This window comes from Polaribacter sp. M10, from assembly GCF_054968445.1.
Genome location: NZ_JBSSBG010000003.1, coordinates 230,687 through 288,357 on the forward strand (window position 1 = coordinate 230,687; position 57,671 = coordinate 288,357).

Annotated in this window: 42 protein-coding genes (2 of these 42 running past the window's edge); 6 read left to right on the plus strand and 36 right to left on the minus strand. The window is 30.9% G+C overall.

From position 1 onward, the window contains the following. The 21 genes from ACWYN7_RS05605 to ACWYN7_RS05705 all read right to left on the minus strand — a co-directional run. A protein-coding gene (locus ACWYN7_RS05605; RefSeq protein ID WP_462858866.1) for a TonB-dependent receptor crosses the window boundary here: on the minus strand, positions 1–896 show its 5' end (the start). Its footprint begins 1,642 nt before the window's first position; 896 of the gene's 2,538 nt are visible here — the first part of the coding sequence; its start codon is at positions 894–896; the stop codon falls past the left edge of the window. A gap of 215 nt (positions 897–1,111) precedes the next feature. Next, positions 1,112–2,680 (minus strand): glucose-6-phosphate isomerase, encoded by a 1,569-nt coding sequence (gene pgi / locus ACWYN7_RS05610; RefSeq protein WP_462858867.1) that lies wholly within the window; start codon positions 2,678–2,680, stop codon positions 1,112–1,114. A 5-nt stretch (positions 2,681–2,685) separates the two neighbouring features. Further along, complete coding sequence (locus ACWYN7_RS05615; protein ID WP_462858868.1) at positions 2,686–3,957, minus strand: peptidoglycan DD-metalloendopeptidase family protein; 1,272 nt, start codon at positions 3,955–3,957, stop codon at positions 2,686–2,688. A gap of 173 nt (positions 3,958–4,130) precedes the next feature. Then, positions 4,131–4,904: a DUF3108 domain-containing protein gene (locus tag ACWYN7_RS05620; RefSeq protein WP_462858869.1), complete on the minus strand. Its 774-nt coding sequence runs from the start codon at positions 4,902–4,904 to the stop codon at positions 4,131–4,133. Positions 4,905–5,017: 113 nt separating this feature from the next. Next, entirely contained in the window at positions 5,018–5,935 is a 918-nt protein-coding gene (locus tag ACWYN7_RS05625; protein ID WP_462858870.1) for a tryptophan 2,3-dioxygenase family protein, read from the minus strand. A gap of 135 nt (positions 5,936–6,070) precedes the next feature. Next, positions 6,071–7,231: a 4-hydroxyphenylpyruvate dioxygenase gene (gene hppD, locus ACWYN7_RS05630; RefSeq protein WP_462858871.1), complete on the minus strand. Its 1,161-nt coding sequence runs from the start codon at positions 7,229–7,231 to the stop codon at positions 6,071–6,073. Positions 7,232–7,418: 187 nt separating this feature from the next. Then, positions 7,419–8,576, minus strand: a complete 1,158-nt coding sequence (locus tag ACWYN7_RS05635; RefSeq protein ID WP_462858872.1) for a homogentisate 1,2-dioxygenase — start codon at positions 8,574–8,576, stop codon at positions 7,419–7,421. 290 nt (positions 8,577–8,866) lie between these two features. Further along, the gene (locus ACWYN7_RS05640; protein ID WP_462858873.1) at positions 8,867–9,373 is read right to left on the minus strand and encodes a ferritin; all 507 of its coding nucleotides are present in this window, start codon (positions 9,371–9,373) and stop codon (positions 8,867–8,869) included. 98 nt (positions 9,374–9,471) lie between these two features. Then, the gene (locus tag ACWYN7_RS05645; protein WP_459486171.1) at positions 9,472–9,759 is read right to left on the minus strand and encodes a hypothetical protein; all 288 of its coding nucleotides are present in this window, start codon (positions 9,757–9,759) and stop codon (positions 9,472–9,474) included. A 98-nt stretch (positions 9,760–9,857) separates the two neighbouring features. After that, on the minus strand, positions 9,858–10,817 hold the full coding sequence (locus tag ACWYN7_RS05650) for an alpha/beta hydrolase fold domain-containing protein (RefSeq protein WP_462858874.1): 960 nt from the start codon (positions 10,815–10,817) through the stop codon (positions 9,858–9,860). Next, positions 10,818–11,666 carry a rhamnogalacturonan acetylesterase gene (locus ACWYN7_RS05655; RefSeq protein ID WP_462858875.1) on the minus strand — a complete coding sequence of 283 codons (849 nt, stop codon included), beginning with the start codon at positions 11,664–11,666 and terminating at the stop codon, positions 10,818–10,820. It abuts the gene before it with no gap. A 114-nt stretch (positions 11,667–11,780) separates the two neighbouring features. Further along, on the minus strand, positions 11,781–13,403 hold the full coding sequence (locus tag ACWYN7_RS05660) for a glycoside hydrolase family 43 protein (RefSeq protein WP_462858876.1): 1,623 nt from the start codon (positions 13,401–13,403) through the stop codon (positions 11,781–11,783). A 2-nt stretch (positions 13,404–13,405) separates the two neighbouring features. Then, positions 13,406–14,644 (minus strand): glycoside hydrolase family 88/105 protein, encoded by a 1,239-nt coding sequence (locus tag ACWYN7_RS05665; protein WP_462858877.1) that lies wholly within the window; start codon positions 14,642–14,644, stop codon positions 13,406–13,408. A gap of 11 nt (positions 14,645–14,655) precedes the next feature. Continuing rightward, the gene (locus ACWYN7_RS05670; RefSeq protein WP_462858878.1) at positions 14,656–15,651 is read right to left on the minus strand and encodes a DUF4861 family protein; all 996 of its coding nucleotides are present in this window, start codon (positions 15,649–15,651) and stop codon (positions 14,656–14,658) included. Positions 15,652–15,661: 10 nt separating this feature from the next. Further along, a complete protein-coding gene (locus ACWYN7_RS05675) occupies positions 15,662–17,068 on the minus strand; it encodes a glycoside hydrolase family 28 protein (RefSeq protein WP_462858879.1) in 1,407 nt (468 codons plus the stop codon). An 18-nt stretch (positions 17,069–17,086) separates the two neighbouring features. Then, entirely contained in the window at positions 17,087–18,409 is a 1,323-nt protein-coding gene (locus tag ACWYN7_RS05680; RefSeq protein WP_462858880.1) for a pectate lyase family protein, read from the minus strand. Positions 18,410–18,451: 42 nt separating this feature from the next. After that, positions 18,452–20,938 carry a pectate lyase family protein gene (locus ACWYN7_RS05685; protein ID WP_462858881.1) on the minus strand — a complete coding sequence of 829 codons (2,487 nt, stop codon included), beginning with the start codon at positions 20,936–20,938 and terminating at the stop codon, positions 18,452–18,454. Positions 20,939–21,120: 182 nt separating this feature from the next. Then, positions 21,121–22,680 (minus strand): DUF5123 domain-containing protein, encoded by a 1,560-nt coding sequence (locus tag ACWYN7_RS05690; RefSeq protein ID WP_462858882.1) that lies wholly within the window; start codon positions 22,678–22,680, stop codon positions 21,121–21,123. Positions 22,681–22,701: 21 nt separating this feature from the next. Then, the gene (locus tag ACWYN7_RS05695; RefSeq protein ID WP_462858883.1) at positions 22,702–24,498 is read right to left on the minus strand and encodes a RagB/SusD family nutrient uptake outer membrane protein; all 1,797 of its coding nucleotides are present in this window, start codon (positions 24,496–24,498) and stop codon (positions 22,702–22,704) included. A gap of 18 nt (positions 24,499–24,516) precedes the next feature. After that, positions 24,517–27,816, minus strand: coding sequence for a SusC/RagA family TonB-linked outer membrane protein (locus ACWYN7_RS05700; protein WP_462858884.1), 3,300 nt, complete (start codon positions 27,814–27,816; stop codon positions 24,517–24,519). A 153-nt stretch (positions 27,817–27,969) separates the two neighbouring features. Then, positions 27,970–29,688 carry an Ig-like domain-containing protein gene (locus ACWYN7_RS05705; protein ID WP_462858885.1) on the minus strand — a complete coding sequence of 573 codons (1,719 nt, stop codon included), beginning with the start codon at positions 29,686–29,688 and terminating at the stop codon, positions 27,970–27,972. Between the two features lie 127 nt (positions 29,689–29,815). Here ACWYN7_RS05705 and ACWYN7_RS05710 point away from each other — a divergent pair, with 127 nt between their 5' ends. Continuing rightward, positions 29,816–30,841, plus strand: coding sequence for a LacI family DNA-binding transcriptional regulator (locus ACWYN7_RS05710; RefSeq protein WP_462858886.1), 1,026 nt, complete (start codon positions 29,816–29,818; stop codon positions 30,839–30,841). A gap of 10 nt (positions 30,842–30,851) precedes the next feature. Here the strand turns inward: ACWYN7_RS05710 and ACWYN7_RS05715 are convergent, their stop codons facing one another. From ACWYN7_RS05715 to ACWYN7_RS05745, 7 genes are all read right to left on the minus strand, one after another. Continuing rightward, positions 30,852–32,468, minus strand: a complete 1,617-nt coding sequence (locus ACWYN7_RS05715) for a UxaA family hydrolase (protein ID WP_462858887.1) — start codon at positions 32,466–32,468, stop codon at positions 30,852–30,854. A gap of 1 nt (position 32,469) precedes the next feature. After that, complete coding sequence (locus ACWYN7_RS05720) at positions 32,470–33,936, minus strand: tagaturonate reductase (protein ID WP_462858888.1); 1,467 nt, start codon at positions 33,934–33,936, stop codon at positions 32,470–32,472. A 10-nt stretch (positions 33,937–33,946) separates the two neighbouring features. Beyond that, on the minus strand, positions 33,947–35,251 hold the full coding sequence (locus tag ACWYN7_RS05725; RefSeq protein ID WP_462858889.1) for a TRAP transporter large permease: 1,305 nt from the start codon (positions 35,249–35,251) through the stop codon (positions 33,947–33,949). Between the two features lie 2 nt (positions 35,252–35,253). Next, on the minus strand, positions 35,254–35,745 hold the full coding sequence (locus ACWYN7_RS05730; protein WP_462858890.1) for a TRAP transporter small permease: 492 nt from the start codon (positions 35,743–35,745) through the stop codon (positions 35,254–35,256). Between the two features lies 1 nt (position 35,746). After that, a complete protein-coding gene (locus ACWYN7_RS05735; protein ID WP_462858891.1) occupies positions 35,747–36,646 on the minus strand; it encodes a TRAP transporter substrate-binding protein in 900 nt (299 codons plus the stop codon). A gap of 98 nt (positions 36,647–36,744) precedes the next feature. After that, positions 36,745–38,148 (minus strand): glucuronate isomerase, encoded by a 1,404-nt coding sequence (gene uxaC, locus ACWYN7_RS05740; RefSeq protein WP_462858892.1) that lies wholly within the window; start codon positions 38,146–38,148, stop codon positions 36,745–36,747. Between the two features lie 221 nt (positions 38,149–38,369). Next, positions 38,370–38,600, minus strand: coding sequence for a hypothetical protein (locus ACWYN7_RS05745; RefSeq protein WP_462858893.1), 231 nt, complete (start codon positions 38,598–38,600; stop codon positions 38,370–38,372). A gap of 153 nt (positions 38,601–38,753) precedes the next feature. On the opposite strand from ACWYN7_RS05745, the gene pelA reads away from it, so the two are divergent. Together pelA and ACWYN7_RS05755 are read left to right on the plus strand one after the other, a co-directional pair. Beyond that, positions 38,754–40,757, plus strand: coding sequence for a pectate lyase (pelA, locus tag ACWYN7_RS05750; RefSeq protein ID WP_462858894.1), 2,004 nt, complete (start codon positions 38,754–38,756; stop codon positions 40,755–40,757). Between the two features lie 52 nt (positions 40,758–40,809). Next, a complete protein-coding gene (locus ACWYN7_RS05755; RefSeq protein WP_462858895.1) occupies positions 40,810–41,514 on the plus strand; it encodes a rhamnogalacturonan acetylesterase in 705 nt (234 codons plus the stop codon). A 182-nt stretch (positions 41,515–41,696) separates the two neighbouring features. On the opposite strand, the gene ACWYN7_RS05760 is transcribed toward ACWYN7_RS05755, so the two are convergent. Beyond that, the gene (locus ACWYN7_RS05760) at positions 41,697–43,136 is read right to left on the minus strand and encodes a glycoside hydrolase family 28 protein (RefSeq protein ID WP_462858896.1); all 1,440 of its coding nucleotides are present in this window, start codon (positions 43,134–43,136) and stop codon (positions 41,697–41,699) included. Positions 43,137–43,532: 396 nt separating this feature from the next. On the opposite strand from ACWYN7_RS05760, the gene ACWYN7_RS05765 reads away from it, so the two are divergent. The 3 genes from ACWYN7_RS05765 to ACWYN7_RS05775 are packed head-to-tail and all read left to right on the plus strand — an operon-like array spanning position 43,533 to position 49,253. Further along, positions 43,533–44,870, plus strand: a complete 1,338-nt coding sequence (locus ACWYN7_RS05765) for a rhamnogalacturonan acetylesterase (protein ID WP_462858897.1) — start codon at positions 43,533–43,535, stop codon at positions 44,868–44,870. A gap of 5 nt (positions 44,871–44,875) precedes the next feature. After that, entirely contained in the window at positions 44,876–47,737 is a 2,862-nt protein-coding gene (locus ACWYN7_RS05770; RefSeq protein WP_462858898.1) for a glycoside hydrolase family 2 protein, read from the plus strand. A gap of 16 nt (positions 47,738–47,753) precedes the next feature. After that, positions 47,754–49,253 (plus strand): rhamnogalacturonan acetylesterase, encoded by a 1,500-nt coding sequence (locus ACWYN7_RS05775; protein ID WP_462858899.1) that lies wholly within the window; start codon positions 47,754–47,756, stop codon positions 49,251–49,253. A 268-nt stretch (positions 49,254–49,521) separates the two neighbouring features. Here the strand turns inward: ACWYN7_RS05775 and ACWYN7_RS05780 are convergent, their stop codons facing one another. The 7 genes from ACWYN7_RS05780 to ACWYN7_RS05810 form a co-directional block, all read right to left on the minus strand. Further along, entirely contained in the window at positions 49,522–51,087 is a 1,566-nt protein-coding gene (locus ACWYN7_RS05780; protein ID WP_462858900.1) for a solute:sodium symporter family transporter, read from the minus strand. Between the two features lie 26 nt (positions 51,088–51,113). Beyond that, positions 51,114–52,292, minus strand: coding sequence for an aldose epimerase family protein (locus tag ACWYN7_RS05785; RefSeq protein WP_462858901.1), 1,179 nt, complete (start codon positions 52,290–52,292; stop codon positions 51,114–51,116). A gap of 24 nt (positions 52,293–52,316) precedes the next feature. Continuing rightward, a complete protein-coding gene (araA, locus tag ACWYN7_RS05790) occupies positions 52,317–53,825 on the minus strand; it encodes an L-arabinose isomerase (protein WP_462858902.1) in 1,509 nt (502 codons plus the stop codon). 12 nt (positions 53,826–53,837) lie between these two features. Beyond that, positions 53,838–54,539: an L-ribulose-5-phosphate 4-epimerase gene (locus tag ACWYN7_RS05795; protein WP_462858903.1), complete on the minus strand. Its 702-nt coding sequence runs from the start codon at positions 54,537–54,539 to the stop codon at positions 53,838–53,840. 7 nt (positions 54,540–54,546) lie between these two features. Beyond that, a complete protein-coding gene (locus tag ACWYN7_RS05800) occupies positions 54,547–56,214 on the minus strand; it encodes a ribulokinase (RefSeq protein ID WP_462858904.1) in 1,668 nt (555 codons plus the stop codon). A 73-nt stretch (positions 56,215–56,287) separates the two neighbouring features. Continuing rightward, positions 56,288–57,388 carry a glycoside hydrolase family 43 protein gene (locus ACWYN7_RS05805; RefSeq protein WP_462858905.1) on the minus strand — a complete coding sequence of 367 codons (1,101 nt, stop codon included), beginning with the start codon at positions 57,386–57,388 and terminating at the stop codon, positions 56,288–56,290. A gap of 18 nt (positions 57,389–57,406) precedes the next feature. Then, a protein-coding gene (locus tag ACWYN7_RS05810) for an arabinan endo-1,5-alpha-L-arabinosidase (RefSeq protein WP_462858906.1) crosses the window boundary here: on the minus strand, positions 57,407–57,671 show its 3' portion. Its footprint extends 1,271 nt past the window's final position; the window shows 265 of its 1,536 coding nt (coding positions 1,272–1,536); its start codon lies beyond the right edge, outside the window — the gene reads right to left on this strand; its stop codon occupies positions 57,407–57,409.

Genomic DNA, 57,671 nt, shown 5'->3' on the forward strand with positions numbered 1-57,671 from the left:
TTAACTTGATTAGAGATGTTTAAAAAGTAGTTAAACCCTTCGAATTGTAAACCATTTACATATCCTTCTCCTGAAACTGTTGCAGCAGATGCAGTAACAGCAAAACCATTATCCATTAAACCTGTAGACAAAGTCATTCCATATTTTTGATAACCGTCATTACCAGTGCTCATTCTTATAGCACCACCTTTAACAGCATCTGTAGATTTAGATATAATGTTAATTGTACCTCCAATAGATGGCACAGCAACTTTAGATGCTCCTAAACCTCTTTGTACTTGCATTGCCGAAGTTACATCTGATAAACCAGCCCAGTTAGACCAATATACAGCTCCATTTTCCATATCATTAACAGGAATACCGTTAATCATTACAGCAATATTTTGAGTTCTAAATCCACGTAAGTTGATTTCTCCATCTCCATAACCTCCACCAGATTTAGTTGCATAAACACCAGGTGTTGATTTTAAAATTTCTGGAAATTCTTGACCTCCTAATTTAGCCTCAATATCTGCAGCTTTTACAGTAGATACAGCAACAGGTGTTTTTCTACCGATTGCAAATGATGTAGCTGTAACCACAATTTCATCTAAAATAGCATCTTCTTCTAACTTGATATTACCAAGTTTCGATTTCGCTGAAGAAAATGAAATTTCTTTAGTTTTGTAACCAATAAAAGAGATTACTAAAGTACCATTACTAGATTTTGCATTTAAGGTAAAGTTACCATCAAAATCTGTAGATACACCATTAGTTGTTCCTTTTTCAAGAACACTTGCTCCAGGTAATGGTTGATTTGTTTCATCAACAATTGTTCCTGAAATTTTAGTTTGCCCTAATACAGTAGCTGTCACAAAAAATAAAGCTACAAATAATAAGTTTTTAAAATTTTTCATTATTTAATTTGTTTATTGAATTTTAGGCAAAAGTCCATATTTTAGGTGGTTGCTTTGTTAATTTAATGTTAAGCTTTAACAAAAAATAACAATTTGAAACCTTTAAAAATAGCCGTTAATTCTTTAAAAACCAAATAATTAAATATCAACAAAAATGTTATCTTAAAATAACGAATTTGTTAATTTATTTAACTCTAAATAATGATTAATGTAATTTATTGTTTGCTTAGGAGTTTTTTGGCTAGTTCTTTACCTAATTCAACTCCAAATTGGTCATAACTATAAATATTCCATAAAATACCTTGTGTGTAAATTTTATGTTCGTAAAGAGCAACTAACTTTCCTAAAGACTTAGGTGTAAGCTTATCGAATAGTATTGCATTACTTGGTCTGTTACCTTCAAAAACTTTAAAAGGAAGCAGTTTGTTGATTTTATCTTCATCACCAGAAAATTGCAATTCTAAATGTGCTTCTTCTTTTGTTTTACCAAAAGCCAAAGCTTCCATTTGCCCATAATAATTTGCCATTAGTTTTTTATGATGATCAGACAAACCATATAACGACTCTTTATAACCAATAAAATCTGCAGGAATTAACTTTGTACCTTGGTGTACCAATTGCATAAATGCATGTTGCATGTTTGTACCAGTGCTACCCCAAACAATTGTACCTGTTTGGTAATCTATTTTATCGCCATTTCTATCTACACCCTTACCATTACTTTCCATAATAGCTTGTTGTAAATAATCTGGAAGTTTCTTTAAGTATTGAGAATATGGTAAAACTGCTTCTGTTTCTGCCATATAAAAGTTGTTATACCAAATGCTAATTAATGCTAAAATTACAGGAATATTATTCTCAAATTCTTCATTTCTAAAATGGATATCCATTTCTTCTGCACCATCTAACAAAGCTCTGTAATGTTCAAAACCAACAGACAAACTAATAGATAAACCTACTGCAGACCATAGAGAAAAACGACCTCCAACCCAGTTCCACATTGGGAAAACATTATTTTTATCAATACCAAAACTATCTACTGCTTCTAAATTTGTAGAAACTGCTACAAAGTGTTTAGGAATATCAAAAATAGTAGCCGATTTTAAAAACCAATTTTTAATAGTTTCTGCATTAGATATTGTTTCTTGTGTTGTAAATGTTTTTGACACAATTACAAAAAGTGTAGTTTCTGGATTTAAGTTTTTTATAATTTCTGATACGTGATCTCCATCTACATTAGATACAAAGTGTGTGTTTAATTGATTTTTGTAGAACTTTAAAGATTCAACAATCATATCTGGTCCTAAATCAGAACCACCAATACCAATATTTACAACATCTGTAATTGATTTACCTGTATACCCTTTCCATTTACCAGAAATCACCTTGTTAGAAAAACTTTTAATTTTTCTTAAAGCAGTTTGTATTTGAGGTTTAATATTTTTACCATCAACCAAAACTGGTTCATCAGAAGTGCTTCTTAAAGCAGTATGTAGTACTGCTCTACCTTCTGTAACATTGATTTTTTCTCCATTAAACTGACATTCAATTGCTTCTTTTAAACCAACTTCTTTTGCCAATTCTATTAATAAATCTAAAGTTTCTTTGGTGATTCTGTTCTTAGAAAAATCTACCAATAAATCATCAAATTCTAAAGAAAAATCTGACACTCTATTTTCATCTTTATACAAATCTTTTATGCTGATGTTTTTAACATCATTAAAATGATTTGTAAGTTTTTGCCATGAAACTGTTTTTGTTGGATTGATGTTTGGTAAAGCCATTTTTTTTAATTTTGTGCTATTATTTCTTTAACTACTTCTGGTTCTTCTTGTATAGGAACCCTTTGATAATCTAATTGATATTTTAATGTTTTTATGTACTCGAAAAAGGCTGGTTTTACCTCTTTTTTCATTGGTTCTGCTGCTGGTAATTTTTCTCTTAACGGATCTACTTGTTTGCCATATTTCCAGAAACGATAGCAAACATGGGGGCCTCCAGTATTTCCTGTCATACCAACATAACCAATAACATCACCTTGTTTTACATATTGTCCTTTTTTTACGGCTTGATTTCTCATATGTAAATACTGAGTAGAATAGGTGCTGTTGTGTTTAATTTTTACAAATTTTCCATTACCACCTCTTCTTGTAGATTCTACAACAGTTCCACTTGCTGTAGCAATAATTGGTGTACCTATTTTTGCAGCAAAATCGGTACCTCTATGAGGCTTAACTCTGTTACCATAATAAGCAATTCTACGTCTTAAGTTGTATCTTGAAGATATTCTGTATTGGAACTTTATAGGAGATTTTAAAAACTGACTTCTTAACATCTTTGCATTTTCATCATAATATTCGTGAATATTTAATGTAGAATCTGCCAAGAAACGAAAAGCGTATAAATCTCTTCCATTGTGATTAAACACGGCTGATTTTACATTTCCATAACCTGCAAAAGTTGAATCGTCTATGAATTTTTCTTCGTAAATTATTTTGAATTTATCGCCTTTTTGCAATCGTAAGAAATCTAAAGTCCAAGCATAAATATCTGCAACTTTATAAGTTAAATTCGGTTTTAAACCCAAACTATCCATAGAATAAGTAAAATTAGCATTGATTACTCCATTTGCTACTTTTTCTACTATTTTTATTGGTTTTTGATATTGTTTAGCAGTAATTATCGAATCTTTAAAATCTAAAATTGTAGCGTTTATTTTATCGTGCTTATAAATAAAAACTTGTGCTTTTTCTGTAGAATCTTTACTTGCTAAAATTGTGTAAGGTTTTCCTGCTCTAACTCTTCTTACATCAAAAGTATCTTTAACAACAGCTGCAATTTGGTTAATTTTAGGATACATAACATGATGCCTGTCTAAAATTATTCCAAAACTTTCTCCGCTTTTAATTGTATCATGAATCACTTTATAATCATCTACATTATAACCAAATTTAATGACTGGTTTTGGTTCTTCTTTTACAACAAGAACAGGTTTTGGTTCTTCTTTTTTACAAGACAAAAATGATATAATAAGGGCGATAAGGATAACTACTTTTTTCAAGAAATATATGCTGTTTTAGATCGATATCAAAAGTACAAATAAAAATGATTTCTTTTTAATCTAAAAGAAGAACTTCCGAAAACGATTTTTATTATTTTTTCTAATAAAACAAAAAGAAAATTTTAATTTAAAAAGCACTTTTTTATCAACAAAAACCAAAGAAAGAGAATTGTCTATTCAGTTTTTCCAAAAGCATTTGCCAAACCATTGTATTGCTCTAATTCTGCTCTTAGAGAACCTACTGATAAATCTGCTTTCATTTTAATTGGTATTTTATTAAGATCGTCGGTAATCCAAATGGTTACGCTTTCTTGAGCTTTAAAAACTCTACCAGACTGAACTAATGGTCTAAAAACCATCGTTTTTACTTTTCCGAATTTTGTTTTTAAAACTTCTCTACCCAAAAAACGAAGTTTAAACGGATATACTTGAGAATCCATAAACATGTCTAATTGAATTTCTTCTCCGATTTTTAATTTAGAAACGTCTTTATTTCTTAAATAATAAAAAGAAGACATCATATCTTGCACGTTAGAAAAAGCTACAGTTGTGTCTTTTTGCAAGGTAAAATCTTGAATGTAAGCTGTATTATAATCGTAATTAAAAGATGTTATTCTATGTTTTTTATAGCCACCTTCATCTATTTTTCTTTTAAACAAATACGGTTTAACAGAATCTTTATCAAAATAAGATTCATAGGTATCATTTACTTTAAAAAACCATTTTATTGGTCCAGAGGTCCAACCTGTGCCTTTGGTATGAAACACTTTTTTACCATTAAATTCTTTTTCTTTTATTTCTAAAATTGCAGAACCTGCTCTTAACCAACCACTAAAACTCATCTTATAACGCAGCCATTCGCCACTTTTATATGCAACTTTTTTTTCTTGACTAAAAGTTATGGTAGTGAATATTAAAACGAATATTAAAAGGATATACTTTTTCATAAAAAATCAAACTTATGAAAAAGGAATGACAATTACTGTTCCAAAATTAAAAAAAGCAAATATCTAACAATTTGTAAATGTCTTTTTAACGATTTCTTTAGAAAACAGTTCGTTTAAAATGTACCCCAGTTTTCTAACTCTTCTTTACTCCACAAGTAAGGGTAAAAAATTCTTCTTTGATATTTAGGATGCATGTATTTACGCCAATTACTACCTCCTGTAGCTTTTAATTCAGAATCGCTACCACCAATATATTTACTTGCAGCATTGTAATGAGCCATAACCCATTTTACATTTACAGTATAATCGTAATGACGCATTGCTTTTATTAAAGTTTCATTTTGCTGATCTTCTATGGGCAATTGTTTAAATTTTAAAGAAAGGTTGATATCATTATAATCTTCCATAAAATCAATGAATTCTCCTTTATATTTTTTCTCAAAAAGATTTAATAATGTTGATTTTTGACCTGTAGTATAATTTTTACCTGCTGCTTGCCAATACAAATGATTATAAGCATTTCTAAACGAAGAATGCCTGTTGATGGTTTCTCTGTAATTCGCATCTATTAAATTGATAAGCTCTGTTGATGCAAATTCAATTTTACGATATTGTGCTGACTGAAAACCACTTGCAGGCGTTAATGTATTTCTAAACTTCAGATACTGCTCTCTTTCCATACCTTCTGTCATTACATTAAAAGAGTTGCAAAGCATATCAAAATAACGACTGACTCTATTTAAATGCATTGAGAATTTTTCTGTGGATATTTCAATTGGTTTCGCAACTTGTTCTATCTCCCACAAAATCATTTTAAACAACAATTCATTTACTTGATGATACATAATAAATACCATTTCGTCTGGCTGATTGGTTCTTGGAGTTTGTAAACCCAAAAGTGCGTCTGTTTGAATATAATCCCAATAAGTAATTGGTGTACTATGCAATAAACCCTCTAACATGGCATCTACAGGAACACCTAATTTATCGTATTTTTCTTCTATAGCTTTTAAAATTTCTTCTCTGTTCATTTATTGAAGTAAAATTTATTTATAATCACAAAACAGTTATATTCAAATATACAAAAAAGACCTTTCAGGTTTTTGAAACCTGAAAGGTCTTTCGTTATTTTAATACTTTGAACTAAAAGTAAAAACTTGTAAACTTTAAAGCGTTCCTCTTTTTTGTTGTTCTCTTTCTATAGATTCAAACAATGCTTTAAAATTTCCTGCTCCAAAACCTTTGGCTCCCATTCTTTGTATAATTTCGAAAAACAAAGTAGGCCTATCTTCTACTGGTTTTGTAAAAATTTGCAATAAATAGCCTTCTTCATCTGCATCAATCATAATACCTAAAGCCTTTAAACTTTCGATATCTTCTCTTAATTCGTGACTAAATTCTTCTAATCTACCAGGAACAGCTTTGTAATATTCTTCTGGTGGTGTAGATAAAAATTCTACTCCATTTAAGCGTAATTGCGTTACAGTTGCAACAATATCATCAGTGGCAACAGCAATATGTTGTACTCCTGCACCTTCGTAAAAATCTAAATATTCTTCTATTTGCGATCTTTTTTTACCTTCTGCTGGTTCGTTTATTGGGAATTTGATTCGTCCATTTCCATTAGACATTACTTTACTCATTAATGCAGAATATTCTGTGTGGATTTGTTTGTCATCAAAAGACAAAAAGTTTTCGAAACCCATTACATCTTCGTACCATTTTACCCAGATATCCATTTGATTCCAACCAACATTACCAACCATATGATCTATGTATTTTAAACCTGCTATTGGTGGGTTGTAATCTGATTCCCATTTTTGAAAACCTGGTAAAAATGCGCCTTTATAATTTTTACGTTCTACAAACATATGTACAGTTTCTCCATAAGTGTAAATTCCAGCTCTTACCACTTCTCCATGTTCATCTTTTTCTACAGTTGGCTCCATATAAGATTTTGCCCCTCTAGAGGTTGTTTCTTTATACGCTTGCCTTGCATCTTCTACCCAAAGTGCCACTACTTTTACTCCATCTCCATGTTTTACAATATGATCGTTTATTGGTGATTTGCTATTTAAAGGTGTTGTTAGCATCAACTTTATTTTGTCTTGAGTTAATACATAACTCACAGCATCTGTTGAGCCTGTTTCTAATCCACGATAAGCATGCGATTGAAAACCAAATGCAGTTTTGTAGAAATGTGCTGCTTGTTTTGCATTACCAACGTAAAATTCCACATAATCTGTACCCAACAATGGAAGGAAATCTTGTGCTCCAGAAAATATTTTTTCTAAACCGTAGTTTACTGGTTCTATTTTTTTTGACATTTTTTATGTTTTAGCAGACCTTTCAGGTTTTTAAAACCTGAAAGGTCTTTTGTTTTTGAATAAGCTATTTGTTTACTTGATCTGTTTATCTGCAAACAAGTTTAGCCGTGATTGAAATGGCATCCTTTTTTTATTTTTCATAAAAAAAGATATAATGGAAAGCGCGAAATAGCTTCTAATAATTATTTTATTCCAACCAAGATTTATAATAATCTTCATCAGCAATTTTCATAGCCTCTTCTGTAACCTGTAAAGGCTTAAATGTATCTACCATAACTGCCAATTCTTCGGTTTCTGTTTTACCAATACTACGCTCTGTAGCTCCTGGATGTGGACCATGAGGTATACCTGCTGGATGCAAGGAAATATGACCTTGATCAATATCGTTTCTGCTCATAAAATCGCCATCTACATAATACAAAACCTCGTCTGAATCGATATTGCTATGATTGTAAGGTGCAGGAATTGAGTTTGGGTGATAATCGTATAAACGAGGCACAAAACTGCAAATTACAAAAGCATTGGTTTCAAAAGTTTGATGCACAGGTGGTGGTTGATGAATACGACCTGTAATAGGTTCGAAATCGTGAATGGAAAATGCATACGGAAAATTATAACCATCGTAACCAACCACATCAAAAGGGTGAGAACCATAAACCATTTCTATGATTTCGCCTTGTTTTTTTACGTTGATGATAAAATCGCCCAACTCATTATGGGTTTCTAATTCTTGAGGTCTTCTTAAATCTCGCTCGCAAAAAGGTGCGTGTTCTAACAACTGACCAAACCAATTTCTATAACGTTTTGGAGTGTAAACTGGACTGTAAGATTCTACTATAAAAAGTCGGTTGTTTTCATCATCGAAATCTAATTTGTAGATAATTCCACGTGGAATTACTAAATAATCTCCATATTTAAAATCGATGTTTCCCAAATGCGTTCTTAGTTTTCCTGAACCTTTGTGGATGAAAATTACTTCGTCTGCATCTGTGTTTTTATAAAAATATTCTGTTGTTGATTGTTTTGGTGCCGCTAAAATAATATTACAATCAGAGTTTGTTAAAACAATTTTTCTACTTTCTAAATAGTCATTTTCTGACGGAACTTCAAATCCGCGAAAGCGATACGATTGAATATTATTGGCTTTGGCTATTTTGGGTTTTACAGAATATTGTTTTCTAATTTCTTTGACCATGGTTGGTCTGTGTTCGTGGTAACTGTTGGTAGACATTCCATCAAAACCTATTGTACCAAAGAGTTGTTCGTAATACAAGCTACCATCTTTTTTACGGAATTGTGTGTGTCTTTTTGGAGGGATTTCTCCTAATTTATGATAAAAAGGCATGTTTTTTTCTTATTTATCATTCTCATAAACATGAGAATCTTGTTCATAATTTTTCTTTACTTTAATGAGATTTCTGCCTGCGCAGAAATGACAGCAAGAAGCCTTATTCTGGATTGCGTTTTATTAAGAATTTTAAAAAAGATAATAAATCTAAAAACATTTCAATCGATTTCGTAATAAAACAAAGATACAAAAAGCGATTCATATTCTTTTTTTTAGAATAACATTCAAAAATAAAAAAGCCAAAACAAGTATTTGTTTTGGCTTTTTTATTATGCTTCAGAATTCTGTTATTCTGTAGGTAATCTTTCGTCTATCATTTTTAATGGCATACCTTCCATTAAATCGAATACATCTATAATACTTCTAACAGTATCTTCTTCTTCTACTTGTTCATTTACAAACCATTGTAAAAATACTTCTGATGCAAAATCATCAGCATTTCTAGCTGTTTTAAAACACTTATAAATAGATTGTGTTACTGCTATTTCTTGGTCTAAAGAGGTTTCGTAAATAGCTCTTAAGCTTTCAAAATCGTTATTTACTTCTGGAATTGCAGGAGAAATTGCAGCACCACCTGCATCATTTATAAAGTTGAAAATTTTCATTCCATGTGCTCTTTCTTCCTCAGCTTGTTTGTAAAAAAAAGCTTTACTGTTAAGTAATTCTCTTTGATCACACCAAGAAGCCATTGCTAAATATGAGGCAGACGCGTGCATTTCTAATGCAATTTGACCATTTAAAGCATCCATTACTTCTGGCTTAATAGTCATTTGTCTTCTTATTGCTGTTTTCATAATTTTCGTTTTGTATATACCAAAGATACAATAAAAACAGAAGTTGCTTAAATGCGTTAGTAAATTTAAAAGTAATCTAAATAAAGAACTGCTAAAGATTAATAGCTATCAAAACAAAGTGCTAGTTCTTGTTGCAAGTCTAATAATTTAGGAATTTCTAAAAAAACCAAATGCTTTCGATCTGCAATAAATAACAGTACATAGTTTTCGTTTTGTATGATATTCTCTAAATTTTCTGGTAAAGTAATCTCATTGATTTTATTACGCAATTGCAATAACTGAGGAAAAGTAAGTTGCATTCTTTTATCATCAATTACCAATTGATAATTACAAAAGGTTATTTGATGTAATTTGATATTGAATTGTATGTCTGTAAAAATGCTCACGCAGCAAAACTAACTATTTATTTAGAATAAATAAAAATAAAATTATAAAAAATGATCATTAAAAATAAATTTAATCAGTTCTGCGAAGTTTCATTAAGTTATCCTTTTAAAACCTTAGATAAAAAATCAACAACATAGTGTAAGGTTTTATCAAACCATGGATTTACCAACCAAAAAGAATGCGGACTTTTAGGCAAAGTAAAGGTTTGATTATAAATTTTATGTTGATTTAAAATGGAAATCATATCATCTCTACCAGCGTGAAATCTGTCGAAAGAACTATTTACAAATAAGATAGGTGGTGTGTTTTTACCAACATATTCTAAGGGTGATGCTTCTTTCCAGTTTTTATAGTTTTCTTCTTTTTCACCATCCAACCAAATACCAGCCAAAGATGCTTTTCCTTTTTTAGATTCTGCTGCTGCTTCTGGATGTATAAAAGAAACAATACCATCTATATTTACAATAGCTTGTACTTTATTTGATGTTTTTTTATCTGTTGAATACAAAACATTATCAGCAGTTACACCAACCAAAGTTGCTAATTGTGCTCCTGCAGAAGCTCCTAAAACGGCTATTTTATCTGGATTAATATGATATTTATTTGCTTTTTGTTTTAGCCAAACTATTGCATCTTTAATGTCATTAACAGCTGCTGGATATTTGGCTTCTAAACCCAATCTATAAGAAACAGTAATAGCAACATAGCCTTTTAAAGCCAAATGCTGTGCCATAATTTGTTGATTATCTCTGCTACCAGTTAACCAACCACCACCATGAATTAATAAAACTGCAGGGAAAGAAGTGTTCTTATTTTCTGAAGGATAATAAATATCTAGCATTAATTTTGTTTTATCAACCTTTTTGTAAACTACATTTTCTTCAGAAATAATCTTATTGGAAAAAATTGGTTTTATTGGAGTTATAAATGGATATTTCTTTTTTAACTTTTTAAAAGTTGTTGCTACTGTATAGGGTTTAAAATTTGATTTTTCTTGACCAGATACCACAAAAGCACTGAAGAAAATAATAAAAAATACTTTTCTAAAAATTTTCATTTAGTATTTTGTTTTATTCAACTCTTGTAAACCTTCAAAAACTAACCTAGCTACTTCTACAGCACCTTTTGGTTGAAAATGTGTGTTGTCTTTCTGTCCATCAGGATAAGCTTCATAAGTATTTGCTGGTAAATTCATAAAATAGTTAGTAGTTACTAATTCTTTTCCTTTTTTGGTAAAAAAATCTCTAGACTTTTTATTTAAATCTATAAATAAAACATCCATTTCTTTTGCAATGTCTTTTGGAGCTGTGTCATATTCTCCATGAACGTTTCCTAATTTACCATCTTTCCAAGGATAGTTTCTTGCTACAGGTGTTAAAATAATTGGAGTAGCTCCTTTTGCTCTAGTTTGACTAACAAATAGTCTTAAAAATTCTTTATAGCCTTCTATATTTACATAACGTTCTTGCTTTTTCTTAGATGCATCATTATGACCAAATTGCATAATTACAACATCATTTTTTTCTAAATTTTCATAAACTGCTCTCCATCTTCCTTCTTGAAAAAAAGTTCTTGTACTTCTTCCTCCTCTTGCTCTGTCGTCTACCAAAACACTATCTGTTTTAATTAATGGTTGTATTTTTTTTATACTATCAGCAATCATAAAAGGTTGAAAAACTTGACCCCATCCTGTAATAGGATATCTAGTTTTTAGATAGTCTTTTCCTACTTCATAATTATTTGCATAATCTGCCATAGTAGAATCTCCAATTAAATATATGGTAGTAATTTTAGAAGCTGTTTCCTCTTTAATTTCTTGTTCTTTATTGTATTTACATGAAACAAAGCTTAAGCATGAAATTAAAGCCAAACAAAAGATTAAAACTTTATCATTATTTTTTTTCATTTTTTATATGATGTATATACAATCTGTTATTTTAACTTAGATTTAAAGATCTAAAAATCAAAAAAAAAGATAAAATCTATTTTTAGTCTCTTTATTGAAAAAGTATTTTAAAGATTATTTAGAAATTTTAAAAAAAGGAAAATCGGCATAACTTCCTCTTTTTGCTTCTTCTGTACTAATTGAAAATAAACCGATTTTAGCACCAATCCATTTTCCTTCTTTAGCTTTAAAGGGTTTTCCTATTTTTTTAAATTTTTTACCATTTTCTGAATATAAGAATTGACACATTGCATCTGGAGCAGTTACTTTTACTTTAAAATATACTGTGTTAGATGCCAAGCGTTTTTGCTCATTTACAACTTCTTTTGCTCCTTCTATGGCGTTGATGGCTTCTTTTTGCTGAACATAAAATCCGTTTGCATCATGTGTAATTGCTAAACTAGCATAATCCATTCCCATTACAATGATTCCTGCAGATTTACCTTCAGTAACCTCTTCAGGAACTAATTTTACTTGAGTTGTTGCTGTAAAATTTGGTGCTGGAAATTTTTGCAATAACAAATTAGGTGTATTCCAAAGGTTTGGAGCTACTTTTGGTACTTTAATAGAGAATAATCTTAAAAAATTATTACCTGGTAATTTTGCATGCCAAACCACATCTGGATTTGCTTGCCATTGCCATTGCAAACCAATATTAAAATTCTCAAAATTGTCTGTTTCTACAGGTGTTTCTATTGAGTAGGTTTTATCGATTTTAGGTTTTTTATGTGATGTAACAGGCTCTCCAATTCCATTACCATCAAAATCTTTACCCATTACAGGCCAATCATTTTTCCAAGTCATGGGTTGTAAATGTACAACTCTACCATATGCATTAACATCTTGAAAATGATAAAACCAAGATTCTCCATTTGGAGTTTCTACATAGGCACCTTGATGAGGCCCATTAATTTTTGTAGATCCTTGTTCTAACACAACTTTTTCTTCATAAGGGCCATAAATGTTTTTAGACCTTAATACCAATTGCCAACCTGTAGCAACGCCTCCTGCTGGAGCAAAAATATAATAATATCCATTTCTCTTATAGAATTTTGAGCCTTCAACTGTAGAATGATTTTCGTGACCATCAAAAACATGAATTCCAGCATCTAAAACTTTGGTTCCTTCAGGGTTCATTTTATTTACCGTTAATAAACTTTTTACACCTCTTCTACTACCTGCGTAAGCATGAACTAAGTATGCATCACCATTGTCATCCCAAAGGGGAGAAGGATCTATAAGTCCTTTACCTGCCATTACTAAAACTGGTTTTTCCCAATCTGAAAATGGGTCTTTGGTTTTTACCATATAAATTCCAAAATCTGGATCTCCCCAATAAATATATACTTCATTATTATGGTAACGTATACTTGGAGCCCAAACACCATTACCATGTTGTGGAATGTTAAAAACATCTTTAGGAACTTGCTCTTTTAATGCATAATTAACTAATTTCCAGTTAATCATATCTTTAGAATGTAAAATAGGTAAACCTGGAGCTGCATTAAAACTAGATGCTGTCATAAAATAATCATTACCAATTCTAACCACATCAGGGTCTGAATAATCTGCATAAATTATTGGATTTTTATAAGTTCCATCTCCATTATCTGCAACCCAAACCTCAGAAACATAGGGTTTTTGAGCAAAAACAAATATTGTAAAAAATAAAGCTACTAAATTTATTAAACACTTCATTTCTATCTATTTAACTCTAAACTAGCTAAAATAAATGGTCCTGTTCCTTTTGGATCATTAGAACGTATTAATTCGTTAATATAATATTCATATGATCCATCTCTGTAAGGTTTACCACCTAAACCTGCAACTCCACAACATTTGTTTAGGTTTACAATTCCATTATCTTCAACAGTAATTAAATTGTTAATTAAACCATCATAACCCTTATTTGCAAAGTTTACATAGGATTTGGGTAAATACCCTTTATTTACTCCTTTTGCTAAGGTATATACAAACATTGCAGTACCTGTAGCTTCTAAATAATTTCCTTTTTTATTTGGTTGATTTAAAACTTGCCACCACAAACCAGACTCATCTTGAACCTTAACTACAGCTTCTGCATATTGATTTAAATATCCAATAATTTTTTCTCTTCCAGGATGATTTTCTGGTAAAAAATCTAACACATCTACCAATGCCATTCCATACCATCCCATTCCTCTAGACCAAAAATTAGCTGAGTTACCAGTTTCTTTATTTGCCCAACGTTGTTCTTTGCTTTCATCCCAACCATGGTAATATAATCCGGTTTTAGCATCTTTACTATGTTTCTCTATTAAAGAAAACTGAAGTACTACATCATTATAGATTTTTTGTTGTTTAGCTTTATCATTTATATATTCTTTTGCATAACGTGTATGAAAAGGTTCTGCCATATATAAACCATCTAACCACATTTGATTTGGGTAAATTTTCTTATGCCAATAACCTCCATCTGACGTTTTTGGTTGCGATTCTAATTGACCGTTTAAAGTTTCCATCGCAACTAAAAAACGCTCTTCTTTAGTTTTTGGATATAGGTACAATAAAACATCCCCAGATTTTATCATATCTAAATTTTGATTTGATAATTTATAAGTATCTATAGTTCCTGAGCTATCGATCATTTGGTCTGCATACGCATAGACATAATCGTAGAATTTTTTGTTTTTTGTTTGCTCATAAACCTTGGCACAAGCGCTTAAAACTAAACCTGGAGTGTAGCTCCATTTTGGTTTTTTCCTAAAATCTAACAAGGTAGGATCTGGAAAACGCTCTATTTCTGAAAGCACCATTCTCTCTGACCATTTTAAATTTTCAGGAACAACTTTTTCTGTTACTGCTTTATTGGCTTCTTCTTTTGTGTTTTTTTTGCAAGAGCTAACCATACAAATAAAAGTTAAAGAAAAAAGTATACTGTAAAATTTGATTGTTTTCATCAAAAATATTTTTAATTAATATTGTTTGTGGCTTCTAAAGAAGCTAATTTTTTATTGATGTCTTTTAAGAATTCTTCTTCAGTTTTTATACCATTTAATTCTTGCTCCCAAGCAGCTAAGAAGAAATATGTAATTGTTTTAGTTGTTGGTTTAAAAGTTACCAAATGATCATGTTGACCTAAAGTTTGAGAATCTACATCATCTAAATTATAAAATAATGCCATTCCTAAATTGTCTGGTGGATTTGCCAAAGTTTGTTTGCCATAGGTAGCAATATATGCCCATTTTGTACCTTCTTTTTTAAGTACTGGAATGTTTTTTGCAATTACAATTCCTGTAGATAATCCAGAGATTTCTTTTGAAGGAGTTAAACTTGCTTTTGTAAAACGATCTTCTGAAAAAATAGCTAATTTTGCTTTTAAATCGATGCTATCATTACCAGATTTCCAATTTTTATAATGGATATTTACAGCTGAACTTTTTTCTGTATTTTCTATAGTAGCTATTGTTTTTTCTACTTTTTGAAAATGGACTATGGTATCTGAAACTAATCTTCCAAAACCACCAATTCCTAAAGATTTTCCTGCTTTTAAAATATCTTGGCCCCAAGCTGAAGGTTCGTGATACGAATCAAAACCATCTTGACCAACATAAGGCAAAACCAAAGAGTCTACTTTTTTACCAAAAACATCAATTGCATTTCTCCAATCTAAATACAAACGATATCCAACATTGCTGTTTTCCCAGCCTGGACCTTCATAACGAAGGTACCAGGTATGGTCTGTATGCTGTTGGGGAACATTTAATTTATTTACATTTTTAAAAAATTTACCATTTTTATATTCTTTATGATTTCTTGGGCCATCTACCCATTCTCCTCCTTGTGCTATTGAAATTTCAGCATAAGTTTTTGTTGAAGAATTTGAGCTAGTTTTTAGTGTTTCGCTATTTTTTTTACATGCGTAAAAAGCGAAAAATAAGATTGAAAGAATGGCTAATTTTTTCATAATTAATTTTTTAATATTTTTTTCCGTTTATTGATGAATTTTTGAAAACAAGAGGTTCTGAATTCTCTACTGATATTGGCGTTTTTGCATTTTTGATGTGTACATTGGTTAACGACACATTTTCTACAGGGCTTTGTTTTCTACCCTTAATTAAGATACCATACTTACCACTATTTTCTACAGTAATATCTTCTAAATAAATATTTTTAATAGTTGGTATAAATTTTCCTTCTTGGTTTGCATAGGTTCCATAGTATGTGTTTATTCTTAAAAGCGCCTCTTTTACTTGCCCAACTTTAATGTTTTTTACAAAAACATTTTCTACAAAGCCTCCTCTTAAAGTATTCGTTTTTATTCTAATTGCTCTATCTAAATTGGGGCTATCCATATTACAATTTCTAACGTATACGTTTCTTACACCTGCAGAAATTTCGCTACCTAAAACCACTCCTCCATGACCATCTTTCATTTCACAATTTTCTACTACAATATTTTCACTAGAAATATTAACCACTCTTCCATCATTATTTCTACCAGACTTTATAGCAATACAATCATCACCTGTATTAAAAGTGCAATTTGTAATATGAACATTTTTGCTGTATTCTGGGTCACAACCATCATTATTTGGCCCATGGCTATTTACTGTTACTCCATCAACTCTAACATAATTTGATTTTATAGGATGTATTACCCAAAAAGGAGCGTTTGTAATTGTTATCCCTTGAATTAATACATTTTCGCACTCAAAAGGTTCAATAAATGTTGGACGAAGTTGATAGCCTTCACCAAAAATTCGCTCAGAAACGGATGTATTATTATTAGACATTTCCCATAATCTTGGTAAGTTTATGCTGTCTTTCTGATTAGGAGTTCCTTTAATATATCCATAGGTATCTTTACCTGCCCATGGCCACCAGTTTTTATTACTCGCTTGGCCGTTAAAAACACCTTTACCAGTAATGGCTATATTTTTTTGTTTGTAAGCATAAATTAATGGAGAATAATTCATTAATTCTTGGCCTTCGTAAGAAGTATGTACAACAGGCAAATATTCTTTATAATTTGTAGAAAAAAGGACATTCGCGCCCTCATCTAAATGTAAATTTACATTACTTTTTAAAACAATTGGCCCTGTTAAAAAGTCTCCTGAAGGAATAATTACTTTTCCTCCACCAGCAGCATTACAAGAATCTATTGCTGCATTAATAATGGATGTATTTAGAGTTTTAGCATCTGCTACAGCACCTAAATCTTTTATATTTAAAGTAAGATTATTAAACTTTTTTATGTTGATGCTTTCGATTATTTTATCAGCTTCATCAAAAAAATTTGTCTTTTTTGCAGTTTGTTCTTTACAAGAAATTAAAGTCGTCAAAAATATTGAAAGCGCTAAAATTGTTTTGTTAATGTTCATAATTTTGTTTTGTTATAATTAAATACATTCTTTAACAAGAGAGAAACTATACATTTCTATGTTTGTATACGTTTTACTTAAGGTTTTTAAATTAGCATCATTTTTGAGATGATCTAATTTGTTTTTTTGCTCCCATTTATCTGGAATTCCATCTTTATCTGTGTCTTTGCCTGCTTTATTTTCTGTTATTAGTGGCCATCCACCAACTTCATTTTGGGAATCAATAATACCTTTTTTAACCATAGCGTTTTCTTTTTTTACATACTTGATGATTCTCTGATCAACAGGATCTCTAAAGAAACTAGCACCAGCTTCTTTTAAAACTCTTTTGTAAGCTTTTTGCGTTTTGTCGGTCTTTGTGTTTTCAGAAATATTGATTTCATTGTCTAACTTGGTTGCAAGTGGATCATCGCACTGAACACCACCTTGCCAATTATCTTTAGAAATTTTTTTATACCCATAGACATAGTTTCCATCTACATAAAATTTACCATACGGTTTAGATGGACTTACAATTCTATCTAATTTTGACGAAGTAGTTGCAGGACCATGTTTAAAATAATTATTTACCAAATTATAAGTTCCTTTTTCACCTCCGTAAATACTATTATCTCCCCAATTATAGATTACATTATTTCTAAAATCTACAAATTCATTTTCTGAATTTTGAGTTGTTTTAGAACCACTAAATCTTGGATTTCTACTATTATTATTGGCTATTAAATTATGATGAAATGAAGCGTTTACGCCTCCCCAAATACCTCCATAACCATGAGCTCCTTTTTTATGAACTGATTTATTTAAAGCTTCTGAAATAATACTCCATTGCAAAGTAAAATTTTTATTATTGTAAAAAGAAGCATTTTCATCTGTACCCCAACTAATTGAACAATGATCTATAATAACATTTTTTGCATTATTAACACCTAAGGCATCTCCTTGAACATTGTTTTCATCTCCCATTCTAAATCGTAAATATCTTACAATTACATTGTCTGCTTTAATAGTAAATGGATATCCTTTTAAAGTGATGCCTTCTCCTGGAGCAGTTTGCCCAAGAATGGTTAAGTTTCCTTTATTTTTGTTTACGTCTAGTTTAGATTGTAATTCAATAGTACCAGAAACTGCAAAAACAATGGTTCTTGGACCTTTTTTTACAATTCCTTTTCTTAAACTACCTTCACCATCATCATTTAAGTTTGTAACTACGTAGGTTAATCCTCCACGTCCTCCAGTAGCATATTTACCAAATCCTTCTGCATTAGGAAATGCAAGTTCTTGGCTATAATTGGTTTGAACAACTATTAAAATAAATAAAATTAAAATTCCTTTTTTGGGCATTATATTTTTTCTTTTTTACATTTAAAATTCATCATTTTAAACCTAATTTTTAATTATCACCTTTTTTTCGATTCCTTTTTTGGTATATACTCTAACTATATAAGCTGATTTTTTTAAATCACTTAAATCGATATTATTGAGATTGGTATTACTTTTAATTAACCTACCTAATGTATTATAAACTTGAATTTTTTCTATTTTATCATTAGATTTTATAAATAATCGGTTTTTAACAGGATTTGGATACAACTGTATTTTATTAATCTTTTTATTATGCTCTTCTATACTTAAAGCCGCGTATGTTACAGCCATATAGTAAAGATTTAAGGTTACATCTTTGGTAATTGTATGCGATCCTGCAGGTATTTCTAATAAAAGTACTCCATTTGTAAACGTTTTATCTTGACCATCAATTCTTATAGAACCAGAAACTCCATCATTAAAAACAAGTGTTAGCATACTTGCTAAACCAGTTGTAAAAGAAATATTGGTGCTAGATTCTATTTTTAAACATTGTGTTAACGTAAGATTATTATAATGAGCATTTCCTTTAGAAGTAGATAGATTTCCTGAAATAGTATAGAAATCGCTAGTTTTACCTGATTCTGTAAAATTATGAATTTGATTTTCTGTTGATGCAGTATTAATTGTTATTAAACCAGAAATTACAGCTGAAGTTCCTGTTGTGCCAGAAGTAGCCACTGAGTATGATACATCTGCAGTTGGTGTTCCAGAAATTGTAATTGTTTTTGTACTCGTATTTTTAACAAAAGAAATTCCTGATGCTGGTAAACCAGTAACAGTGGCATCGATTGCTGTTCCTCCCCAAGTAAATACAATATTTTGCAAGCTATTACCCTCTATTATATCTTGATCTGCATTGTCTGTGGTTACCACTAATATTTGATCATTGGGTGGTAGACTAATACCTTGAATACATGCTAAATTTGTGGTGTAATTTAGTAGTGCAGTTTTTAAGGGTTGATTTACACTAGATGATGTATCATCTGCAGGTTGATTAAAAGTCCAATTAAAATCACCTCCATTTACTCTACCCGAAAATTGCATCACTTTTGTTTTAGCATCTTCAGCTGAATCTACATTATAGGTATACCAAAGAACTCCATTAGTATCAAAATTATTATAAATATTACTACCCGCTTTTGAAGTTATTGTATTTGGTATGGTTTCGTTTCTAGTTTCTGTAACAATAGCATCAAAATTAGAAGTAGAATTAGTTGGACCAGCAGCTCCATAAGGATCAAATCTATTTTCTCCAATAATTGTATTTCCAAAAGCTTTTACTGTACCCCCATCTTCTCCTGAAAATGTTCCATTTCCATAGGCAATATCTGTTCCCTGCAAAGAAGTTAATATTGGGTATTTACAATTTTCAAAATAATTATTTTCTACAAATACAGATGAGCCTTTGGTAGAACCTACTCCATATTTCGAATTACCATCATAATAATTATTGTAAACATGTGCTGTATAATAACGTACTCTAGGATGACGTGAATCTGAATGATCGTACCAATTATGATGGTATGTAATTAATAAATCAGGATCGTCTTGTGTTTCGCTTAACCCTAAAAGATTTGATTTACCTGTATCCCAAAAATGATTGTATGAAAACGTTACATATTTAGATCTTTTACAATCTAATGCTCCATCACCTTTTGCTTGATCTGCATCGCTACCTGCATCACCATAAAAGAAATCTACATTATGAACCCATATATGATCATTTTCTTGCTGTAAACCAATGTTATCTCCTTCTCCACTATTCACATTCATAATACCAATATTTCTAATCTCTATGTTCGAAGCATTTTTTAAACGAATACCCCAACCATCTATCACTGCATCTTCGCCTACACCTTCTAGAGTTATAGCGCTATTTGCATTTTGTTTATTTTCGATAACAATATCTCCATTTAACAATTCTGATGGATCTGTTATTTGACCAATTAATCTAACAATTAAAGGTCTATTATCATTCCCTTTTTTAAAACCATTTAAAATAGCTTGTAAACCAATACATGGATTAGAATTGGCACCAGTAACATTTAATTGAATTGTATTTTTAGTTTCTTCTGTAATGTATAAAATTACTGCACCAGATTTAGGTGTACCATCTAAGTTATACCCCCCAACAATTCGATTGTTAGAAAAAGCAAAACCGGCTCTATCATTAGCAATAACATCAATTGAATTTGTTGTGGTTTTGATTTGTTCAGAATTTTGAATAACAGGAGCTACTGAAATTGTATAATTACCGGGTTTTAAACCGAGAATATCTGCCCTGTAAGATCCATCTTTATAACATCTTATTAATTGGTTATCAATTTTACGATTTACGATTCCTTGACCACTATAATATACATTATAACTTGTTGCTTCATCAACCGGTTGCCATTCTACATAAGCAGATTCTAACCAACCTCCATATTTTCTGAAACTAACTTCCTGAGAAAAAATAGTTAATGAACAAAAAAGTACAAGCCAACAAGAAAATGTTGTTTTCATAACATAATTAGTTTTAAAACTATTAATGTATTTGATTGTAGATACATGAATTCTATTTAGGTAATTACTTTATTACAAGCTTATTAAAGGCAAAATTAGCCTTAAACATTAAACAACTTAAAAAAAACCAAACAAGCCAAATAACTAGTGCTATTTGGCATGTTATAAATCAATTAAAACTACTATTGTCTCCAACGTGGATCTCCAACAGCATTATCTAATAAAGTTTGGTTTGTTATTGTAAAATCTCCATTGGCTGCATCTACATAACCAGGGTCTAAAACAGTATTTGTACCTGATTGATCTGATATTGTTTGACTACTATTAAAAAAGCCATCTGCATTCCAATAATTATTGTTTAAAAATGTTGGATTTGGATCTGTTCTACTCTGATCTGAATATCCTTCTGAATCTGTATCTGTAATTAAAGTATTTTTTACGGTAATTTTATTGTCCTGAAATCTAACATACATCAACCTTTTACTCGAAGAATTAGAACATGCATAAATGGTAGAGCTATCTAATACAATATTACATGTTAAACCACTTTGTGTAGATGTACCTGAATCATCAATTCTAAAGAAATCACGCCCTGGAGCACAATTATTAAATGTACTTGTATTAACATTTACGTTAAAAACATCAGAAGACCTAAAGTCGATAAAATCACCTCCATTAGTCAATACATTTGTTACTATAGAATTTTCTACGGTTATAGACTGAATAATTGCATCTGTTACATTACCTGCTATAAAAGAACGATCATAATCGTGTACATTACAACCACTTACTAAAAGAGAATTATAATTTCCAACACCACTATACCTTATCATATCCGTTAATTCTAATGGTAAATCTCCTGTTAAATCTAAATCGATTAAACTAACGTCAGTTGCTCCATTTTCTACAGCAAAACTAACTTTTAATTGTGGTTTAAAATCTGGTCTTAATCCTCTTAGAGTTATTGATTTATCTAAAGTTATTCTACCTACTTGATCTGTATAATCTCCTTGCTCAAAAAGTATTATATCTCCTGGAGCAGCATCTGCAATTATTTGAAAAATATCATCAGTTGGAAGCGCTAATGTGTTATTTCCTACATCTATACCAGTGGTAAAAGAAGCAGTTCCTCTAATTTTATCATTATTGTAAAGTGTTGCAGTGTACTCTGTTTCTGAAGTTAAATCTGTTATTGTAGCAATACCAGCTGTTTTATCTTGTGCGGTTATATCATATCTTATGCTACCAGGTTCTAATATAAAGTGAGTTACATTTAAACCAGCTTCCCATCTTAAAGTTGCAGATAATGCTTGAATATCTCCAGCTTCTGAAGGTAACATAATTTGTTCTGTTAGCGTTGTTGCTTCACCCAATGCCCAAGTAGAATCTTCTAAGCCTCTAGAACTTACAGCTTTTACTCTTATTGAATAAACAGTTTCTCCTTCTAACCTTATTTGCACTGGTAAATCTTCTGCAGATACTTCTTGTGATAAAAATATTGTAGAAAAAGTTGGGTCATCTGCACTAAATTCTACCACAAAATTTGTAACCTCATCTCTTAAAGCCCAGGTTAACTCTACATTTGTTTGATTTCTAACTCTTGCTGTTAAGTCTACTGGCGCAAATTCTCTTTTAATAGAAAGCTCTTCTATAACATCTTCATCATAACTAGTTATACAACTAGAAAAACTGATGCATAATACAGCTAAAAATAGTACTTTTATTACATTGTTTAGTTTCATAATAAATTGTTATTAAGTTTATTAGTATCCGTAATCGTTATATAATTTACCATTACTATTATCTATAAATACTTGCCAAATTGGCCAAAATTGTCTTGTATCTGGATCTACACCTTCTTTAAACAAAGCGTTTATTCTGTCGTCTTGTAAATTTGTCCAATCTTTGGCAGAATATTCGACCCCAGGATTTTCTGTTTCTCCTCTATTTAATCCATAGATGTCTAATGTTTCTTCATCTTCTTTATATTTGTAATATAAGGTTACTGGTACGTCTGCATATTCTCCTGTACGATCTCTTAAATTAGCCATTTTCTCTTTTGCTTTTCTTAAATTTTCACCTAATAAATTCCAACGTATAAGTGCTTGCTTACGTTCCATTTCTCCTGTAAATTCGTAACCATGTTCATTTACAATAGCTTGAAACATTTCTTCTTTACTGCTAATACTATTTACATAGTTCTCTACTTTTGTTGGATGATCACTAGAATCAAAAGCTCTTCTTCTAATTTGTTTTAAATATGGTGCAGCTGCAGCAACCCCTTCTAATTCATTTGCAGTTTCGGCTGCCATTAAAAGAATTTCTGCATAACGCATATAAATTTTATTAACACCATCATCGTTAGAAGAAGTAACATACCTATTCATCCACTCATAACGATATTTACCAAAATACCACGTATTTAAATCTACCAATTCTTGTTGTGACACACCATCTACAGCAGTACCCCATTGATAAGGTATACAGGTAATATCTCTTCTTATATCTTTTTCATCATAATCGTAAAAAACTGTTGGTAATGGACCTGCAGTACCTCCTCTTGCTTGTCCTGTATATTGGTCTACACTTCTGTGACGAATTGCAAATGAAAAGTTTACACGACCACGACCATCTGCAAACGGAATTTCCCAAAGAGATTCTCCTCCTGCAGAAATATTTTCTTCATTCAATTTTCTCCATAGTGTTTCAAAGGATGTTTCTAACGAAGCTGTACCACTATTAATTACGTCTCTACACTCGTCTAAAGCTAATCTGTACATTTTATCTACAGATAAATCTGGATCATTACTTCTACGAACACCATCACCTGGGTATTGTTGAAAACCACTTGCAGCTAATGCAACACGTGCTCTTAATCCTTTAACAAAAGCTTTGTTTACTTTTTCTACTGTAGTTGTGGCTGATGATTCATTTGGCCATGCAACTAACTCAGCTGCTTCTCCTAAATCTGCAATTATTTGTTTATAAATAACATCTCTGCTAGATTTTTCGATATATACAGTTTCTGAAGTAATAGGTTCAAAACGTGCAAGTACATCTCCCCAAGTTTTTAGTAAATCGCTATAATACAAGGCTCTTAATGTTAAAGCTTCTCCTAATAATTGCCCTAATTCATTACCTGGCTCTGGATTACCATATTCACGAATACCTACTATACAGATATTTGCTCTTTCAATACCTCTGTAAATCATTGCCCAAGAGCTATTATCTCTATTCATTGAAGTGTTATTAGGCTTAGCATCATAGATTGCTAGTTCTCCAGTAGCATTACCCACAGAAGCAGAATTGTAATGCCATTCTACGTCTGTATTAAAACCATAGTTAGGAATGTGTCTACCTCTATAAGAATTTGTTTGTCCCATTGGCTCTAAAATACCATCTACAGCACCTCTTGCTAAACCTGCATTAGAAAAAATCAAAGACTCTTCTAATGAAGATTTTACTGGAGCATCTAAAAAATCACTTTCAAATTCTCTACAAGAATTGAAAAGAGTAAGTATAAGTACTCCTAAAATTAATATTGATTTTATTTTTTTCATATTCTAAAAAATATATTGTTAAAAATTTAAGTTTAATCCAAAAACAAACTGTCTACTTCTAGGATATGCAGAATAATCTACACCTGGTGTTAATGGAGTTTTTCTTCTTGTTGATACCTCTGGATCTGGGCCTGAATAATTGGTTAACACAAACACATTATTTGCAGTTACATAAAACCTTAAGTTGGTAACCGACAATTTTTCAACTACGGTTTCAGGAAGAGTATATCCTAATGTTAAAGTATTTAATCTTAAAAAAGAAGCGTCTTCTACAGCCCAATCACTAAAAACATATCTAGACATATATGGAGACCACATGGTTGTATTTTTATTTAAAGCCTCTAATTGAGTTGGATCTGTTACTAACTGACCAGTTGATGTATCTAGATTTGTCCATCTATTACCATCAGCCATTATAGTGCTTAGATTTCTGTACTGTCCATTTTCGTTTGATGTGGTAAATTCAATTTTATTTGCGTTGTAAACATCTTGACCTACGCTAAAATTAAACGCTGCAGATAAATCAAATCCATATGCACGTCCAGAGAGTACAAAACCACCGATAAAATCTGGATTAGAATTTCCGATAATTTCTTGATCATTTGCATCAACTACACCATCAGGCACACCTTCTGGGCCACTAATATCTTTTAACTTCATTGAACCTGGCCTTACATTACCAATAACTAAATTATCGGCCACACCAGACTTTAACGTGTATTCTTGATTGTCAGGATTGTAATTAAAATCTGAAACTTCGTACCTACCTGCATTTCTATACCCATACATTACACCCAATGGCTGGCCAACTGTTACTAAATAGTCGTCTCCAATTTGAGATGATGCCCAATTTGTATTTTCTCCAAAATTTTCTAAAGCCCCCATAGAAAGTATTTTATTTCTATTGATACTTGTATTTACAGAAAGATTTAAAGCATAATCTGATTTTTCTAAAATTGTGAAATTTAAAGAAGCTTCAACTCCTGAGTTTTGCACCTCACCAACATTTCTATATTGACTGGCATAACCTGTATCATTTGGTATATTAAACCTAAACAACAAGTCTTCTGTAACATTTTTATAAGCCTCTAAACTACCTGTAACTTTACTATCGAATAAACCAAAATCTAAACCTATATTCTGAGTAACTGTGGTTTCCCATTTTAAATCTGGATTAATAAGTACCGTTGATGGTGCCCAATAATTTGTAACATCGTTTATGTAAGTAGTAGTGCTAGATTGAAAATTTCTAGCTGTTTGGCCTGTTGGTATATTATTATTTCCAGATTCACCATAACTAATTCTAAGTTTTAATACATCTACCCAGCTTGAATCTTCTAAAAACTCTTCTTCCGTTATTTTCCAAGCTAAAGCAGCTGAAGGAAAATAACCCCAAGCATTATCTCCTAAAAATTTACTAGAACCATCTGCTCTATAAGTAGCTGTTAATAAATATCTGTTTTTAAAACTATAGTTTACTCTACCAAAGAAAGAAAGTAATTTATCATCTGGACTGTAAAAATTATCTACAGTTTGAGGAGTACCTTGTGAAAAAAGATTTTTTGAAGTATTGAAATCAAAAAACTTAGGAAAACCATGAATTTCTTGAGTTAAAGTATTAGATTCTGTAATAAGCATCTCTTCACCTAAAAGCAACTTAAGTTCATGTTCATCACTTTGTAACAATTCTTTAAAATCGTAATTTAAAGTATTGGCATTTCTAAAACGAGTTTGTCTTTTATCGGTTGTAACAAAAGCTGGCAAACCTTGGTTATCTGCTGATGGTCTATTATTAGCATAATAAGTTGATCTACCATAAAAACGGTTATCTCCATCTTCTCTGTTATCTAATCCAATATCCATTCTATATTTTAGATTCTCTAAAACCTCCCAAGAAAAACTACCTACCATATTAAAGTTTTTTCTTGTTTTTTGACGTTGATTATCATCTACAGCAAGAAAAGGATCTACCAAATAACTCTGTAAAGCTTCATCTGTTTCATCTGTTGTTAAACCAGGAAGTGGAATTGGTGAATAGCCAACACTGTGTTTTAGACGTGAATCTGCTGATGAAACTTCGTTTTGTTCATTTGCTCCACCACCATTAACTTCGGTATTAGAATAACGGAATGTAAAAGATAAGTCTACTTTTTCACTTGCTTTACTTTTTAAAGAAACAGAAAGGTTATCTCTTCTAAATTTAGAACCTAACATTATGGCTTTTTGATCGTATAAAGCATAGTTTAAATTAAAATTAAATTTTTCTGAACCACCTCTTACAGATAAATCTCGGCTTTCAACTGTACCTAAATCACCATAGATTTGTTTTTGCCAATTTGTTCCTTTCTGACCTAAATATTGATCATAATCTTGCCACAAACCAAAATATCTTTCATAAGATTCTTCTGGTCTATCACTACCATCATTTCTAAGCAATGCGTACTCATATTGCCATTTTACAAAATCTTGTACCTCTAATACATCTATAGTTTTGGCAATACTACTAACACCATAAAAGGTGTTAAAATTTGCTGTGACTTTTCCGTTTTTACCACTCTTAGTAGTTACAATTATTACACCATTTGCACCTCTAGAACCATAAATTGCGGTTGAAGAAGCGTCTTTTAATATAGATATGTTTTCTATATCTGAAGATGCAATATCACTAAGACTATTTACAGGAAAACCATCTACAATAACTAAAGGAGAACTGTTTTGTGTTATTGAACCTCCCCCACGAATTTTAATATTCATTTCAGAATCTGGAGACCCTTCTGAAGAAACAATTTGAACACCTGGTAAACGCCCAGTTAAGGCTTCTCCAACATTAGAAATCGGTTGTTTTGCTATATCTGAACCAGAAATAGCAACAACTGAACCTGTTAAATCTGACTTCTTTGATGTTCCATAACCAACAACAACAATTTCGTCTAAAGATTCTGTACTTGGTGAGAGTGCAACTTTAATATTCGTTTTACCTTCTATTTTTACTTCTTTTGTTGCATACCCTAAATAAGAAATAACCAACACTGCATTTGTTGAAACGTTAGCAAGTTTAAAATTACCATCAAAATCTGTAGACGTTCCTTTTGTTGTGCCTTTTATCATTACAGATACTCCTGGCAAAGGAACACCTGTATCTAGTTCTGTAACTACTCCATTTACAATAATATTATCTTGTGCTTGAATGTTTGTATAAGCAAAGAATAAAAATGTAAAAAGTAAAGCTTTAAAGCTTTTAGAAAAACTAAGTGAAGAAATTTTTCTGTCTTTTATTTTGGATCTTAGTTTCCAAAATACTGTTTTATTGTTTCTCATAAAATTAATTTAAGTATTAATTCATTTTTTAGTTAATTGTAATCGATTACACAAATATAATTATTTTTTAGCTGTAAACAAGACATTTTTACTATAACCATAGTTTTTTGATGCTTTTTTTACTAAAAATTAATTTCTAAACTTAAAATTTGATTATTTTTCAAAAGGACCAATATCTGGTGCAGATCCGTTAAAGGATAATCCAACATTTATACCAGCATCTACAAGATCGCTGCCATCTACCAATTTCATAAATTCTAATTCAGGTAAACTACCATCTGACTGTCTAGAACTGGTTAATAAAACTATGTCTAAACTAACATAATCACTAGTATTTGTTAGAATTCCATTTTGCCAACCATTATTGGTAATATCTATATTTGTTGCATTGTAACTATCATTATTATCACCAGAAAAACTTACGGTATTTTTTATAGTTAATGCATTTGCAGTATTAGAGCTTCCGAAATTGATGTTTCTACCATTATTATAGGCTCCAGAATTATAAATTTCTACATTACCTCTATTGCTATTATGGTCAAATCCGTCAACAACATTACCCACAGCTAAACAGTTTCTAAAAATAGCATTATGTTTTAATGTTTTGTCATCACTACCACCTGTTTTAAAACCATTTCCATCTCCAACACCTTTGCTACCATCTTTTAAATATCCATTTTTAATTGCCCAACAGTTTTCATAAGTTGTGGTTATATTATCAGTACCTTTTAAATAACCATCCCAACCATCATCTAAATTTTGCCATGCTCTACAACCTATAAATTTGTTGCCATCACCAGCATCTAATTTACTTGCAAAACCATCTGCATTTTCTAAAGTAGAATCGGCATTAAAAAAAGAATCGCAATTAAGAATTGTATTATTACTACCACCACTGCTAATCTGCAATCCAGTATCTGAATTCTCGCTAAACTCGCAGTATTCCACTAAATTATTATGTCCATTAATCCACATTCCATTGTCTCCTGCTTTTGTAATTTTAATTCCTTTTATATGCCAATAACTACCAGATAATTCAATACCTCTATTGGATGAATTTTCTGACATTAAAGAGAAATCAAAAATTGGTCTTTGAGAATTATTTGGGTGTGTTATAATGGATATTTGGTTTGTTGATGTTCCACTTTGTGTGATTTTAATAGTAGTACTAAAAGTAAAAACACCTTCTTTTACATAAATAACATCACCAGAAATAGCATTTTGAATGGCATTTAATAGCTCTGTACTAGTGCTTACACCTGGAATATTTGAAAAACCTGATATGCTAATTTCTAATTCTGCTGATACCGCATTTGGATCTTTAGAAGTTGCAATAACTTTTACAACTCCATTATTTAGGGGTGTTAATAAACCTTCTGAATTAATAGTGGCTATAGTATTATCGGATACTGACCAACTTACATCTTGATTTGTTGCATTTGCAGGAAAGACCTCTACAGTAAAGTTTTGTGGTTGCCCGTTTATAATATCAGAACCAGAGATTGTTAAACTTGATACTAAAACGTCTGGAACAACAACTCCAGATATAGTAATATCTTTAGATGCACTTACTTCTGCATTATCTTTAGAATTTGCAAAAACAGTTAGAGATCCGTTTGTTATTGCTTTTACTAAGCCACTTGAAGAAATGGTAGCAATTGTTTCATCAGAAACACTCCAAATAATGGATTTATTTAAGGCGGTTATTGGAAAAATTTCGGCTCGCATTTGAGAAGATTTTCCATCATTAATATCATCGCCATCAATAATAATGCTACTTACAGCAGTTTCTGTAAAGTCATCATCATTGCTATTACAAGAAAAAAGCGCTACAAACAGAATATAAAACGAATATTTAAATATATTTTTCATTAATAGTTAAAGTATAGAATTTAGAAATAATGTAATCGATTACACAATATTATTAATAAACTTTGGATTATCAAAATTTATTAATCAAAAATATATTTAATTCAAAAAAAAATCATTAATTAGCAATATGGTAAAGAAAACGACAATCTATGATATTGCCGAAAATTTAGGATTGACAGCTGCTACAGTATCTAGAGCCCTTAATAACAATCCAAAAATTAGCGAAAAAACTAGAAAATTAGTTAAGGAAACTGCAATAGAAATGAAGTATGAGCAGAACACCTTAGCAAAAGCTTTAAAAAGCGGTAAGAGTTTTAATGTTGGGGTGATTGTACCTAGAATTGACAGTAACTTTTTTGCATCTGTAATTAGAGGAATAGAAGAAGAGTTATACCCTAAAGGTTATCATGTAATTATTTGCCAAACTCACGATCAAGAAGAACAAGAAATTGGGAATATTAATTCTTTATTAAGCGCACAAGTAGATGGTATTTTAATGTCTATTACCAATGCCCAAACTAAGAGTAATATTTTTGAAAGTATTTCTAAAAAAAATGTGCCACTTATATTCTTTGACAGAAAAAAAGATATTGCCAATGTTAGTTCTGTAACCATAGACGATTTTAATGGAGCTTACCAAGCCACAAAACACCTTATAAAACAAGGATATAAGAGAATTGCCCATTTATCTAATGACAGAAGGCTAGAAATTTTTAAAAATAGATATTTAGGTTATAGGCAAGCAATACTCGATCATGGATTAGAATTTGACGAAAATTTAGTTATAAAAACTAATAGTAAAGTTATATCTGGTAGAACATCAACAACAGAATTACTTAATTTACAAAATCCGCCAGATGCTATATTTTCTGCGAGTGATTTTTCTGCTCTTGGTGCAATACAAGAAATTAAATCTAGAGGTTTAAAAATACCTGAAGATATTAGTGTTGTTGGCTTTAGTAACGAACCTTTTACACGTTTTATGGAACTTTCTATAACTTCTGTAGACCAATTTCCAATAGAAATGGGTAGAAAAACTGCATTATTATTTTTAGACGAAGTAGATAAAAAGATAAAAACTAAGAGATCTCAACAAATTGTATTACAACCAGAATTATTAATTCGTAAATCTTCTTTACGAATTAATAATTAAGGTTAATTTATTATAAAGAAACTCCTCTTTTCCAAGGAATAAAATCGTCTTGATGAAGTAAACTTGCTTTAGATGAAATTTCTCCACTAGCTACTTTAATGATATAATCTAGCATAGTTTCTGCCATTTGTTCTATTGTTTTTTTTCCTTGAATTACATCACCTGTATCTATATCAATAATATCGCTCATTCTATTTGCCAAATCAGAGTTTGATGATACTTTTATTACAGGGGTAATTGGGTTACCTGTAGGAGTACCTAATCCAGTAGAAAATAAAACAATATTTGCTCCAGAACCAACCATACCAGTAGTGCTTTCTACATCATTACCTGGCGTACACAATAAATTTAAACCTGGTTGGGTTACGTATTCTCCATAATCTAAAACATCTACAATTGGTGACGAACCACCTTTTTTTGCTGCTCCTGCAGACTTCATTGCATCTGTAATTAAACCATCTTTAATATTCCCAGGAGAAGGGTTCATGTCAAACCCAGATCCAGCATCCACTACAGATTTTTCAAAAGCTTGCATTAAATTTAGAAATTTGTTAGCATGTTCTTCTTTTACACATCTATTTACCAATTCTTGCTCTACTCCACATAATTCTGGGAACTCAGACAAAATTGCAGATGCGCCTAAGGCAACTAACATATCTGAAGTATATCCTAAAGTTGGGTTTGCAGAAATGCCTGAAAAGCCATCAGAACCACCACACTCTAAACCTACTTTTAATTTTGATAAAGGTGCAGGTTTTCTTACTATATTATTTGCTTTTTTAATAGCATCGTAAGAATTTTTAATAACAAATGTAAGCATTTCATCTACTGTGCCCATCTGTTGTTGTTCGTACATTAATATAGGCTTGGTATTGTTTGGACTTATAGCATTTAGTGCATTATTAAAAATATCTATTTGAAGGTTCTGACATCCTAAACTTAAAACTGTAGCTCCAGCAACATTAGGATTTTTTACATAACCCGCCAATAATTTTGCCAAACTTTCAGAATCTTGTCTAATTCCGCCACAACCTCCTGGATGTGTTATAAACTTTACATCGATGTTTTCAAAAACTTTAGTAGCTTCATTTTCTATGCTATCAATATTTTCTTCTCCATTAACTAAAGAACGAAGTAACATTTGATGACTGTTAGATTTTACCGTTAACAATTCCTTTTCAAAAATACCTCTTAATTTTTCTATGTTTTTATTTTCGCAAAAAACGAGTGGAAAAAACAACCAAACATTTGCAGTACCCACTTGGCCATCTTCTCTATGATAGCCCATAAAGGTTTTATTTTTCCATTTGTTTACATTTGGAGCTGTCCAACCTATAGTTCCAGTTTTTTGAGTAACTTTTGCACTTTGATGTTTTACATTTTCTATGGTTAAAACTTCTCCCTTTTTTATAGTAAAACTTGCTTTACCCACTAAAACACCATACATTAAAATTTCATCACCAATTTTAAAGTTTTGCAGTGCAATTTTATGTTTGGCTTTAACAAATGACACAACCAAAATATCATCATTATTAAAAGAGATCATTTCTCCCTCTTTTAAATCTACCAAAGCAACTGCAACATTATCAGCTGGGTGTACTTTTATTATTTTTTTTTGATGGTTCATTTTAATACGATTTGCCAAATTCAATTAAGCCTTGTTCTATTCCTTTTCTTTCTATTGCGTTTAAAGCAAGTGTAATAGCATCTGTTAATTTGTTGATTTTTGTAAGATCTTCATCCCACAAAGTGGTATTCTTTAATACTGATTTAGCAACCAAATTTGTGTCGGTTTGTGTCCAAATAGTTTTAAACGTATCTACTATTTCTTTACTATCTTTAATTGGCAAAGTTTTACCTTGCCAAGTACCTTTATAAAAACGAATTAAGCAAGCAAAGGCAAATGTTAGATTGGTAGGCAATTGGTTATTTTTCTGTTGATACTCTATTAAACTAGGTAACACTCTAACTTTAAATTTAGAGATAGAATTTAGAGCAATATCCTTTAAATTGTGTTTTATGAATGGGTTTCTAAAACGATCTAAAATTTCTTCGGCAAAACTATCTAACTCCTTTTTATCCATAGGTAGAACATCGTTAATTTCTTCGAAAATAGCTTTATTAACAAATGCACCTGTAAACTGATTATCTATAGTTTCTTTAACAGTTTCGTTTCCAAATAATAAAGAAACTGGAACCATAGAAGTGTGTGCACCGTTTAAAATTCGTACTTTTCTTGTACGATATGGTTGCATATCTTTTACAATTTTAATGTCTAAGTCTGTTTTATGAAAAGGTAGTTTTTTCTTTAAATCTTCATCCCCTTCAATAACCCAAAGCAAAAATACTTCTGCAGCAACTATAAGGTTGTCTTTGTAATCTAATTGATTATTATAATCCTCTATTTGATCTTTAGGATAACCAGGTACAATTCTATCTACCAATGTACTATGAAAGGAGCAGGCGTTATTTATCCAAGAGATAAAGCCATCTCCCAAACTCCAATCTTTTGCATATTTTAAGATAATTTCTTTTAATTGTTCTGAATTATGATTGATTAATTCACATGGAATAATAGTTAATCCTTTGTCTGATGCACCATTAAAATATTTAAACCTTTCGTTTAATAATACAGTTAATTTTGCAGGAAATGAGCTAGGGGGTTGCATCTCTAAAGTATCGTTCTCTAGATAAGTAATTCCTGCTTCTGTAGTGTTTGAGATGATAAATTCTAAATGTTCTTCTTTAGCTAAATCTAAATAATCTTTAAAATTTGTGTAAGGATTTATTCCTTTTACAATATTTGATATTAGCTCTTTTTGCTGAATTTCTTTTCCTTTTTGAATACCTTTCATAAACAAAGTATACAAACCATCTTGATCGTTTAATAAATTTATTAAACCTCTATCTATAGGTTGTACAACTGCAATACCAGCATTAAAATCTGCTTCTTTATTTAACTTTTGAAAAGCATATTCTACAAAAGCTCTTAAAAAATTACCTTCACCAAATTGTATAACTTTAATAGGAGAAACCACTTTTAGATTTGCATTTTCTCTATTTAATAATTTCTTTTTATGTTTTAATTCTTGCATTTCTTCTATTTTATAATTCAAATAAATTTGGTAAAAACATTGAGATTTCTGGTATAAAACTAATTAACATTAAAACCGCAACCATAATTAGTAAAAAAGGCACTAAAGACTTAATTACTTTTGTAACAGAAACGTTGGCCACACCACTACCAACAAACAGTAAAGTACCAACTGGTGGTGTACATATTCCAATACATAAGTTAAGTACAATTACAATTCCAAAGTGTACAGGATGCATGCCTAAAGTGGTTACTACAGGTAAAAAAATTGGTGTAAATATTAATACTGCAGGTGTCATATCCATAAAGGTTCCTACAATTAATAAGATGATGTTAATTGCTAAAAATATAGCAAACTTGTTATTTAAAGATTCTAATAAAAAGGAGCTTATCATTTCTGGTATTCCTTCAAAAGAAAATAGCCAAGACATTGCCATAGATGTACATATTAAAAACATTACCACAGAAGTGGTTTTACCACTAGATAATAGTATTTTTGGAAAGTCTTTTACTTTCATATCACCATAAATTAAAGACAATACAGCAGCATATAAAACGGCAATTACAGAAGCTTCTGTTGCAGTAAAAACACCTGCTACAATACCACCAACAACAACTACTAATAGTAATAAACTAAAAAAAGCTTTTCTAAAATAGGTCCAAATTTCTCTAAGAGTAGAACGTTTACCTTTTGCATAACGTCTTGTAATTGCAATAAATGCGATATACCCCATAATAGCAAAACCTAATAAAATTCCCGGTAAATAACCTGCAATAAATAATGCTGCTACAGAAGCCGAACCTCCACTAGCTAATGCATACACAATTAAAATATTACTTGGTGGAATTAATAACCCTGTTGTGGATGATGTTATATTTACTGACGCACTTAATTGTCTCGGATATCCTTCTTCTTCCATTCTATCTGTCATGATAGAACCAATTGCTGAAGCTGCTGCTACTGAAGACCCAGAAATAGCACCAAAAAGCATTGATGCCAAAACATTTACATAAGCTAAACCTCCAGGAAGACTGGCTACTAAAGATTTTGCAAAATTAATTAATCGATTAGCAATACCACCTTGCTTCATTATTTCTCCTGCTAATACAAAAAACGGAATGGCTAATAATGCAAAACTATCAATACCTGTTGTCATTCGTTGTGCAATAGTAGTAATACCTGGTAACTTATCGATATTTAATAATAAACTAATCGTAGTAGAAATTCCGATACTATAGGCAACAGGAACTTTCAACAATAAAAGTGTAAAAAAACTTACAAATAATACGATAATACTAATAACCTCTATGCTCATAATTAAATAATATTTTTATTAGAATTAATATTGGCTATGTGATATACAGAAAAGCTCATTATTAACAAACCACTAAAAGGCAGTACTGCGTATACATAACCTAAAGGAATACGTAAAGTACCCGACAATTGATCTAAATGAAGCGTTGTATAAACCAAGTTTGCACCTCCTAAAACCATTACAATTAAGGCAAAGAGCAAAATAAAAAGTTCTATTATTATGTCCGCCTTTCTTTTATTTTGCAATGATAGTTTTTGATATATAAAATCCATTGATAGGTGTTCTCTTTTTGCATTAAGATATGCTGCTCCTAAAACTGTCATCCAGATTAAAGAAAATCTAGCAAATTCTTCGGTCCAAGCAAAAGATGTTCCTAAAAGGTATCTTGAAAATACTTGAAATAAAACGTCTAAGACTAATAAAGCAAAAATGATAATCATAAACCATTCAAGAATTTTATTAACCTTATCAAAAATAAGTTTAGGTGTCTTCATATTAATTATTTTTAATTTCATTTACAATTGGGGCCATATTTGGAAAATCTTTTACAAATTTTTCAACAACATTTTTAGATTCTTCTGCAAATAAAGATTTGTCTGGTATAATAACTTCTACTCCCCAGTCTTTAATAATTTTCATGGACTCATTAACAGATTCTCTCCAATATACTTTTTGAGCTTGGGCAGATTGATCTGCTGCCTCTTGTACCCAAATTCTTTCTTCTTTTGATAATTTATTCCAATATTTTGTACCAATTAACAATACATCTGGCACAGAAGAATGCTCATCTAATGTGTAATATTTACTAATTTCATAATGGTTTGAAGACACAAATGAAGGTGGATTATTTTCTGCCCCATCTACAACTCCTTGTTGAATTGCAGAATACAACTCTCCATAGGCCAAAGGCGTTGCTGCTCCTCCCATTGAGTTTACCATATTAATTGCCATCTGGTTATTTTGAACCCTTATTTTAAGACCTTTTAAATCTTCTGGTGTTCTAATTGCCTTATTACTAGTGTAAAAACTTCTACTTCCAGCATCGTAGTAACATAAACCACGTAACCAAAATTTAGAGCCCTTTTCTAAGATAGATTTACCAACAGAACCTTCTAAAACATTAAACATATGTTCTTTATTTCTATACAAATAAGGTATTCCTAGAATATTATATTCTGGAACAAAGTTAGATAAGGTAGCTGCACTAACTTTTGTAGCGGCCACGCTACCTATTTGCAGTAACTCTAATGTTTCTCTTTCTGTACCTAACTGCCCATCAGGAAAAATTTTAACTTTGAGCTTGCCATCAGATTTTAATTCTAAAACTCTTTTAAACTCTAAAATGCCTTTATGCACTGGATGTGTTTGTGGCAAAGTATGCCCTAAATAAAGCATCTTAGTATCGCTAGTTTTTTTACAAGATATTACACTTGTAACTATTATTATTAATAAAATAATTTTAAAACGTATCATGAATAAGGTTGTAGTTTGATTTATATATTAAAATACTCTTTAGCATTATTATAACTGATATCCGCTACCATTTTTCCAATTCTTTGTATTTCTTCTTTGGGCAGCTCACCTCTTTTTATTTCATCTCCCAAAAGATTACAAAGTAGCCTTCTAAAATACTCATGTCTTGGAAATGACAAAAAGCTTCTAGAGTCTGTTAACATTCCAATAAAACAACTAATTAAGCCCATATTAGAAAGTGCATTTAATTGCTTTGTCATACCATCTTTTTGATCTAAAAACCACCAACCAGAGCCAAACTGTACTTTTCCTCTTACGCTTCCATCATTAAAATTACCGATCATTGTTGCCATCACTTCATTATCAGCAGGATTTAAGTTATAAATAATTGTTTTTGTTAACTTATCTTTACTGTCTAAAGCATTTAAAAATGCTGATAATTTTTGTGCTTGTGGGTAATCTCCTATAGAATCCCAACCTGTATCTGGACCTAAAATTCGATGCATACGAGCATTATTGTTTCTCAAAGCACCTAAATGAAACTGTTGCACCCAACCATACTCGTGGTATGTTTCTGCTAAAAAAATTAAAATAGCACTTTTAAATTTAAGAGCTTCTTCTTCTGTTAACGTTTTTTTTGCTCTTCTCTTTTTAAATATTGCTTGTACTTCGCTTTCTGTATATTTTTCAAAATAAATTTGATTTAGACCATGATCGCAAACACTACATCCATTTTTATTAAAATAATCGATTCTTTTCTTTAACGCATCGCATAAATCTGTATAGGTTTCTATTGTAATATTAGCTGATTTTTCTAGAGCGTGAATATAATCATTATATCCTTCATCTGAAATTAAAATAGCTTTATCCGGTCTAAGTGATGTACCTACTTTAATATCAATATTATTCTTTTTAATTTTTTTATGATATTCTAAAGTATCTACAGGATCTTCAGTTGTACAAACATATTCTGCATTTACTTTTCGTAGTAAGTTTTGTGCGCTAAATTCTTTTGTGTTAACTCTAGCCGAAACTTCATCATAAATTTTTTCAGCAGTGTTTTCATTTAATAACTCGTAAATATCAAAATAGCGAGCCAATTCTAAATGCGTCCAATGGTATAAAGGATTTCGCATCGTGAATGGTACTGTTTTTGCCCACTTTAAAAATTTTTCTTTATCTGTGGCATTGCCGGTAATAAACTTTTCATTAATACCCAAAGTACGCATTGCACGCCATTTATAATGGTCTCCATTTATCCAAACTTGTGTTAAGTTATCAAACACATGATCTTCTGCTATTAATTTAGGAGACAAGTGGTTATGATAATCTATAATGGGTTGTTTTTTTGAATAATTATGATACAACTCCTCAGCATATTTATTTTCTAATAGAAAATTATCATGTATAAAATGTTTACTCATAAATTGGTTTAAAATTTAATATCTATTTGATGGTTTTTTAATGGCAGTCAAAATATCACCATCTATATAAACTATTTAGACTGCGTACAAAATTTCTTGTTTTAAAAGATAAGAATATGGCTGATTTTTCAAACCAACATCCAGAGTAACCATATTTCTAGTTAGTATTTTAAACCTCGTTTTGCAGCTGCATAAACACAGGCTGTATTTCTACCCAATTCTCATCTACCTAAAAAGCATGATGCTTTTAAATTATCTACTTTTTTAGATGACACAAATGATTTAATAAATACATCGCTTTTAACCATAAATACATCATCATAAGAATACGCCCAACCCATCTTACCTTGCTGTAAAACATTTTGAATCAAGAGTTCGTTTCGAAATTCTTGTGCATAGATGTTTTTTATCAATACTAAATTAGACAGATATCTTGTTTTGTATTTTAACATATATATGTTACTTTTGTGTAATCGATTGCACAAATATATATAAAAATTATAAATTATTAGAATGGGTTTAAAAAAAATTTAAAATAAAATAGGGTTACATTAACTTAGCTTACTTACCATTATTTAGTATTGAATTGCCTAAAACAACAGCACATGAATAGAATTCTTTTACCACTTATTTTTTTTTCTTTTTTTACCGAACTTAATATTAGAGGACAGATTATGGATCAGTCTTGGAAAAATATTGTAAATAAAAAAGAAGGAACTTGGTTTTTGTCTACACAAGCTAAAGAAATTGCAGAAAATGTACTTTTATACCAAAGAAATATTGGTGGTTGGCCAAAAAACATACAAATGCAAAAACCAATTACTAAAGAAAAAAAAGAGCAGTTACTACTATTAAAAAAAAGCAATAAAAATGTAACTACAGACAATGGTGCTACTTATCAAGAAATGCTATATCTGTCTAAGATCTATAGATTTCGACCTGATGAAAGATACAAAAAAGCGTTTTTAAAAGGATTAAATTATTTGCTAAAAGCACAATATGATAATGGAGGCTGGCCACAATTTTATCCTTTAAAAAAAGGATACTATACACACATTACCTATAATGATGATTCTATGGTAAACATTCTTAATGTATTAAAAGAAATAAAAGACAGCACTAATTATTATTCGATTCAACCATCTAAAGAAATGATTAAAAAAGTTGAAATAGCCTTTAATAAAGGAATTGAATGTATTTTAAAAACCCAATACAAACAAAATGGTATATTAACAGCTTGGTGTGCTCAACATGACAAGAACAACTTACTACCAGCAAAAGCTAGAGCGTATGAATTACCTTCTTTAAGCGGAGCAGAATCTGCAAATATTGTTTTATTATTAATGCGTATTGAGAAACCAACCAAAGAGATAAAACAAGCCATAAATAGTGCTGTTGCTTGGTTAGAAAAAACAAAAATTAGTGGTTTACGCGAAGATAGAGTATATAATGATGCAGGAAAAGTAATTAGTAAAAAAATGGTTTTAGATAAAAATGCCCCACCAATTTGGGCTCGTTTTATGGAATTAGATGACAATACTCCTTTTTTCTGTGATAGAGATGGAATAAAAAAAGCAACACTTGCTGAAATTGGCGAAGAACGAAGAAATGGTTATGCATGGTATAAAACTTTTCCTCAAGAAGTATTAGATAAATATCCTTCTTGGAAAAAAAAACATATTAAAAAAGACAAACTTACTGATAGTTTTAATGTGATTGTAGCTAAAGATGGTAGTGGAGATTATTATAGTATTCAAGAAGCCATCAATAATTCTAAAGCTTTTCCAGATAAAAGGATTACTATTTTTATTAAAAACGGAATTTACTCCGAAAAAGTAAAACTTCATAAATGGAATCCCAAAATATCTTTAATAGGCGAGAGCAAAGAAAATACCATTATTACATACAACGATTATTTTAGTAAAATTGGTCTTGGTAGAAATAGTACATTTTACACATCGACTCTTTTGGTTGAAGCAGATCATACAATTCTAAAAAACTTAACAATTAAAAACACAGCTGGAGATATAGGGCAAGCAATAGCATTAACAATAAACTCTAATGAAGTTGCAGTAATAAACTGCAATCTTTTGGGCAATCAAGATACGTTATATACCTCTGGTAATGGCAAGCAATTTTATAAAGATTGTTATATAGAAGGTACCACTGATTTTATCTTTGGCAATGCTACTGCATATTTTTACAACTGCCAAATTCATAGTAAAAAAGACTCATATATTACAGCAGCCTCAACAAATAAAGATACAGAATTTGGTTACGTTTTTAAACATTGTGAATTAACAGCCGATAAAAAAGTAAACGAAGTTTATTTAGGAAGACCCTGGCGAATACATGCTAAAACAGTATTTATAAATTGTAATCTACACAAACATATTGAACCTAAAGGTTGGCACAATTGGTCTAAAAAAGAAGCTGAAACGACTACATTTTATGCAGAATTTAAAAACTCAGGAAAAGGTTATCAACCTAAAAAAAGAGTACAATGGTCTTATCAAATAAAAGATTCAGATGTAAAGAAATATACATTAAAAAACGTTTTAGGAAAACATAAAAAATCATCAAAAAAAGAATGGTATGAAATACTTTAAAATATTTTTTTCAATTTGTTTAATTACTCTAGTTTCATGTAAAGAAAATACTTTGAAAGAGGAAAGAACTGAAATTAAAAACGTTACAATTTATAGCATTGGAGATTCTACAATGGCAGACAAACCAAACCCTAAAGTAAACCCAGAACGTGGTTGGTGTCAAATTTTACCTTCGTTTTTAAATGATAGTGTAACTCTAGAAAACCATGCTGTAAATGGCAGAAGTACACGTAGTTTTATTACTGAAAAAAGATGGCAAAAAGTGTATAACAAACTCAAAAAAGGCGATTATGTTTTTATACAATTTGGCCATAATGATCAAAAAGAAAATTCTCCAAAACGCTATACCAATCCAAATACAGCATATCGAAATAATTTAATTAAATTTATAAAAGAAACTCGAGAAAAAGAAGCCAATCCAGTTCTATTTACCTCTATAGTTAGACGAAATTTTAACTCTGATAGTACCTTAGTAGATACTCACGGAAACTATCCTTTACAGGTAAGACTTATTGCAATAGAATACAAAGTACCACTAATAGATTTGCAATATTTAACAGAAAAACTAGAAGAATCTTATGGTTTTGAAGCGTCTAAAAAATTACATCTACATTATGCACCTAACGAAATTTCTTATTATCCAAAAGGAAAAATAGACAATACACATTTGTCTGTTTTAGGGGCTACTGAGGTTTCAAAATTAGCTATAAACAGTTTAACCAAAAATATTAATGGATTTCATAAATTTTTAAAATAACTATCCAATTTTTTTCCAATAGATAGGATGTTCTCATAAAAATTATATAAAATATTAAATTAGAAATATAGTGACTTTTCTCTTTAAAAATATCTATCAGTAAATAAAGTAATATAGATAAGCATTAAAGTATAAAGTAATTAAGCCTGTTTTTTTTATAAAATACTGATTTTACTATTTCGTTAAAAATTAATATTTGTTGTATTTTTTAATTTTAGTTTAGAGCTATCCTCTGCTTTGATACATACATTTTCTAAAACCCAATTTGAACTATAGTTTATTTGACCAGCCTGTTCAGCTTCAATAAACACGTTTGTTAAAGAAATATTATCTATTATTGAGTTTTCTAAGCCATTAACATTAATAGCTGTTGTAGCTCCTTTTACTTTAATATTATTTAATTTTATATTTCTAAAAGTTGGTATTCCTTTGGACGCTGGCTCTATTTTTTTTAACATTTTTTTCCAATGATTAGGAATTGAATCTTTATTGAATTCTTTGGGTAACTTTGAGTAACTATAATTGGGATTCCAGTTCATTGAAACTTCCATGAAAGTACTTACACCATCCATGGTTATATTTTCCATGTAAATATCTTCCACAATTCCTCCTCGGTTTGTAGCAGATTTAATATTTAAACCATTTTTGGTTCCTAATCCTTTAATATTAGATACATAAACATGTCTAATACTGCCAGAAGTTTCGCTTCCTAAAGTAAACAACCCAGCACCTCGCCTAGCGATACAATTTTTAATTACAACATATTCTGTAGGTTTATTTACACGTTGTCCATCCCAATCTCGTCCGGCTTTAAGGCAAAAATTATCATCATTACAATCGATATCACAATTTTGTACTAAAACCCATTTTGAAGAATCGATATCAACACCATCAGTACTAGGGCCATGACCTCCAATGTTGTTTTTAATTTTTAAACCATCAACAGTAACATACTCAGAATATAAAACTTGCACGGTCCAAAAACCTGCACGTTTAATATTTAAATTTTTAAGAAATATATTTTTTGAGTTAGAGATTAAAATGGTTCTAGGGCGTTTGGCATCATAATCAACAATCCAACGCAAACCACGAGGTTCATAATCGTTTTTCCTTAAATTCCAATAATAATCCCAAAATACTTTTCCTTGACCATCAATGGTACCTTCTCCTCCAATAATAACATTTTTTTGATTTCTTACATTGACTAATGCAGCAGGCCATTTCATTTCTACCCCAGCAATTCTTGTGTCTATTTCTTGGTAATCTTTAATATTTTCACTTCCCTTAACAACTACATTTTTGGGTACTATAAATTCAATATTTTCTTTAATAAAAATAGATCCTGATAAGTAAATTCCTGGTTTAAAAGTAACAATACCTCCTCCTTTATTATAACAAGCTTCTATAGTTTTTTGAATCGCTTTAGTGTTTAAAGTTTCACCATCATTAATTGCTCCATAATCATTTACATAGAAAATATTTTTTTTTAACACAAAATTTTTAGCACCAACATTATCAACCCATTTAGGTTTAAAATTAGTCCCAATTTCTTTAGAAAATTCGTTCTTTTTACAACAAAAACAAAGCATCACTAATATTAAAACAAGCTTATTAAATTTCATAAAGTATCTATATGGTTTAGTGATATAAAACTACAAAAGAGATCATAACCGAGTATCCTGCTCTTTATGGTTATTAGAATTAAACAACTATTAATATTAATTAGGTTTTTTAAAACCCATAGTACAGGACACTTTTAGTTTTATACTTTGTTAATTTTGATTTAATTTTTTTCTATTTTATTGCAGTAATTATTGATAATTTAAAAGATATAATGTTAGAACCCGTTAACTCTTGGAACACCTTTTATAAAAACATATCTATTACAGTTATACTTACACCTTAGACAATACCTTAGAGTATTCTTTAAGAAGCAATTACAACAATAAAATTAAATAAAACCACTAGCAATATTAAGACAGCTAAACTTAAAATAAATTAAGTTCAAAAGAATGAATATGCAAAATACTTTTAAAATACTTCTTTTTTTATTTTTTAACACAATAGGATTTTCTTTAACTGTAGAAAAGCACCATAATTCTAATGATTTAAAACTAAAAGACACAATATCAAAAACCTTCATATTTGGAGCAAAACATACCTCAAAAAATGGAATAGTTATTAATACTCCAGTAAACTACAATAACCAATTGGGTTATGGGTTTGATTTTAACTCGGTTAAAAATGTTGTTTTTAACAAAAAATCTATAGCAGCAAAAAGCTCAATTTATTTTTCAATAAAATTACCAGAAGGGAATTATAAAATAGATGTTGTTTTAGGAGGAAAAAAAAGTGCAACAACTACAATAAAGGCAGAATCTAGAAGATTGATGCTTAAAGAACAAAGTACAAATAAAAAAGAATCTATAAGCTACTCATTTGCAGTGAATGTTAGAACCCCCAATATTAATGATAACAACAAGATTAATATTAAAGATCGTGAAAACTATTATTTAAATTGGGATGATAAATTAACTTTAGAGTTTTTAGGCAATCCTATAATTCAAAGTTTAAAAATAACACCGGTCTCAAAAATTAAAACTATCTTTTTAGCTGGCGATTCTACAGTAACCGATCAAGATTTAGAGCCTTGGGCTTCATGGGGTCAATTTTTTACAAATTATTTTACAAAGGATGTCGTTATTGCAAATTATGCCGTTTCAGGTGCTTCTTTAAGTTCTTTTAAAGCTAGAAAACGTTTAGATAAAATATTGTCTGTAATGCAAACAGGCGATTATTTGTTTATTGAGTTTGCACATAACGATGAAAAAATAAAAGGAGAAGGTAATGGTGCTTGGGGTTTATATACAAACTTATTAAAAGAGTTTGTTACTAAGTTTAGAGAAAAAGGCGGCAATTCTGTATTAGTAACACCAACTCAAAGAAGAGCATTTAATTCCGATGGTACACTAAAACCAACACATGGTGATTTTCCTGATGCTATGCGAAAAGTGGCAAAGGAATTGCAAGTACCTTTAATAGATGTTACAAAAATGACAACAAGTATGTATGAGAGTTGGGGAGTAGAAGCTTCAAAAAAAGCTTTTGTGCAATATCCTGCAAATACGTTTCCTGGTCAAAATAAGGAATTAAAAGATAATACCCATTTTAATAGTTTTGGCGCTAATGAAATAGCTAAATGCGTTATACAAGGTATTAAAGACTTAGATTTAGAAATTTCAAAATATATAAAAGCAAATACACCAAAATACAATCCTAGTAAACCCGATAATTTAAGTGATTGGACCGTACCAATGAGCTTACGATTTGAAAACAATAAACCAGACGGAAATTAACAATTATGACAAGTAAATTTATTAAACACCAAATTATAAGTTTTGCTTTAGCAATATTTTATTCTTTAAATCTAATTTCTCAAGAAACAGAAAAAGTTTATCTATCTGGTAAAGATTTTAGAAACCCAGTACAATGGGAGTTTATGTGTACAAATGGAAATAATAGTAAAACTTGGAGCACAATAAATGTACCATCTAACTGGGAATTAGAAGGTTTTGGTGAGTATACGTATGGTAGATGGTATAAAGAATTAAATCAAAAAGAACCCAGTAAAGAAGAAGGTTTTTATAAATACAAGTTTTCTATTCCTAAGGAATACAAAGGAAAAAATATTGTCATAGTTTTTGGAGGAGCCATGACAGACACCAAAGTAAAAATTAACGGAAAATCTGCAGGAGAAATTCATCAAGGTGGTTTTTACGAATTCAAATATGATATAACCTCATTGTTAAATTATGGTGGCGACAATCTTTTAGAAGCACATGTGTCTAAACATTCAAGTAATGCGTCTGTAAATAATGCTGAACGAAAAACAGATTGGTGGTTGTTTGGCGGTATTTATCGTCCTGTTTGGTTAGAAGTTTCACCAAAATCTTTTATAGAACATGTAGCGGTTGATGCTAAAATGGATGGTTCATTAAGAGCTGATTTGAATTTGAAAAATCTTCCGAAGAATTCTATTATTGAAGCAAATATAATTCCTATTGGAAGTGATGAAATTTTTAAAACTATTACAATACCTTTAAAAGATGATGAGGCTTTTCAAACTATTGAATCTAAATGGGATCATGTAAAAACATGGGATCCAGAATCACCTAATTTATATACCTTAAGCTTATCACTTAAAAATAAAGGGCAAACGCTTCATACATCTAAAACCAAAATTGGTTTTAGAACTTTAGAGTTTATAAAAAAAGATGGTATTTACGTTAATGGTAAAAAAATCATCATGAAAGGTATTAACAGGCATACTATTTGGCCTGAATCTGGAAGAAGTACAGATAAAGCGATAAGCGAACTAGATGTTAATTTACTGAAGGATATGAATATGAATGCGGTTAGGTTTCATTATCCACCAGACGACCATTTTTTAGAAGTTTGTGATTCTTTAGGTTTGTTTGTTTTAAATGAAGTGGCTGGTTGGCAAAATGGATATGATACTAAAACAGGTACAAATTTAATAAGAGAAACGGTACAAAGAGACGTAAATCACCCATCAGTAATTATTTGGGATCATGGAAATGAAGGTGGTTGGAATTACGATATAGACCATGTTTTTCATGACTACGATCCGCAAAAACGTATTGTTATTCATCCTTGGTCAGATTTTAATGGTTGGGACACTCATCATTATCCAACTTACCTAACAGGGATGCACCGTTTTAATAATGGCGAAAACGTGTTTTTTCCAACAGAATTTATGCATGGAACATACGATAACGGAATTGGTGCAGGATTAGAAGATTTTTGGAAGCGTTACAAGCAAAGTCCATTATTCGCTGGAGGTTTTATTTGGGCTATGTTAGATGAAGCTGTTTTAAGAAGCGATTGGACAGGTGAACAAAAGTACGATTCTAAAGGAAACTTAGCAGCCGATGGTGTTTTAGGTCCGCACAGAGAAAAAGAAGGTAGTTTCTTTACTGTAAAAGAAGTATGGTCTCCAATTCAATTTGAATCGAAATTAATAACATCAAAGTTTGATGGATCTTTTTTAGTTTCAAACGAATTCATTTATACAAATCTTAAAGATTGTAAATTAGAATATCGTGTTTTAAAAGCCAATGAAAGCGTTCTATATACTAATAAAAAGGCAGAAATAATTGCTTCCAAACCAATTTCAATTAAAAGTATAGAACCAGGAGAAACTAGAAGTATTCATTTTGATGTACCAGAAAACTTCTTTGAAGGCGATTGGTTAGAAATAACAGCGCACGACAAACATGGTAGAGAAATTTATACTTGGTCTTGGCCAATACATAGAGCACCTTATTTTGCAAATAAATTTATTTCTAGAAGTGAGATTAAAAAAACAGTGAAGGCCTCAAAAGCAAATAACGAAGTACTTTTAAAAAGTAAAAATATCTCTATAAAATTAAGTGCTATTTCTGGTGAAATTATAAATATTGAAAATAAAAACGGAAACGTGCCTTTTGTTAATGGACCAAAACCTATAGGGATGAAAGCTAAAGTTGAAAGTGTTTCTGTTGAAGAAAATAAAGAATCAGCCATTTGTAATATTAAATATTCAGGTGGTATTCATTCTGCAAAATGGACACTGTTTAATGATGGACGATTAAAATTAGAATTAATCTTATTAAAAAATGCAGGAAGAACGAATGGTTTTGATGGAGCCTTTTTTGAAGGTGCTATCAATAAATTTGGTGTTACGTTCGATTTTCCTGAAGAAGGAGTAGAAGGTATGAAATGGATTGGAAATGGCCCTTACCACGTTTGGAAAAACAGAATTAAAGGAACAACACTTGGTCTTTGGGAGAAGGATTATAATACAACCATAACAGGCGAAAGTTTTGAAAATTTAGTATATCCAGAATTTAAAGGATATCATGCTAATTTTATTGGAGGAAATCTTAAAACTGAAAAAGGTGATTTTAAATTCTTTAGTGAAAACGATAAATTGTTTTTAAGATTGTTTACACCAGATTTACCTAAAAAAGCGGTGTCAAAAACATTTCCTCAACCAAAATTTCCAGAAGGTAATATTTCTTTTATGTATGAAATACCAGCCATGAGAGCCTTTAAGCCTTTAGAGCATCAAGGTCCAGAAAGTCAACCAACAAATATTAGAATTAAAAGTGGAGACGAAGGTATTCCAATGACTTTATGGTTTGATTTTAGAGATAATTAATTCAGCAATATATTTTATGAAAGTATTACAGTTTTTAGTAATTATTTTTTTTACAGTTTCATTTTCAAATTGTACTCAAGAAGACAAAATAAAACCAACCGTTTATACAGTAGGTGATTCAACAGTAAAAAATGGTAAAGGAGATGGTTATGGCGGACTTTGGGGTTGGGGCGATTTTATTGGTCAGTTTTTAGATTCTACAAAAGTTAACATCGAAAACCATGCTTTAGGAGGAACAAGCAGTAGAACCTACCAAAAACTAGGATTGTGGGATACTGTGAATAATAAGCTAAGAAAAGGAGATTATGTGCTAATACAATTTGGACATAATGATAATGGTCCAATAAACGACACCATTAGAGCGCGTGGAACTATAAGAGGTATTGGTGATGAAACTGAAGAAATTGATAATATGATAACTGGCGACCATGAAATTGTGCATAGTTATGGTTGGTACATAGAAAAAATTGTTAAAGATGCCAAAGCAAAAGGTGCTATTCCAGTAATTATGTCTCCTATTCCTAGAAATGATTGGAAAGAAGGATTAATTCCTAGAAATAATAAGTCTTATGGGCTGTGGGCAAAACAAATTGCAAACAGAAACGATGTTACTTTCATAGACTTAAATGATAAAATGGCTTCACAATTAGAAAAATATGGTGAAGAAAAAGTAACTGGAACTTATTTTTATAAACGAGATCATACTCATACTTCAGCTAGAGGAGCTGTTATGGCTGCTTCAATAATTATTAACGAATTAAAATTAACCAAAAACTCGTTAAAGGAGTATATTCTTAATAGTCCAGAAATTTTATTACCAAAAAAGAAAAATATCTTTTTAATAGGCGATTCAACAATGGCCGATAATGGTAATGAGAATGCTGTGGGTCGGGGAGTTCCTTTTCCTCAGTTTTGCGATACTATGCAAGTAAACATTATAAACAAAGCAAGAGGAGGCAGAAGTACAAGAACTTTTATTTCTGAAGGTTTATGGGATGCAGCTAAAACAGAATTTCAAAAAAATGATATTGTATTTATTCAATTTGGACATAATGATGCTGGTAATATTGATAAAGCAAAATTTAGAGGTTCTTTAAAGGGGATTGGTAATGAAACCCAAGTTGTACAAAGGGATTCTGTTAAAGAGGATGTACACACATTTGGTTGGTATTTATCTAAAATGATTAAGGAAACTAAAGAAGCAGGAGCAGTACCAGTAATTTTAAGTTTAACACCAAGAAACGAATGGCCAAAAGGAAAAGTTGAGCAAAGAAAAAATTCGTATATAAAATGGTCTAAAGAAGTTGCAAAAAAAGAGAATGCTATTTTTGTTAACCTTAGTGATAAAATTGCAGAAAAATATCAAAAATTAGGTAAAGAAAAAGTAAAAAAGTTTTTTCCAAAAGATCACACACATACAGGTATTGAAGGTGCCACTTTTAATGCAAAAACTTTAGCCGAAATCATTAAGAAACATAAGCCTTTAGGTTTAAGGGGCTGTGTTTTTATTGAGTAAATTTAAACAAAGGTCTCTTAAAAGAGATTTTAAGCAAATACTAACCTTAAAATTAAACTCAAGTTGAGTTCTTTGTGTAACAATTAGCTTTAAATCCGTAGTAAAGAATATTTATAAAATATAACCTAAGCGTTTAAAATTCTATTTAGCTTGTTTTTTTAGTATAATAATAAATTCAATTTTAAATAGTCTATAATGATATTCAATAGAAAACCAGTGAAACTATTTCACCAGTTTTCATTTTTATTATTAATAAGATTTTATCACTTTAAGAAAGGTAAATATAAATACCTACAACCATAGCAACAATTGCATAACCAACAGGTTTTAAATATTTCCAAGATGCTATATCTACTTGTTCAGTATAATCTTGCACATATTCTGTTTCTCTTGGCACAAATTTACTAACTACAAACATTATAATAACCGTAAGTACAAAAAGTATACCCATTAAATGTAAAAAACTAATGTCTGGTTTAATTACGTAAAGTATAGTTAAATAAGAAACAACACTAAATAAAATAGCAATATTTGCCGCTTTTCCAGATACTTTCTTAGAAAATATCCCTACAAGTATTATGGCTAAAATTGGTACACTGTGTGTTCCGTTTAGTTCTTGTAAATATGTAAAAATTCCACCTTCTACACCATATAATAAAGGTGCAATTGCCATTGAAAAGATGGCCAATATAATACCAAATGTTTTTCCGGCTCTTACTATTTGTTTTTCAGAAGCATTATGGTTAAAATATTCTTTATAAAAATCTAACCCGAATAAAGTTACAGAACTATTTAAAGCACTATTAAAAGAGCTTAAAATTGCTCCGAAAAGAACAGCAGCAAAAAATCCAATAAAAGCAACTGGTAAAACAGCTTTTACAACCATTGGATAAGCCTCATCTGCATTTGCAATGTCTCCATTAAAAATATAAAAAGCAATAATACCAGGTAAAACCACAATAAAAGGACCTAATATTTTAACAAATGCTGCTAATAAAAGACCTTTTTGCCCTTCTTTTAAGTTCTTAGCTCCAAGAGCTCTCTGTATAATTGCTTGGTTTGTACCCCAATAATAAAAATTTACAATAATCATACCAGTAAAAAGTGTCCAAAATGGTACATCAGAATCTGGTCCACCAATAATATCAAATTTCTCTGGTAAAGCTGTTGTTAGTTTTTGTAAGCCTGTAAATACGTTACCATCACCAATTTTCATTAATCCAAAAATTGGTATCAAAGATCCCCCAATTATTAAACCTACTGCATTAATAGAATCTGATACAGCTACTGCTTTTAACCCTCCAAATATTGCATATACACTACCAATTAAACCAATAGCCCATACTGTTAACCATAATGCTGGTTCTGGATCCATACCTAAAGATTGAGGTATATCAAACATGGTGTTAATTGCTAATGCGCCAGAATATAAAACTGTAGGAAGCATAGATATTGCATAACCTAATAAAAATAGCAATGATACTATTGTTTTGGTACTTTTGCCATATCTGTTTTCTAAAAATTGCGGTATTGTAGCAATACCACTTTTAAGATATTTAGGTAATAAAACAAAAGCTGTAAAAACCATAGCAATAGCTGCAACTACTTCATAAGCCATAATTGGTAATCCATCTCTAAAAGAAACACCATTCATACCAACAATTTGTTCTGTAGATAAATTTGTAAGTAATAACGAACCAGCGATTACTGGCCCTGTTAAACTTCTTCCTCCAAGAAAATATCCATCAGATGATTTTTCGTCGGTTTTTCGCGTAGACCACCAAGCTATAACTGCTACAAGTAAAGTAAATGCAACAAATGATAATATTCCCATAATAAGATGTTTAAGTTAATTAATTGTTATTTAGTTGAAAATTTAAAAATTGTTTTTGTTGAATATGTTTCACCAGGATTTAATACCGTAGATGGAAAGTTTTTTTGATTTGGAGAATCTGGAAAATGCTGTGTTTCTAAACAAAAACCTGTTCTATAAGCATAAGTACCACCATCTGGCATTGGTAAAGTGCCATCTAAAAAGTTACCTGAATATAGTTGTATTCCTGGTTCTTCTGTATAAATTTCCATGAAACGTCCACTTGCTTCATGGTAAGCAGAAGCAGCAAAACGCATTATACCTTTTGTACCATTTAACACCCAACAATGATCGTAACCTAAACCTAATTTTAATTGCGTATTGTCTAAATTTATGTCTTTGCCTATTTTTTTTGCTGATGTAAAATCGAAAGGTGTTCCTACAACTTTTTTAATTTGTCCTGTTGGAATTAAAGTTGCATCAACAGGTAAAAAAGTATCGGCATTTAAAACAATGTCATGATCTAAGATTTCATTTGAAAAATCTGAAGATAAATTAAAATATGCATGTTGCGTTAAATTAACCACAGTTGTTTTATCTGTTATAGCCTTATAAGAAACTTCAAGAGCATTCTCTTTTGTTAGTGTATAAACAACAGTTACATTTAAGTTTCCTGGATATCCTTCTTCTCCATCTTTACTTAAATAGGTAAGTTTTAAAGATGAATTTTCGGTTCCTTCTATTGGTGTAGCTGTCCAAACAACTCTATCGAAACCAATATCTCCACCATGCAAATGGTTTTGATCGTTATTTTTTGCTAAAGTATATTCTTTACCTTCTAAACTAAATTTACCTTTTGCAATTCTGTTTCCGTAACGACCTATTAAAGCGCCAAAAAAAGGATTGTCATTTTCATAATCTTCGATATTATCAAAACCTAGAACAACATTTTCTAAAACACCTTTATTATTTGGTACTTTTAAAGATGTAATTCTACCTCCGTAAGTAATAATATCTACCTCTACTCCATTGGTGTTTTTTAGGGTAAATTTTTCAACAGAAACTCCTTCTTTTGTTTTGCCAAAAGCAACCTTTTTTATTGCTAATTTGTTGAAAGTTTCTTCTTTTGTATTTATGGTTTCTTTTTTATTGCTTTTACAATCTGTAAAGAGTCCTAAAATAAGTATAAATATAAAAGAATAAGAAAGAGGTTTTAAATTTTTCATCTTTAAAAGTGTTTTTAGTTAATATTATAAACGATTTTGAAACGTATTGTAATAAGCTTCGTTTGCGTTCATTGTATCTTTAAAGTTTCTAACTTTAGTGTCATTATCTATTACAAGTAATTCAATACCAAAAATATCTGCAAAATCTTCCATATACTCAGTTGTAATTGCTTGAGAATATACTGTATGATGTGCTCCACCAGCAAGAATCCATGTTGTTGCTGCAATATCTAAGTTTGGTTTAGCATCCCAAAGTACACGTGCAACAGGTAAATTTGGTAAATCTTCCATTGGTTTTACTGCTTCTACTTCGTTTACAATTAATCTAAAACGATTACCCATATCTACTAAAGATGCGTTTATAGCATCCCCTTCAGGAGCGTTAAAGACCAAACGAACAGGGTCCTCTTTTCCGCCAATACCTAAAGGATGAACCTCACAAGAGGGTTTTGCATCTGCTATAGTTGGGCAGATTTCTAACATATGAGAACCTAAAACATATGATTTTTGAGTTGTAAAATGATAGGTATAATCTTCCATAAATGAGGTACCACCTTCTAAGCCATAAGCCATCACTTTCATAACTCTTAGCATAGCAGCTGTTTTCCAGTCTCCTTCGCCTCCAAAACCATAACCATCTGCCATTAAACGCTGAACAGCTAAACCAGGCAATTGTTTTAAGCTTCCAAGATTTTCGAAAGTATCTGTAAATGCTTTAAAGCCTCCTTCGTCTAAAAAGGTACGTAAACCAATTTCTATTTTTGCAGATTCTATAAGAGAATCCCTCATTTTACCACCCAACTTTAAGTCATCTGATAAGGTGTATTCTTTTTCGTAAATTTTAACTAAGCGATCTATTTGTTCTGGAGTAATATTTTCAATTTTATTTGTAATATCTGAAGAATCATATCCATTTACAGATATTCCGAAACGAATTTGTGCTTCTACTTTATCTCCGTCTGTAACTGCAACTTCGCGCATATTATCTCCAAAACGAGCAACTTTTAAGTTTTTCATTTCATCGCAACCTAAAGCAACTCTAGACCAAACACCAATTTTACTTTGTACTTTTTCTTCTTGCCAATGCCCAACAACAACTTTACGTTTAATTCGCATGCGCGACATGATGTAGCCAAACTCTCTATCTCCATGAGCTGATTGGTTTAAATTCATGAAATCCATATTAATGTCTTTCCAAGGAATTTCTGCATTAAATTGTGTGTGTAAATGACACAAAGGTTTATTTAAAATACCTAAACCAGCTATCCACATTTTTGCAGGAGAAAAAGTATGCATCCAAGTAATAATACCAATACAAGCTTTAGAAGCATTTGCAGCTTCACATACTTGTGTTATTTCTGAGGGAGTTTTAACGGTTGGTTTAAAGATAATTTTTACAGGTATGTACTTTGAAGCATCTAAACCTTTTGCTATTTCTTGCGAGTTTTTAGCAACTTGACTTAAAGTTTCTTCTCCATATAAATGTTGGCTACCTGTTACAAACCATATTTCTTTGTTAGATGTATCAATCATAATTTATGTTGGTTATTGACCGTAATAAGAATTTTTTCCGTGCTTACGTTCGTAATGTTTTTTTATTAATGAATCTTTTAATCTTGGAGCATTTGGATTGATTTGGCGAGTTAAATAAGCCATCTCTGCTACTACTTCTAACACTTTACTATTATATACAGATTTTGCAGCATTTTTTCCCCAAGCAAAAGGACCATGATTTCCTAACAAAACCATTTCCACTTCTTGATAAGACAAGTTTTTTTCTTTAAAACAATCTAAGATTTGAATTCCTGTGTTATGCTCGTAATTTCCTTCAATCAATTCATCTGCCATAGGTGGTGCACATGGAATATCAGCAGTTAAGTGATCTGCATGTGTGGTTCCAAAAATTGGAATATCTAATTGAGATTGTGCCCAAGCCACAGCATAAGTAGAATGTGTATGAGTAATTCCTCCTATTTCTGGCCAATTTTTATATAAATAAGCATGTGTCTTCGTATCCGATGAAGGTCTTAACTTTCCTTCGATAATATTGTTGTCAAAATCTACAATCACAATATCATCTGCTTTTAAATCTTCATAAGGAACCCCACTTGGTTTGATAGCAAAAACACTGTTTTCTCTATCCACAGCACTAACGTTACCAAAAGTATATACAACCAAACCTAATGCATTTAATTGCATGTTGGCTTCGTAACATTCTTGTTTTAAATCTTTATATTTAGAACTCATTGTTTTATTATTTTGTGATTGATTCAACAAAAGTGCTTAACTCATTATATGATGCCATTAATGCTTCGTAAGCTTCTACTTTTTCAGTTTCTGGGAAATATTCAGCTTCAAAATCACTACCCATTTTTTTACTAGCTTCAATTACGTTTGGATAAATTCCTGCTGCAACAGCTGCATAAATAGCCGCTCCTAAAGCTGGTGCTTGGTCTGATGCTGCTACTTTAATAGGCATGTTTAATACGTTAGCTAAAGTTTGCATAATGAATGCCGATTTTCTAGCCACACCGCCAATTCCAATCACCGTATCTATTTTAACACCTTCTTCTTCAAATCTATCTACAATTTTCTTAGACCCGAAACAGATCGCATTGACCAATGCTTTAAAAATATGTGGTGCTCTGGTTCCCATTGACAAGTTTGTCATGGCTGCTTTTAAACCTTGATTTGCATCTGGTGTTCTACGTCCATTGATCCAATCTAAAGCAGTAGGAATACTTTCTTCTAAAGAAATTTTCTCAGCATCCTCGGTTAACTTTTTAATAAAGTTATCATTTACCTCTGCTTTTAATTTTTCTTTTTGCTCTTCAGAAAGAATGTCAGAAGTCAGCACCAAATTATCTACTGGCCAAGACAACATATCTTTAAACCAAGCTAGTAAATCTCCAAAGGCAGATTGTCCTGCTTCTAGACCTATCATTCCTGGAATTACAGAACCATCTACTTGACCACAAATACCACGAACCGCTTTTGTTCCAATAGCCTCTTCTGGAGAAACCATAATGTCACAGGTAGAAGTTCCCATAACACGAACCAACGTGTTGTTATCTATTTTTGCTCCAACAGCTCCTGAGTGTGCATCAAAAGTACCCACTGCAATCACAGTATCAGTAGTCAATCCTAATTTTTGTGCCCATGCTGCATTTAAGTTTCCTGCAACCAAATCAGAAGTATAAGTTTCATCATATAAGTTTCCTCTTAGCTCAGCTAAATACGGATCTAATTTTGATAAAAATTCTTCTGGAGGTAAACCATTCCAGTCTTTATGCCACATTGCCTTATGCCCAGCTGCACATCTACTTCTTTTAAAGGTTTTTAAATCTTTATGGTCGGCCAACAGATAGGTCATATAATCACAATGCTCCATCCAAGTATAAGTAGCATCTTTTACACCTTTATCTTCTCTAGCGATATGTAAAATTTTAGCCCAAAACCACTCAGAAGAATAAATCCCACCTTCGTATTTGGTAAAATCTTCACCTCCCCAATTAGCCGCTAATTCATTAATTTCATTAGCTTCTTTTATTGCTGTATGATCTTTCCACAACACCATCATTGCGTTTGGATTGTGCTCAAAATCCTTTGTTAAAGCCAAAGGAGTACCATCTTTTGTGACTGGTATTGGAGAAGACCCAGTGGTGTCAATACAAATACCTTTGATATCTGCTGGATTTACATTTCCGTTTTCTACCACATACTTGATGGTATTCTCTAATCCTTCAATATGATCTAAAGGATGTTGACGAAATTGATTGATTACAGCATTGCAATACTCCTTATTTTTCCATCTTTGGTAATAGTGAACGTTTGACGCTAACTCTGTTCCAGTTGAGGTATCTATTAATACAGCTCTTACAGAATCTGAACCGTAATCTAAACCAATTACATAACTATTCATTTAAATAAATTTTAACTAACTAAAAAGCAAATATAGTATTTTACTTATAAGTGTTTATTAAACACTTATATTTTTAATAATATTTAAAGACAGGTTTCCCATCTTTATCAAATCTAACTTTCATCATTCTTGCATGACGGTTAGGATCGTACAATGGATCTGCCTTAATCTGTTCTAATGGTCTGGTATCAGATGCCGGAACTACAGAAGGATCACCAACTGCTTTCTCATAAGATCTTGCATGATAAATCATTAATGGATCACCATTTTCATCTACAGTGAAAGAATTATGTCCAGGACCGTAAATACCTTTTGCTTCATTGGTTTGAAGTACAGGTTGTCTAGATTTTGTCCATGAATTTCTATCCAATAAATCAGCTTCTTCATCAGCTTCCATTATTCCCATACTGTAACAAGCACCTGTGGCACTAGCTGAAAAAGTGATAAATATTTTTCCTTCATTTTTAATTACTGCAGGTCCTTCATTTACCCAAAAATCAATACGCTCCCAGTCATAGTCTGGTGTGGTAAGTAAAAACTGAACTGTTTTTAATTTGATAGGAGATTCCATTTCAGCTAAATATAAATTAGAAGCTGCAAATTGCCCACCTGTTTTCTCTGCCCAGCAGAAATAGCGTTTTCCTTTGTGATCGAAAACAGTTCCGTCTAAAGAGAAATCAGTAAAACTCATTGGGTCGTTATCTGCTGCTTGCATTTGTCCAAGTTCTATCCATTTATCATTTAACGGATCTTGACCAGAACATTCAATAACATAGGGTCTTAATTTCCAGATATCCCTTTCTTCACTACCTGCAAAGTACACATACCATTTACCATCTAAATAATGAATTTCTGGAGCCCAGATATGGCGACTCATAGGACCACTTTCATGCTTTTCCCAAACTCTAAATGGTTTGGCATCTTTCAATTCCTCTATGGTTTTAGCTCTTCTTATTTCTATAGCATCATAGGTTGGCACAGACCCTGTAAAATAGTAATATCCGTCTGTGTGTTTATAAATAAACGGATCAGCACGTTGCATCACAATAGGGTCGTTTGTTAAAGTAGACTCTTCCTTAACAGCAACTTCTTTAGGTTTTTCATCTTGTCCTTTATTATCTATACAAGAAGACATACCTGATATTACAATTGCAAAAAGCACTAATTTTTTCATAAGATTTTCTATATACTTTTATTTTTTCTTACCCCAAACTGGTAATCCTCCAGCTGTCAAACCTGAATATGTAATGGTTACTTTTCTTATTGGAGCTTCCCAATCCCAAGCATCTTTAACTTTACATTTAATACCATTAATATCTAAAGTTTTATTAGCGCTATCGTAAGACCAGGTTCCTGTAATGGCTCCTGTAACTTTTTTATCGGAGGTTAACTGAATTGTTTCAGATTCTTGTATGATTTTATATTGATAACTCATTTGAATGTGCTCCCATGTTCCT

Excerpts from the sequence above, each read along its gene's own strand:
- ACWYN7_RS05725 (WP_462858889.1), bottom strand. The coding sequence starts at position 35,251 with ATGAGCATAGAGGTTATTAGTATTATCGTATTATTTGTAAGTTTTTTT.
- ACWYN7_RS05735 (WP_462858891.1), bottom strand. The coding sequence starts at position 36,646 with ATGCTTTATTTAGGGCATACTTTGCCACAAACACATCCAGTGCATAAA.
- pelA (WP_462858894.1), top strand. The coding sequence starts at position 38,754 with ATGAATAGAATTCTTTTACCACTTATTTTTTTTTCTTTTTTTACCGAA.
- ACWYN7_RS05625 (WP_462858870.1), bottom strand. The coding sequence starts at position 5,935 with ATGAACAGAGAAGAAATTTTAAAAGCTATAGAAGAAAAATACGATAAA.
- ACWYN7_RS05785 (WP_462858901.1), bottom strand. The coding sequence starts at position 52,292 with ATGAAAAATTTAAAACCTCTTTCTTATTCTTTTATATTTATACTTATT.
- ACWYN7_RS05660 (WP_462858876.1), bottom strand. The coding sequence starts at position 13,403 with ATGAAGTGTTTAATAAATTTAGTAGCTTTATTTTTTACAATATTTGTT.
- ACWYN7_RS05670 (WP_462858878.1), bottom strand. The coding sequence starts at position 15,651 with ATGAAAAAATTAGCCATTCTTTCAATCTTATTTTTCGCTTTTTACGCA.
- ACWYN7_RS05665 (WP_462858877.1), bottom strand. The coding sequence starts at position 14,644 with ATGAAAACAATCAAATTTTACAGTATACTTTTTTCTTTAACTTTTATT.
- ACWYN7_RS05685 (WP_462858881.1), bottom strand. The coding sequence starts at position 20,938 with ATGAAAACAACATTTTCTTGTTGGCTTGTACTTTTTTGTTCATTAACT.
- ACWYN7_RS05705 (WP_462858885.1), bottom strand. The coding sequence starts at position 29,688 with ATGAAAAATATATTTAAATATTCGTTTTATATTCTGTTTGTAGCGCTT.
- ACWYN7_RS05650 (WP_462858874.1), bottom strand. The coding sequence starts at position 10,817 with ATGAAAATTTTTAGAAAAGTATTTTTTATTATTTTCTTCAGTGCTTTT.
- ACWYN7_RS05620 (WP_462858869.1), bottom strand. The coding sequence starts at position 4,904 with ATGAAAAAGTATATCCTTTTAATATTCGTTTTAATATTCACTACCATA.
- ACWYN7_RS05690 (WP_462858882.1), bottom strand. The coding sequence starts at position 22,680 with ATGAAACTAAACAATGTAATAAAAGTACTATTTTTAGCTGTATTATGC.
- araA (WP_462858902.1), bottom strand. The coding sequence starts at position 53,825 with ATGATTGATACATCTAACAAAGAAATATGGTTTGTAACAGGTAGCCAA.
- ACWYN7_RS05710 (WP_462858886.1), top strand. The coding sequence starts at position 29,816 with ATGGTAAAGAAAACGACAATCTATGATATTGCCGAAAATTTAGGATTG.
- ACWYN7_RS05715 (WP_462858887.1), bottom strand. The coding sequence starts at position 32,468 with ATGAACCATCAAAAAAAAATAATAAAAGTACACCCAGCTGATAATGTT.
- hppD (WP_462858871.1), bottom strand. The coding sequence starts at position 7,231 with ATGTCAAAAAAAATAGAACCAGTAAACTACGGTTTAGAAAAAATATTT.
- ACWYN7_RS05770 (WP_462858898.1), top strand. The coding sequence starts at position 44,876 with ATGACAAGTAAATTTATTAAACACCAAATTATAAGTTTTGCTTTAGCA.
- ACWYN7_RS05745 (WP_462858893.1), bottom strand. The coding sequence starts at position 38,600 with ATGTTAAAATACAAAACAAGATATCTGTCTAATTTAGTATTGATAAAA.
- ACWYN7_RS05730 (WP_462858890.1), bottom strand. The coding sequence starts at position 35,745 with ATGAAGACACCTAAACTTATTTTTGATAAGGTTAATAAAATTCTTGAA.
- ACWYN7_RS05780 (WP_462858900.1), bottom strand. The coding sequence starts at position 51,087 with ATGGGAATATTATCATTTGTTGCATTTACTTTACTTGTAGCAGTTATA.
- ACWYN7_RS05805 (WP_462858905.1), bottom strand. The coding sequence starts at position 57,388 with ATGAAAAAATTAGTGCTTTTTGCAATTGTAATATCAGGTATGTCTTCT.
- ACWYN7_RS05765 (WP_462858897.1), top strand. The coding sequence starts at position 43,533 with ATGCAAAATACTTTTAAAATACTTCTTTTTTTATTTTTTAACACAATA.
- ACWYN7_RS05680 (WP_462858880.1), bottom strand. The coding sequence starts at position 18,409 with ATGCCCAAAAAAGGAATTTTAATTTTATTTATTTTAATAGTTGTTCAA.
- ACWYN7_RS05775 (WP_462858899.1), top strand. The coding sequence starts at position 47,754 with ATGAAAGTATTACAGTTTTTAGTAATTATTTTTTTTACAGTTTCATTT.
- ACWYN7_RS05635 (WP_462858872.1), bottom strand. The coding sequence starts at position 8,576 with ATGCCTTTTTATCATAAATTAGGAGAAATCCCTCCAAAAAGACACACA.
- uxaC (WP_462858892.1), bottom strand. The coding sequence starts at position 38,148 with ATGAGTAAACATTTTATACATGATAATTTTCTATTAGAAAATAAATAT.
- ACWYN7_RS05700 (WP_462858884.1), bottom strand. The coding sequence starts at position 27,816 with ATGAGAAACAATAAAACAGTATTTTGGAAACTAAGATCCAAAATAAAA.
- ACWYN7_RS05760 (WP_462858896.1), bottom strand. The coding sequence starts at position 43,136 with ATGAAATTTAATAAGCTTGTTTTAATATTAGTGATGCTTTGTTTTTGT.
- ACWYN7_RS05800 (WP_462858904.1), bottom strand. The coding sequence starts at position 56,214 with ATGAATAGTTATGTAATTGGTTTAGATTACGGTTCAGATTCTGTAAGA.
- ACWYN7_RS05795 (WP_462858903.1), bottom strand. The coding sequence starts at position 54,539 with ATGAGTTCTAAATATAAAGATTTAAAACAAGAATGTTACGAAGCCAAC.
- ACWYN7_RS05675 (WP_462858879.1), bottom strand. The coding sequence starts at position 17,068 with ATGAACATTAACAAAACAATTTTAGCGCTTTCAATATTTTTGACGACT.
- ACWYN7_RS05655 (WP_462858875.1), bottom strand. The coding sequence starts at position 11,666 with ATGAAAAAAAATAATGATAAAGTTTTAATCTTTTGTTTGGCTTTAATT.
- ACWYN7_RS05695 (WP_462858883.1), bottom strand. The coding sequence starts at position 24,498 with ATGAAAAAAATAAAATCAATATTAATTTTAGGAGTACTTATACTTACT.
- ACWYN7_RS05720 (WP_462858888.1), bottom strand. The coding sequence starts at position 33,936 with ATGCAAGAATTAAAACATAAAAAGAAATTATTAAATAGAGAAAATGCA.
- pgi (WP_462858867.1), bottom strand. The coding sequence starts at position 2,680 with ATGGCTTTACCAAACATCAATCCAACAAAAACAGTTTCATGGCAAAAA.
- ACWYN7_RS05640 (WP_462858873.1), bottom strand. The coding sequence starts at position 9,373 with ATGAAAACAGCAATAAGAAGACAAATGACTATTAAGCCAGAAGTAATG.